Origin of the sequence: Thioalkalivibrio sp. HK1 (genome assembly GCA_000583135.1) — a bacterium.
Taxonomy (GTDB): Bacteria; Pseudomonadota; Gammaproteobacteria; order HK1; family HK1; genus HK1.
Map to the genome: position 1 here is coordinate 1 of JFBG01000011.1, position 57,671 is coordinate 57,671.

Annotated in this window: 44 protein-coding genes and 7 tRNA genes; 28 read left to right on the forward strand and 23 right to left on the reverse strand. The window is 56.8% G+C overall.

Features of this window, described 5'->3' with window-relative positions:
- Positions 1-180, reverse strand: a 180-nt coding sequence (locus BF99_RS20130) for a hypothetical protein (protein WP_038097151.1), incomplete at its 3' end; no start/stop codon positions are given.
- On the reverse strand, positions 177-3,482 hold the full coding sequence (locus tag BF99_RS0103485) for a helicase-related protein (protein WP_025769774.1): 3,306 nt from the start codon (positions 3,480-3,482) through the stop codon (positions 177-179). The genes BF99_RS0103485 and BF99_RS20130, both read right to left, overlap by 4 nt.
- Before the next feature lie 245 nt (positions 3,483-3,727).
- On the opposite strand from BF99_RS0103485, the gene BF99_RS23285 reads away from it, so the two are divergent.
- Positions 3,728-4,180, forward strand: a complete 453-nt coding sequence (locus BF99_RS23285) for a helix-turn-helix domain-containing protein (RefSeq protein ID WP_197019026.1) — start codon at positions 3,728-3,730, stop codon at positions 4,178-4,180.
- Entirely contained in the window at positions 4,177-4,794 is a 618-nt protein-coding gene (locus tag BF99_RS23290) for an ImmA/IrrE family metallo-endopeptidase (protein ID WP_197019027.1), read from the forward strand. The genes BF99_RS23285 and BF99_RS23290 overlap by 4 nt, the downstream gene beginning before the upstream one ends.
- Positions 4,795-4,835: 41 nt before the next feature.
- Here the strand turns inward: BF99_RS23290 and BF99_RS0103495 are convergent, their stop codons facing one another.
- Entirely contained in the window at positions 4,836-5,126 is a 291-nt protein-coding gene (locus BF99_RS0103495; protein ID WP_025769775.1) for a hypothetical protein, read from the reverse strand.
- Positions 5,127-5,166: 40 nt separating this feature from the next.
- Positions 5,167-5,580, reverse strand: coding sequence for a hypothetical protein (locus BF99_RS0103500; protein WP_025769776.1), 414 nt, complete (start codon positions 5,578-5,580; stop codon positions 5,167-5,169).
- Between the two features lie 560 nt (positions 5,581-6,140).
- On the opposite strand from BF99_RS0103500, the gene smc reads away from it, so the two are divergent.
- The 4 genes from smc to BF99_RS0103520 all read left to right on the forward strand — a co-directional run bounded on the left by smc (position 6,141) and on the right by BF99_RS0103520 (position 14,467).
- Positions 6,141-9,671: a chromosome segregation protein SMC gene (gene smc / locus BF99_RS0103505; RefSeq protein WP_025769777.1), complete on the forward strand. Its 3,531-nt coding sequence runs from the start codon at positions 6,141-6,143 to the stop codon at positions 9,669-9,671.
- Positions 9,672-9,811: 140 nt separating this feature from the next.
- Positions 9,812-10,510 carry a cell division protein ZipA C-terminal FtsZ-binding domain-containing protein gene (locus BF99_RS0103510; protein ID WP_025769778.1) on the forward strand — a complete coding sequence of 233 codons (699 nt, stop codon included), beginning with the start codon at positions 9,812-9,814 and terminating at the stop codon, positions 10,508-10,510.
- Between the two features lie 210 nt (positions 10,511-10,720).
- On the forward strand, positions 10,721-12,994 hold the full coding sequence (gene ligA, locus BF99_RS23295; protein WP_038097168.1) for an NAD-dependent DNA ligase LigA: 2,274 nt from the start codon (positions 10,721-10,723) through the stop codon (positions 12,992-12,994).
- A 72-nt stretch (positions 12,995-13,066) separates the two neighbouring features.
- Positions 13,067-14,467, forward strand: a complete 1,401-nt coding sequence (locus tag BF99_RS0103520) for an AmpG family muropeptide MFS transporter (RefSeq protein WP_038097171.1) — start codon at positions 13,067-13,069, stop codon at positions 14,465-14,467.
- 7 nt (positions 14,468-14,474) lie between these two features.
- On the opposite strand, the gene BF99_RS21815 is transcribed toward BF99_RS0103520, so the two are convergent.
- From BF99_RS21815 to BF99_RS0103570, 9 genes are all read right to left on the reverse strand, one after another.
- The gene (locus tag BF99_RS21815; protein ID WP_025769781.1) at positions 14,475-15,533 is read right to left on the reverse strand and encodes a GGDEF domain-containing protein; all 1,059 of its coding nucleotides are present in this window, start codon (positions 15,531-15,533) and stop codon (positions 14,475-14,477) included.
- Positions 15,530-16,333 carry an SDR family NAD(P)-dependent oxidoreductase gene (locus BF99_RS0103530; protein WP_197019028.1) on the reverse strand — a complete coding sequence of 268 codons (804 nt, stop codon included), beginning with the start codon at positions 16,331-16,333 and terminating at the stop codon, positions 15,530-15,532. Before BF99_RS0103530 ends, BF99_RS21815 begins: the two co-directional genes overlap by 4 nt.
- Before the next feature lie 174 nt (positions 16,334-16,507).
- Positions 16,508-17,380 (reverse strand): dioxygenase family protein, encoded by an 873-nt coding sequence (locus BF99_RS0103540; protein WP_025769783.1) that lies wholly within the window; start codon positions 17,378-17,380, stop codon positions 16,508-16,510.
- 14 nt (positions 17,381-17,394) lie between these two features.
- Positions 17,395-18,702, reverse strand: coding sequence for a TRAP transporter large permease (locus tag BF99_RS0103545; protein WP_025769784.1), 1,308 nt, complete (start codon positions 18,700-18,702; stop codon positions 17,395-17,397).
- Positions 18,703-18,716: 14 nt separating this feature from the next.
- The gene (locus BF99_RS0103550; RefSeq protein ID WP_025769785.1) at positions 18,717-19,226 is read right to left on the reverse strand and encodes a TRAP transporter small permease subunit; all 510 of its coding nucleotides are present in this window, start codon (positions 19,224-19,226) and stop codon (positions 18,717-18,719) included.
- A 9-nt stretch (positions 19,227-19,235) separates the two neighbouring features.
- Positions 19,236-20,321, reverse strand: coding sequence for a C4-dicarboxylate TRAP transporter substrate-binding protein (locus tag BF99_RS0103555; RefSeq protein WP_156013145.1), 1,086 nt, complete (start codon positions 20,319-20,321; stop codon positions 19,236-19,238).
- A 34-nt stretch (positions 20,322-20,355) separates the two neighbouring features.
- A complete protein-coding gene (locus tag BF99_RS0103560) occupies positions 20,356-20,811 on the reverse strand; it encodes an OsmC family protein (protein WP_025769787.1) in 456 nt (151 codons plus the stop codon).
- 3 nt (positions 20,812-20,814) lie between these two features.
- Complete coding sequence (locus BF99_RS0103565; RefSeq protein ID WP_025769788.1) at positions 20,815-21,477, reverse strand: malonic semialdehyde reductase; 663 nt, start codon at positions 21,475-21,477, stop codon at positions 20,815-20,817.
- Complete coding sequence (locus tag BF99_RS0103570; RefSeq protein WP_025769789.1) at positions 21,474-22,358, reverse strand: fumarylacetoacetate hydrolase family protein; 885 nt, start codon at positions 22,356-22,358, stop codon at positions 21,474-21,476. Before BF99_RS0103570 ends, BF99_RS0103565 begins: the two co-directional genes overlap by 4 nt.
- A gap of 165 nt (positions 22,359-22,523) precedes the next feature.
- Here BF99_RS0103570 and BF99_RS0103575 point away from each other — a divergent pair, with 165 nt between their 5' ends.
- Positions 22,524-22,844 carry a YciI family protein gene (locus BF99_RS0103575; protein ID WP_306699522.1) on the forward strand — a complete coding sequence of 107 codons (321 nt, stop codon included), beginning with the start codon at positions 22,524-22,526 and terminating at the stop codon, positions 22,842-22,844.
- Positions 22,845-23,118: 274 nt separating this feature from the next.
- Here BF99_RS0103575 and BF99_RS0103580 read toward each other — a convergent pair whose 3' ends face one another.
- Positions 23,119-24,300, reverse strand: a complete 1,182-nt coding sequence (locus tag BF99_RS0103580) for an ammonium transporter (RefSeq protein WP_025769791.1) — start codon at positions 24,298-24,300, stop codon at positions 23,119-23,121.
- Positions 24,301-24,416: 116 nt separating this feature from the next.
- Entirely contained in the window at positions 24,417-25,064 is a 648-nt protein-coding gene (locus tag BF99_RS0103585; protein WP_231471297.1) for a queuosine precursor transporter, read from the reverse strand.
- Between the two features lie 84 nt (positions 25,065-25,148).
- Here BF99_RS0103585 and BF99_RS0103590 point away from each other — a divergent pair, with 84 nt between their 5' ends.
- The gene (locus BF99_RS0103590; RefSeq protein ID WP_025769793.1) at positions 25,149-25,868 is read left to right on the forward strand and encodes a HEPN domain-containing protein; all 720 of its coding nucleotides are present in this window, start codon (positions 25,149-25,151) and stop codon (positions 25,866-25,868) included.
- Between the two features lie 72 nt (positions 25,869-25,940).
- Here BF99_RS0103590 and pyk read toward each other — a convergent pair whose 3' ends face one another.
- Positions 25,941-27,374: a pyruvate kinase gene (pyk, locus tag BF99_RS0103595; RefSeq protein WP_025769794.1), complete on the reverse strand. Its 1,434-nt coding sequence runs from the start codon at positions 27,372-27,374 to the stop codon at positions 25,941-25,943.
- A 188-nt stretch (positions 27,375-27,562) separates the two neighbouring features.
- Here pyk and BF99_RS0103605 point away from each other — a divergent pair, with 188 nt between their 5' ends.
- Positions 27,563-28,024, forward strand: a complete 462-nt coding sequence (locus BF99_RS0103605; protein ID WP_025769795.1) for a CoxG family protein — start codon at positions 27,563-27,565, stop codon at positions 28,022-28,024.
- A 78-nt stretch (positions 28,025-28,102) separates the two neighbouring features.
- On the opposite strand, the gene BF99_RS0103610 is transcribed toward BF99_RS0103605, so the two are convergent.
- On the reverse strand, positions 28,103-29,218 hold the full coding sequence (locus tag BF99_RS0103610; protein ID WP_156013146.1) for an alanyl-tRNA editing protein: 1,116 nt from the start codon (positions 29,216-29,218) through the stop codon (positions 28,103-28,105).
- Between BF99_RS0103610 and leuA the strand changes: the two genes are divergently transcribed.
- Together leuA and BF99_RS0103630 are read left to right on the forward strand one after the other, a co-directional pair.
- Entirely contained in the window at positions 29,122-30,798 is a 1,677-nt protein-coding gene (gene leuA, locus BF99_RS0103620; protein ID WP_025769797.1) for a 2-isopropylmalate synthase, read from the forward strand. The genes BF99_RS0103610 and leuA overlap by 97 nt on opposite strands.
- An 81-nt stretch (positions 30,799-30,879) precedes the next feature.
- Positions 30,880-31,377 carry a thioesterase family protein gene (locus BF99_RS0103630; RefSeq protein ID WP_025769798.1) on the forward strand — a complete coding sequence of 166 codons (498 nt, stop codon included), beginning with the start codon at positions 30,880-30,882 and terminating at the stop codon, positions 31,375-31,377.
- Between the two features lie 726 nt (positions 31,378-32,103).
- Here BF99_RS0103630 and BF99_RS0103640 read toward each other — a convergent pair.
- Both BF99_RS0103640 and BF99_RS0103645 read right to left on the reverse strand, forming a co-directional pair.
- On the reverse strand, positions 32,104-33,291 hold the full coding sequence (locus BF99_RS0103640; protein WP_025769800.1) for an aminotransferase class I/II-fold pyridoxal phosphate-dependent enzyme: 1,188 nt from the start codon (positions 33,289-33,291) through the stop codon (positions 32,104-32,106).
- A gap of 33 nt (positions 33,292-33,324) precedes the next feature.
- A complete protein-coding gene (locus tag BF99_RS0103645; RefSeq protein ID WP_025769801.1) occupies positions 33,325-34,734 on the reverse strand; it encodes an aminotransferase in 1,410 nt (469 codons plus the stop codon).
- Between the two features lie 539 nt (positions 34,735-35,273).
- Here BF99_RS0103645 and ald point away from each other — a divergent pair.
- The gene (ald, locus tag BF99_RS0103660) at positions 35,274-36,392 is read left to right on the forward strand and encodes an alanine dehydrogenase (RefSeq protein ID WP_025769804.1); all 1,119 of its coding nucleotides are present in this window, start codon (positions 35,274-35,276) and stop codon (positions 36,390-36,392) included.
- A gap of 161 nt (positions 36,393-36,553) precedes the next feature.
- Here the strand turns inward: ald and ilvE are convergent, their stop codons facing one another.
- A complete protein-coding gene (ilvE, locus tag BF99_RS0103665) occupies positions 36,554-37,552 on the reverse strand; it encodes a branched-chain-amino-acid transaminase (protein ID WP_197019030.1) in 999 nt (332 codons plus the stop codon).
- Positions 37,512-37,844 carry a heat shock protein HspQ gene (hspQ, locus tag BF99_RS0103670; protein WP_025769806.1) on the reverse strand — a complete coding sequence of 111 codons (333 nt, stop codon included), beginning with the start codon at positions 37,842-37,844 and terminating at the stop codon, positions 37,512-37,514. Before hspQ ends, ilvE begins: the two co-directional genes overlap by 41 nt.
- Positions 37,845-38,037: 193 nt before the next feature.
- Here hspQ and phoR point away from each other — a divergent pair, with 193 nt between their 5' ends.
- Positions 38,038-39,432, forward strand: coding sequence for a phosphate regulon sensor histidine kinase PhoR (gene phoR, locus BF99_RS0103680; RefSeq protein ID WP_025769807.1), 1,395 nt, complete (start codon positions 38,038-38,040; stop codon positions 39,430-39,432).
- 46 nt (positions 39,433-39,478) lie between these two features.
- Here the strand turns inward: phoR and ppk1 are convergent, their stop codons facing one another.
- Entirely contained in the window at positions 39,479-41,572 is a 2,094-nt protein-coding gene (gene ppk1, locus BF99_RS0103685) for a polyphosphate kinase 1 (protein ID WP_025769808.1), read from the reverse strand.
- A gap of 200 nt (positions 41,573-41,772) precedes the next feature.
- Between ppk1 and yghX the strand changes: the two genes are divergently transcribed.
- Positions 41,773-42,678: a YghX family hydrolase gene (yghX, locus tag BF99_RS0103690; protein ID WP_025769809.1), complete on the forward strand. Its 906-nt coding sequence runs from the start codon at positions 41,773-41,775 to the stop codon at positions 42,676-42,678.
- A 90-nt stretch (positions 42,679-42,768) separates the two neighbouring features.
- Entirely contained in the window at positions 42,769-44,469 is a 1,701-nt protein-coding gene (locus tag BF99_RS0103695; protein WP_231471298.1) for an AMP-binding protein, read from the forward strand.
- 166 nt (positions 44,470-44,635) lie between these two features.
- Here the strand turns inward: BF99_RS0103695 and BF99_RS0103705 are convergent, their stop codons facing one another.
- Complete coding sequence (locus BF99_RS0103705) at positions 44,636-45,364, reverse strand: UDP-2,3-diacylglucosamine diphosphatase (RefSeq protein ID WP_025769811.1); 729 nt, start codon at positions 45,362-45,364, stop codon at positions 44,636-44,638.
- A gap of 236 nt (positions 45,365-45,600) precedes the next feature.
- Between BF99_RS0103705 and cysS the strand changes: the two genes are divergently transcribed.
- The 13 genes from cysS to BF99_RS20145 all read left to right on the forward strand — a co-directional run bounded on the left by cysS (position 45,601) and on the right by BF99_RS20145 (position 57,371).
- Positions 45,601-47,058, forward strand: a complete 1,458-nt coding sequence (gene cysS, locus BF99_RS0103715; protein WP_025769812.1) for a cysteine--tRNA ligase — start codon at positions 45,601-45,603, stop codon at positions 47,056-47,058.
- Positions 47,059-47,289: 231 nt separating this feature from the next.
- Positions 47,290-47,366 (forward strand) — tRNA-Pro (locus tag BF99_RS0103725).
- A gap of 172 nt (positions 47,367-47,538) precedes the next feature.
- Positions 47,539-47,615, forward strand: a tRNA-Arg gene (locus tag BF99_RS0103730).
- 242 nt (positions 47,616-47,857) lie between these two features.
- A tRNA-His gene (locus tag BF99_RS0103740) sits at positions 47,858-47,933 on the forward strand.
- 76 nt (positions 47,934-48,009) lie between these two features.
- Positions 48,010-48,085: transfer RNA gene (locus tag BF99_RS0103745), tRNA-Lys, on the forward strand.
- Between the two features lie 132 nt (positions 48,086-48,217).
- Positions 48,218-48,304: transfer RNA gene (locus BF99_RS0103750), tRNA-Leu, on the forward strand.
- Positions 48,305-48,400: 96 nt separating this feature from the next.
- A complete protein-coding gene (gene tig / locus BF99_RS0103755) occupies positions 48,401-49,798 on the forward strand; it encodes a trigger factor (protein WP_156013148.1) in 1,398 nt (465 codons plus the stop codon).
- The gene (clpP, locus tag BF99_RS0103760; RefSeq protein WP_025769814.1) at positions 49,795-50,445 is read left to right on the forward strand and encodes an ATP-dependent Clp endopeptidase proteolytic subunit ClpP; all 651 of its coding nucleotides are present in this window, start codon (positions 49,795-49,797) and stop codon (positions 50,443-50,445) included. The genes tig and clpP overlap by 4 nt, the downstream gene beginning before the upstream one ends.
- A gap of 60 nt (positions 50,446-50,505) precedes the next feature.
- Positions 50,506-51,831 carry an ATP-dependent Clp protease ATP-binding subunit ClpX gene (gene clpX / locus BF99_RS0103765; RefSeq protein ID WP_025769815.1) on the forward strand — a complete coding sequence of 442 codons (1,326 nt, stop codon included), beginning with the start codon at positions 50,506-50,508 and terminating at the stop codon, positions 51,829-51,831.
- 497 nt (positions 51,832-52,328) lie between these two features.
- A complete protein-coding gene (gene lon, locus BF99_RS0103780) occupies positions 52,329-54,719 on the forward strand; it encodes an endopeptidase La (protein ID WP_025769817.1) in 2,391 nt (796 codons plus the stop codon).
- Between the two features lie 300 nt (positions 54,720-55,019).
- Positions 55,020-55,095 (forward strand) — tRNA-Val (locus BF99_RS0103795).
- A 16-nt stretch (positions 55,096-55,111) separates the two neighbouring features.
- Positions 55,112-55,188: transfer RNA gene (locus BF99_RS0103800), tRNA-Asp, on the forward strand.
- Between the two features lie 197 nt (positions 55,189-55,385).
- Positions 55,386-57,371, forward strand: coding sequence for a SurA N-terminal domain-containing protein (locus tag BF99_RS20145; protein ID WP_051482765.1), 1,986 nt, complete (start codon positions 55,386-55,388; stop codon positions 57,369-57,371).
- Positions 57,372-57,671: the final 300 nt, after the last annotated feature.

The following is a 57,671-nucleotide window of genomic DNA, read 5'->3' on the forward strand; positions in this document are numbered from 1 at the left end:
TATATCAATGCTGGGGCTGAATTTATCCCCCCCCCCCCCCCCTTTATGCAAGGGATCGGAGGTCTCCAAAGAGACAGGAGCGATGGGAGAGACGGGAATATCGTTATCCCATCCCAGTTCATTGAATAGCCGTTTGAAATTCCGGCGACGAAGAAGACCGGTCAGTTCGTTTTTGTTCATGGAAGAAGTCCTATCGAGCAGATGATATGGGGGCGTGTCGGCCCATCACCCTCAGGGATTGCAAGGAGACGGCCTTTTTTCCACATCCCCACTACCGAATCGATGAGCTCCGTATCGGAAGCACCTTGCCGGTTGAGGCGAACCAGCTTGTCTCGGGCAGCCTCCTTGAAAGGATATCGATATACACCCTCGATGACATCGCGCAAGTCGATATCGGAGTGTTCTCCTTTGAAAAGGCCGCTTTGCCATCGGTCTCTATGGATGTTCAGTTTGTTGTAGATTTTATTGCGAATGTTGTTGCTTCCGCCTAGATTTCCGCTCAAATCCATTTGCGCTTGCTGCACATGTTTTACCGCCGTCGCCACCGATTCATGATGATTGGTAGCAGGGGGCAGCCTTCGTTCGCTAGGAAGGCACTGAAGTAAATCCAACACCTTGGATTGAGACTGGGAGATGATATTGCCATCGGCGTCCACTTGGACCAAAAAATGGTGATTGTTATCGGTTCTGATATAGGCCAGAGTGCTCGCTTGCTCCTTTGTTCGCTTGGCGGAATAAGCCACATCGGGCAGCGATTTGATTTGGTTTTCCAAGTCGGGATTGTCTTTGATGGCCTGCTGCCAAATATCATACGCCCTGGTGATGAGGTCGACATCATCGTCGGTCTCTTCTAAAACCGCTTGGTCATTGTAGATTCTTTCCAAATTGATCTCTTTGTCATCGAAGAATTTCTCATCGGAACCCAAAATCTGCGCGCTTTGATTCAAGCGATTATCCAGTCGGGCGCGTAGACCGATCACTTTTTCTACCCCGTCTTCCGGCAAGAAACTGTAGCAGAGGATCTCCGTGGCTTTTTGACCGATTCGATCCACCCTACCTGCTCGTTGAATCAATCGAATCGTCGCCCAAGGGAGATCGAAATTGACGATGATTCGGCAATCTTGAAGATTTTGCCCCTCGCTGAGAGAGTCGGTGGTAATGAGAATACGGATAGGATTGTCAGCCTTTTCCAATCCATTGGAGTCGGGGCTGAAATTTTTCACGATGTCGGAGATATGATCGGTCTTGCCGCTGACCATCTTGATTCGATTCGGCTCGTCACCGAGAAGCTCTCGATGGAGATACTCCGCCGTATCTTTGTATTGAGTGAAGACAAGCAATTTTTCGTTTCGATGTTTGTTCATACAGAGGTTTCGAAGTTCGATCAATTTCCGATCGTTTCTTGCATTCCATAGACCGATATCGGATATGATCTCTATTAAATTCTTGCAATCTTTTTCCAAGTCATCGGCGATGGATTTATTGAAATATTCGACATTTATCCATTGAATTTTTTTATCCGCTTTTTTCAGCATTTCTTCGTAATGGATGGATCCTTTTTTCAGAAAATACTCCAGATCGAAGAAATTTCCGATATCATCGTCATTCTTTTCAAGGTCATCGTTTTCTTCGTTTTCGTAGAGGGTGAAAAGATTCCCAATGGGAAGTCGCTGACCTTTCCTCCATGCTGCAAGATAGATCGCATTGCGTAGGATATGTCTTTGTATCGAGAGAACGAAGGAGGGTCCGCAGCTCTCCAATCGTTTGAATAGCTGTGACTTGGTGAAACCGATCAAATGTCTTCCGGCACGGTTAAAATTCTTCGCGATCCTTTTTTCTTGTGCCGTTGCTCTATCCGGAAGCCCCTTTTGGGTAAGATATTCACCGAGACCGTATCGAGGTAGTTTGAGATTCGCTATGGTATCGACTGTTTTTTCCGAATACAAAGTCGAATACTGATCCTCTTTGTCATTGTCGATAGAAAAATGAAGGCATTGAGAGATTCTTTTGGGAAAATAGTGTCGTTGTCCGTTTTTGAAGGTAAGATAATGCAAGTTATTTGCAGGATCTTTCTGGGCATAATTCTGCTTGATGTGATTTCGGGTGCGTCGGATCATGAATACCCGCATCAATTCTCTCCAATCGTCTACGCAATCGCTATGCTCGAATGCGGCCAGAGAGGATACGAGAGTGTTGGTATGTTTGACTTTGAAATCCGAGCCGGATTTTTTCAATTCTTGAATATACATACTCGGCTGTATTCCCAAATCCATATCGGAGTTCAAGAACAATCTCAATTGACTGCTCATATCCGTGAATTGTTTATTATATGGAGTTGCCGTTATGAGAATGACTCGGCATTCGTTCTGTTCGATATATCTTTTGACCTGTGCATGTCGATGAGATTCTCGATTTCTAAGATTATGACTTTCATCGATGATGAGGGTGGGGAATCGCTTCATCTTATCCAGATTTTTCGTTTTTCCCAAAGAAAGCGCTTTTCCCGAGATTTCGTATTTTTCCAAGTAATCATGCTCCCACATCCCCTTCAAATTCGGGGGGCAAATCACCAGGATATTCCCGCCGTAGTCTTCTTGAAATGTTTTGGCGACGGCACTGGCGACAATCGTTTTTCCCAATCCGACGACGTCGCTGATGATGACTCCTCTGCGAGAATACAATTTCTGGACTGCGAGGGTGACAGCCTGTATTTGAAATTCGAGCATCTTATTTTGAAATATTTGAGGAATTTTGAAATTTTGCGCCCCATCGATGGCATCTTTCGAGAGCTCGTACGCCGTTTTAATGTAGATCTCATAAGGATGAATTTTGTTGCCGGCCCAGCTTTTTTCGATGATTTCAGCTAACTGGTCACTGATATCCAAACACCAACGATGGGTCCATTTGCCTTCAAACCAGTCGGCCAATTTTTTCGTGGCATCGATATCCAATACATCGATATTGAGTTCTCCTTGGTTCACCAATCCGGCCATTGTCAGATTACTGCTACCGACATAGCCGACAATCGGGGACATTCGATTGTCGGTATGAGCCAGATAGAGCTTGGCATGCAAGGGATAGGCTCCGAAGAATTTTACCTGCAACACCCCCTCACGGAGTTGCATGGCCAGTTTTTTCAACCCCCTCTCATCTCGATCCGTGGGAATACCATAAGTCAATTGTTTGGCGAGATCTCGGGCGAATTTCTCTTTGTGTTTGGAGGCGATTTTTTGAGTGATTTCTTGGGTGTCGTCGGCGTAATGGCAATGCACGGTGATATCGTCATTCCCCGGCATTCCGACGATTAAACGGCATGCCGGCTTGCCGGACTCCCGGGAGATGGACGAGATCGTTCGGGAAATTTTTACCCAGCCGCGCAAGTTGAAGTAGCCGACGCAGAAATCACCGCGCTTGGCCGTTTGCAGCGTTTCTTTCAGGCTATCGAGCAGTATTTCGCTTTCGTTGTCGTAGATTGTCGGCACGGTACATGTTCTCGAAGGAAGATGGTATCGGCGGTGTCAATTGCTTGCCGGTCCTTCCATTATCCCTCGTTTGGTGGTAAGTGGTAGCCCTCGTCGGGGGGTCGGATAGCGAAGGTCTCTCTCCTCGAAGGTAGAGCGATGGGGGCTTCTCAATCCGTTTTCATCCGATTTCTCTTCTTCCTTCGTAGGCCATATCCCGTTAGGCTATGTGGCATATCCATCCGTTTTCGGCAAGGGAAAAGACCATGTTCGCAGACCGACTGAAACTCGCTCGAAAGCGAGCCGGGCTTTCGGTGTCGGCTTTGGCCGGAGGCATCGGGGTCGGGAGCACTTCGAAGATCATCGAGGATTACGAGCGCGGGCGAGGGCTGCCCTCCACCTCGGTTTTATCGAGGCTTTGCGATGCACTGGATGTATCGATGGGATTTTTGCTGGGTCGAAGGGTTCTCGCAGTCAGGGATATCAAGTGGCGCCAAGAATCCGGCGTATCGGTCAAGGAGCGTGCTCGCGCCGAGGTGCTGGTTATCGAGCGGGTGGAAAAGTACTCGGAGATCGAGAGCATTCTCGATCTTCGGCCGATTAGGTGTCCCTTTGTCGGATTGCGCGTGAATATGCCGGTCGATGAGCGAGAGATCGAAAGGGTTGCCTCGAGACTACCGATCAATGGGGGTTGGGAATCGATCCGATTCTCAGCATGACTGCATTATTGGAAGAAAGGGGTTTGGTGGTCATTCAAGGCGATCTGCCCAAGCCTGTCGAGTGCCTGACCTGTCGGGTCGAGTGCGAAGGGCGAGAGCCGGTCGAGGTCATCGTGGTGTCTCGAAGTGGGGATATCGAGCGGCGGCGTTTTGGTTTGGCGCACGAGATCGCGCATCGAGTGCTTGTCGATACCGCTATTGCAGGTCGGCAGCACGAGTCTTCGATGAACCGCTTTGCCGGTGCTTTTTTGATTCAGCCGGAGCACCTGATGGGAAGTGTCGGCAAAGGTCGAAGCGCGATGACATCGAGCGAGATATTCCGCCTGAAAAAAGGCTACGGGGTACCGGCAGCGGCCATGTTGATGCGATTGGGGCAGGTCGGTATCTTGCCGCAGGGGGTTGTGGCCAAGGCTTTCAAGACCTTTGCCCGCAGCTGGATGAAGGAAGAGCCCGAGCCGATGGAGCACTTGGAGGGTTTTGCGGCTTTCGAGCAACCTCGGTGTTTTGAGAGATTGGTTTGGCAGGCGCTGGGAGAGCGCCTGATCATTCCGCTGCGGGCGGCACGGCTGCTGGGCATCCCCTTGAAGGAGGTCGAGACCATGCTCGAAGGGTGATCGACTCGTCGATGAGCCTTAGCTATTCGAAGGGTTCTCGATCATGGTGGAAGAGACCCGACCCCGATCGCGCTTTTAGAGCTTATGATAGGGTTTGGTATCGTGATGGTTCCCTTGAGTGAATCGGGGTCGCTCTCGCTGATGGCGATTCGCATATCGATGCGGAGCTGATCCATCTTGAGGTTCAGTTCATCCATCCTAAGGATCAACTCGTCGAATCTGGGATTGACGAGTTGCTCGAAGGCTTTGGTGACGGCCTGTTCGACGATGTCCACGATGAATTGACGAGCCTGCTCCGTCTCCATGTTCATCGTATTCTTTTTATCGCTCATCGCTGACTCTCCCCGGTCGTTCCTCTCATGGAAGGATCGGTTATTTGAGGATCGAGACGATGATGGCGGAGACTCCGATTGCGATCGCGCTTCCAAAGCCGGTGATAAGGCCGGATATGGCGATGGTTCCTTTCAGTCGAGCGGTGTTGCTCTCGCTGATGGCGATTCGCATATCGGTGCGGAGCTCCTCCATCTTACTGTTCTGCTCCTCCAGCCGAGTGCCTTGCTCCTCCATCCTACGGCTTTGCTCCTTCATGCTGATACCCTGTTCCTCCAATCTGATGCCTTGCTCCTCCATCTTACGGTCTTGCTCCTGCATCTTAAGATTCTGCTCGTCGAACTTGGGAATGACGACCTGTTCCAAAGCCTTGGTAACGGCCTGCTCGACGGCGACCGTGAAGAATTGGCGGGCTTGATCGGTATCCATGTTCACTCCGTTTTTCTCGTTGTCCATCGCTGACTCTCCTTGTGAATCTCGCCGGCGGTTATCGAAATCAAGCGCACCCTCTTCGGTAAGAGGGGCGCACTTGGAGAATACTACTATTTCTTGGACTTCGCCTATCCCGTTTAGTTCTCGTCAAGGCGAAGTTTTTTCTCTTTTTTCGGATATTCGGTGACTTGAAAAAGCAAAGGGCACGGCCCCGAAGCCGACGAAGACAGGCGAAGACAATGAGCGGCGAGCGATTGTCATCCTCTTCGGGCACTTGAATAGCTGCGGCGAGATAGCGAGATCCGGGGCCGGAGTCGGATTTCGGGTGGATGAGGCGAGTCATTGCGAGGGAAAAGTCGATGCCTTGATGTACCATTGTCGGTTTGATCCGACGGTCGATGGTGTGGTGATCACGGTCGCGAGTCGAATAGCTGTTGTAACGAGATGACAATTCAGATGGCAATTCGAGCGACAGACCGAATATCGTCGCTCATCCGTCGTCACTCATCGTTCCTTTGTCGTGTCGAACCCTCCCATCGGTGCCTTGAACGGGCGTCTTTTTTACAAGGTTTTCGGATATCGCTATGCGGCTGCGTAAGATTCGGCTTGCGGGATTCAAATCCTTCGTGGATCCCACGACCATCGAGTTTCCCGGTGCCGTTGCCGGGGTTGTCGGCCCCAACGGGGGAGGCAAATCCAATATCATCGATGCGGTGCGTTGGGTGATGGGCGAGATCTCCGCTCGTCACCTTCGTGGCGCCACCATGTCCGATGTCGTTTTCAACGGCTCCAATACCCGAAAGCCGGTCAGCGCCGCCAGTGTCGAGCTCGTTTTCGATAACAGCGAGGGTCGCGCCGGTAGCCGTTTCGCCGACTACAACGAGATCGCGGTGCGCCGTCAGGTCAGCCGCGACGGCCAGTCCACTTATTGGCTCAACGGTACCCGTTGCCGCCGACGGGATGTGATGGATATCTTCCATGGCACCGGCTTGGGGCCGCGCAGCTACGCGATCATCGAGCAAGGGATGATCTCGCGGTTGATCGAGGCCAAGCCGGACGAGATGCGCGATTTTCTCGAGGATGCGGCCGGGATATCGAAGTACAAAGAGCGGCGGCGCGAGACGGAAAATCGAATGCAGCATACCGTCGAGAATCTCGAGCGTCTCAACGATTTGCGCGAGGAGATCGATCGGCAGCTGGCCCATCTAGCGCGGCAAGCGACGCAAGCGGCGAAGTTCCGCGAGTTGAAAGCCGAGCAGCGCAGGCTCGAAAGCGAACACTTGGCTTTGCAATGGCAGGGATTGGATCGAGAGGCCGCTCTCCAATCCCGGCGCGTCGAGCAGCAGCAATCCCGCGTGGATGCGTCGCTCGCCGAGCAGCGCAAGTCGGAGAGCGAACTGGAACGCTCGCGCGCCGCCGGCGAGGAGGCGACGGAAGCGGGCAATCGTTGCTATCGCGAACTGATCGACGCCCAGGGGAGCGTGGCCCGCAGCGAGGAGTCCATCGCCTCCATGCGCCGCCGCAAGGAGGATTTGACCGAGACCTTGGCCCAAGAGGATGAGCGTTATCGAGCGATCACGGAGCGTATCGGGAACGAGCGGGCCGAGCGCGAGTCCTTGATTGCCCAGCTTGCTGTCGATGAACCCGCGCTCGAGGAGTTGCATGCCTTGGCGGCGGCGGAGCGCACGAAGTTGGAGGCGCTCGAACAGGAAGCCCAATCCTTGCAATCGGAGCTCGATCGTCTCACCGAGCGCGAGCGCGAGCCCGCTCGCAGTGCGCATGCGGAGCAGGCGGGGATCGCTCATCTCGAATCGGGGATCGAGGAGATGCGCTCGCGGCAAGGGACGCTGGAAGCCGAGCGCGAGGGAATCGATGTCGACACCCCGGCGCGGGAAGTGGAACCACTGCGCGAACGGATCGGCGAGATGGAGCGGGCGCTGGCCGAAGGAGAGGAGCATCAATCGGCGCTCGGAAAGAAGGTGCGTCGTTTGCGCGAGGATGCCGAATCGCTCGCCAAGGCGTTGCACGATACTCGGGCGACCCTCGCAGCGCTTAGGGCGCGTGCCGCCTCCCTCGCTGCCTTGCAGCAGCAAGCGCTCGGGATCGGAACGGGGGCGGCCACCGGCTGGCTCGAGGATGCGGGCTTTGCCCAAGCGGCGCGTTTGGCGCAGGCGATCAAAGTGGATGCGGGCTGGGAGCATGCGGTGGAAACGGTGCTCGGCGCTCGCCTGCAAGCGGTATTGACGCAAGGGGTGGAGGACTTGGCGGCCCAAGTCTCGAAGTTGGAGCAAGGCACCTTTACCGCGATCGACGCTGCGCGCAAGGACGATCCGCAGGATTCGAAAAATCCGCAGCCTTTGGATCGACCGGAGCTGAGATCGAAGGTCGATAGCGATTGGCCGATCTCCGATCTCTTTTTCGGGGTCCACTGCGTCGACGGGATCGACGAGGCGATCAAGGCGAGACCGCATCTGGGTTCGGGTCAGAGCGTCATCACCCCCGAGGGAACGTGGATCGGCCCGGCGTGGTTGCATGTGAGTCGGGGCGGGGAGGTCGAGGGCTACGGGGTTTTGGAGCGGGAGAAGGCGCTGCTCGCTTTGGAAGAGGAGATCGCGCAAGCCGAGGCGGGCGAGAGCGATTCGAAGCGGCGGGCTCGCGATAACGAAGAGGAATTGCGGGCCGCCGAGGAGGAGTACTCTACCGGCCAGCGGGCGCTCAACGAAGAGCATCGTCGTTATGCCGCTTTGCGCTCGGATCTCGCCACGCGCATCGCCGAGGCCGAACAGGCCAAGGCGCATCGTCTGCGTCTCGATGGCGAGATCGACAATCTCGCCGCGCGCATCGATCTCTCGCACGAGCGTCTTTCGAAATCCCGCGAGCAGTACGAACATTCGGCAAAGGAGCAGTCGCGGCTCTTGGCCGAGCGCTTGCAGTGCGAGGAGCGATGGCGGGTGCGCAGCGCCGATCTCGAGGCCCTGCGTGAACGTTGGCAGGGCCTGCGCGACGAGGCCTATACCTTGGGGCTACGGATCGAGGGGATGCGCTCGCGCCAGGTCGCGGCGCAAGATGCCCAAGTCCGCGATATTTCGCAGTTGGACGAGATCGAGGAGCGCCGGCGTTCGATCGGGGTATCCATCGAGGCTCTCGGCCCTCCGCTCGACGAGGCCTTGCAAAATCTCGAGCGAGAGCTCGCTCGGCGCAGCGAGTTGGAAGCGTCGATGCGTAATAAGCGCAGCGAAGTGGAAAGGCTCGAAGAAGCGGTGCGTCGGGCGGACGAGGAGCGGCAGCGAAAGATCGCGCAGGTCGAGAACGAGCGGCAGGTCTTGGAGCGTTTTCGAATCGAGAGCCAGGAATCCTTGGTGTTGCGGGCATCGATCGAAAAACGTCTGGCGGATGCCGACGAAGCGATCGAGACGCTGTTGGAGCGGATGGGGTCGGAGGCGACGGCGGATGCTTGGGCGGAAAAAATCAAGTCGGTGGAAAGGCGTATCCAGCGCTTGGGGGCGATCAATCTGGCGGCGATCGAAGAGCGCGAACGGCATGCCGAACGAAAACGCTACTTGGATGCCCAGCACGGCGATCTCGAATCGGCCCTCAAGACCCTGGAGTCGGCCATTCGAAAGATGGATGCCGAGACCCGCACCCGATTCCGCGATACCTTCGAGCGGGTCGACAAGGGGATTGCGGCGATGTTCCCGCGCCTTTTCGGCGGCGGCAGCGCCGGGTTGCGGCTGACGAGCGAGAATCTTCTCGAGGCCGGGGTGACGGTGATGGCTCATCCGCCGGGCAAGCGCAATACATCCATTCAGCTCCTTTCCGGCGGGGAAAAGGCGCTGACTGCGATCGCCCTCGTATTCTCGATCTTCGAGCTCAACCCGGCACCTTTTTGCATGCTCGACGAGGTCGATGCCCCGCTTGACGATCCCAATGTCGGGCGTTTTTGCGAGATGGTGCGGGAGATGTCGGCGCGGGTGCAGCTGATCATCATCACCCACAACAAGATCACGATGGAGACCGCCGAGCAGTTGGTCGGAGTGACCATGCACGAGCCCGGAGTGTCGCGCCCGGTCGCGGTGGATATCGACGCTGCGGTCGAGATGGCGGGAGCGGCATGAGCGGGCAGGCAATCTCTTCCTTACTCGGTAGAATAGGGCAGACTAACCGGGTGCACCCATCGACTTTCGGTCCGAGAGCGATGAACCTTGCACCGCTTGCATCCCGATCCGGGAATTGAACCTTTACCAGGAAGCGAGGATTGGACAGCCTGCGTCTCATCCTGTTGATCGCCGGGGTCATTTTGGTCATCGGTATCTACGTGTCCGGTCATCTTGCGCATCGCCGCAAGGCGGCGCGTTCGGGTAGGCGTGGTCGCCTATCCAAGGGCGCCGTCGATGTCAGTGCGCTGGCGGGGCTGCGGGCCGTGGACGAGAGTGAGGGTGGGGGCGACGAGATCGATGAATCTTCCGCCCTCGAGCAAACCGACCCGCTCCTGCCCGATCCATCCTTGCCGATCATCGCCTTGACCTTGATCGCCCGCCGCGAATCGATGAGCGGCTCGGCGATCATCGACGCTTTGGAGGCCGAAGGGCTGAAAGCGGGGCCGATGCGCATCTATCACTACCGATTTTTTCCGGATGCATCGGAGGAACCGTCTTCCCCCAAATCCACCTCGCGCTTGCCGCCGATCGTGTTTTCCATCGCCAATGCCACCGAACCCGGCGTCTTGGATCCGAAAACCCTGCACGAGGAGCGGATCCCGGGATTGGTCATCTTCATGAATGCCTCGGATCCGGCGCATACGATGCGGACGTTGGATGCGATGCTCGGTGTGGGCGTGCGCCTCGCTCGTAGGCTGGATGCGATTTTGGGTGATGCCCAACGCAACTACCTGACCCCTCGGGCGCGAGAGGCGTTGCGCGAACACGCCTTGAATCTCGCCCGGAATCGAGGTTGAAAAAGGCCGGCGCCGGCAATGGGTTTGTCGACACTCCCGCATTCGACGGATCCGATGCTCGTTCGTTTTTCGCTCCTTTTCGCTCGCTGATCGCAAGAGAATTCCAAGGTGGTCGATTCCCCGGAGGATCGAGTCGATTCGAAGGCCGAGAACTCGGCGGATCCCGCCAAGGATTCATCGTTGGATCCCTCGCCCTTGCCGCCGCCGGACTTGCCGCCCGATTCATCGCAAGCAAAAGAGCGGATCGCCTGGCTTCGAAAGACGATCGCCCATCACGATCACCGCTATTTCGTGCTCGACGATCCCGAGATATCGGATAGCGAATACGACGCCTTGATGCGCGAGCTCGAAGGGATCGAGGCTTTCTATCCCGTCCTCGTTATCCCCGAATCCCCGACGCAGCGGGTGGGGGCCGCCCCGCAAAAACGCTTCGCCGAGGCCGTGCATTTGCAGCCGATGCTATCGCTGGGAAATGCCTTCGACGAGTCCGATATCCGGGCATTCGACCGGCGTTTGCGGGAACGATTGGGGTTGTCGGGCGATGCTTCGAAAGACGATTCGAAAGACGACTCGAAAAGCGAGATCGAGGGTGCCACCCTCGATCTCTTCGCGGTCGAGGCGAATCTTGCTACCGATCAATCCTCTCCCGCCGATCCCGCGTCCGATCCCCTTGCCGATCCTTCGGCAATCTTGCAGATGGTCTATACCGGCGAGGTCAAGATAGACGGCCTTGCCGTCAACCTGCTCTACGAGCGAGGAAGGCTCGTGCGCGCCGCCACTCGGGGCGATGGGCAGCGCGGGGAGGATGTCACCTTGAATGTGCGTACCATCCGCAGCCTTCCCTTGATGCTCCGGGGCGAGGGTTGGCCCGAGACCTTCGAAGTGCGCGGCGAGATATTCATGGATCGAGCCGGATTCGAAAGGATGAATGCGCAGCTGCACGATCGAGGCGAACGCACCTTCGCCAATCCCCGCAATGCCGCTGCCGGCTCGCTGCGACAACTCGATCCCGCGATCACCGCCACCCGTCCTTTGCATATCCATTGCTACGGGATCGGCGCGGCGAGCCCGGATGCAGATCTGCCCTTGCGCCATCGCGAGTTGCTCGATCGTCTCGCCGATTGGGGGCTTCCGATCGACAGCCATATCCAAACCCTTTCGACCATCGAGGATTGCATCGCCTACCACGCGGATATCGCGGCCAAAAGAGATGCGATCGGCTACGACATCGACGGGGTGGTGCTCAAACTCGACTCCTTGCCCGCACGCGAGATCGTTGGGCAAGTGGCGAGAGCCCCGAGATGGGCGATCGCCTGGAAGTTTCCGGCCCAAGAAGCCTTGACCGAGGTCGTCGGCATCGAGGTGCAAGTCGGTCGTACCGGCGCGTTGACCCCCGTGGCCCGCCTCGATCCGGTCCACGTCGGCGGGGTCAAGGTCACCAACGCCACCTTGCACAATCAAGACGAGATCGATCGCAAGGATATTCGCATCGGGGATACGGTTTGGGTGCGCCGGGCCGGGGATGTCATCCCCGAGGTGATTCGTATCGTGCCCGAACGTCGCCCCGAAGGGACGCTTCCTTTCGCCTTGCCGCAGCGCTGCCCGGTTTGCGATTCACCGGCGAAGCGCGCCGAAGGGGAGGCGGTGCTGCGGTGTACCGGGGCATTGATTTGTCCCGCCCAGCGCAAACAGGCGATCCGCCATTTTGCGAGCCGGGGGGCGCTCGATATCGAGGGGATGGGGGGAAGGCTCGTCGACTATCTGGTCGAGAACGAGATCGTGAACGATTTCACGGATATATTCCGTCTCGAAGCCAAGACTTTGGAGGGCTTCTATCTGAAATCCCCCGAGGATCGGAAAAAAGCCAGATCCCAAGAGGGTTCGAAGGCTGCGAGCAATTTGATCGAGGCCATCGAGCGCGCCCGCAATACCACCTTGGAGCGGTTGCTGATCGCCTTGGGGATCCCGCATGTCGGCGAAGCCACCGCCATGGCCCTCGTGACCCACTTCGGTACCCTCGCCGCCTTGCGCTCCGCCGATGAGGATGCCTTGCTCGAGGTGCCGGATGTCGGTTCGATCGTCGCTGCGAGCATTCGCACCTTCTTCGCCGATGAGAACACTATCAAGATCATCGACGATCTCGAGCGTTATCTGACTTGGCCGGAAATCTTGCCCCGCCCCGCCGAGTCATCCAATGCCCGACCCGGCGAAGAGGACTCCCCCGATAAAACCCCGTCGGCGCCTTTGGTCGGTAAGATCTACGTGCTCACCGGCTCTTTGGAGACATTGACGAGGGCCGATGCCAAACGCCGGTTGCAGGGGTTGGGAGCCAAAGTCACCGGCAGCGTTTCTTCGAGCACCGATGCTTTGTTCGCAGGCCGCAATCCGGGATCGAAACTCGCCAAGGCCGGGAACTTGGGCGTTCCGGTTCTTGACGAAGCGGCTCTGCTGAAAATCATCGAGGAAGAATCCGTCGCTTCATAGATCGCCTTGCCGGCAGGAGAGACCGGCCTCGATATCGTCGAGATTTTCCTATCACAAGAGGCTGGTGTGCACTTGAACCGATCGTTTTCACTCTATTTGCAAGCGCGGATGGCTCGCATTTTCCTGCTCGGGATCATCAGCGGCTTTCCGTGGGTATTGATCGGCAGTTCGCTGACCCTGTGGTTGCAAGAAGAGGGTTTGAGTCGTACCACCATCGGTTGGTCCGGTCTTATTTTCACCGTTTATGCCGTCAATTTTTGCTGGGCGCCGCTGATCGATCGCATCCGGATCCCGATGTTGGCGAGGATCCTAGGGCACCGTCGCGCTTGGATCATCCCGCTGCAGATGATCATTTTGTTGGCGCTCTTGACTTGGAGCGGGATGAATCCGGCAGACAATTTGACGGTGGTGATCGCGATCGGATTGCTCATCGCCACCGCTTCTGCAACGATGGATATCGTGATCGATGCGCTGCGTATCGAGCAATTCGACCGCAACGAGAGCGAAGCGATGACGGCCGGGGCGGCGATGGCCACTCTCGGCTGGTGGACGGGATACCAACTCGGAGGGGCGGTGGCGCTCAAAGCCGCCGATATTCTTCAAGGGTTGGGGGTCGAGGAATATTGGCCGATGACCTTCATCCTTCTTGCAGCGGTGATCGTCCTTTGCAATATCGGATTGCTTTTCGTGCACGAATCGCAGCGTGAGCCTGCAGATCATGACGAGGGTTCATCGATCGAAAAAGCATCCGCCGATCGATCGGGCCTCGGTGCCTTCGCTCACCGGGTCCTTTCGTGGTTGACGAGTACCTTTGCTTCTCCGATGGTCGACTTTTTTCGGCGCAACGGTTTCACCATCGCTCTATCGTTGCTGGGGTTCATTTTTCTTTTCAAAATCGGCGAGGCTTTTTTGGGGCGCATGTCGCTGGTTTTCTACTCGGAAATCGGGTTCACAAAAAGCGAGATCGCTTTTTATTCCAAAACGATCGGCTGGGTGATCACGGTATTGGGCACATTGATCGGCAGTCTTTTGGCCATTCGCATCGGATTGGTGCGGGCCATGTTCTTGGCCGGCATTTTGATGGCCCTGACCAATCTGCTATTTGCCCAGATGGCTTGGGTCGGAAAATCGGAATCGCTTTTGGCCTTTGCGGTCGTCGCCGATGGCTTGACTGCGGCGTTTGCGACCGTCACTTTCGTCGCCTTCATATCGATGTTGGTGGATCGAAACTACACCGCCACCCAATATGCTTTGCTGGCATCGATCGGCAACGCCGGACGGACCACCTTCGCCGGCGCTTCCGGGGCCTTTGTCGATTGGTTGAACGGGGATTGGGGGATCTTCTTCATGATCACTACGTTGATGGTGATCCCTTCCCTGATCTGCCTATGGATCATTCGCCACCGCTTGGCGGAGATTCTCTCCGGAGCCAAGGTGCGGCTATTTTCCAAGAAAGTTCAGATTCGTAAATAGCAAGGGTTTAAAAGCGGGAGTTTTTTACCTTTCGTTTTTCCCGGTAGAGGTCTTTGTCGGCGCGGGCAATCAAGTCGAGGGGACCATCGCCCGATCGGTATTTTGCGACTCCGAAGCAGGCTCGGATCGATATCGTATTTCTAAAGCCATCGAAAGCGGCGATATCGAAAGGGGGAGCGTCGATGACCCCGCGCAGGCGCTTTTCGATCCGACGAATGCCTTGGTCGTCGGTATGGCTTGCCAAGAGCGCGAATTCATCCCCGCCATAGCGAAAGAGACGATCTTTTTTTCGGATAGCCCCTCGTATCCGATGTGCGAAGTCGATGAGAATTCCATCCCCCGCAAGGTGGCCGAAGCGATCGTTGATGCGCTTGAAATGATCGATATCGATCATCATCAGCGAAAGCGGTGTTTGATGCCTGGCGGCATTTTCAACCTCATGTTTCAAGATATCGTCCATCATCGCTCGGTTATAGGATCCGGTCAGTGGATCTTCCAACATCCCTCGAATCGCCTCTTTGTGGATCAGCGCATTGCGAAGAGGGAATTCGAGCAGCGGCAGGGCGCTTGCGATCTCTTTTTTTTCGAAGGCCAAGAAGGGGGTATCGCGAAAAAAAAGGATATCGCCTAGATCTTTTCTCTCATTCTCTATATATACGACCGAGTCCTTTGCCGTATCGGACGGATGTTCAGATAGATGCTTGGATGAATGCGCAGATGGATATAAACGAAGGCGAAAGCGGCATGAATACGCCCCCGAGCGACCGATAGCATGATCATCGATTCGATTTGCCGACTGAAGTCCCCGAAAGCGCAGGCCGAGGTGGGGCGCTCGTTCGTTCAATAGATTCGAGAACGCTTCGAGAATATCCTCGACATCCAGGCTTCTTTGCAAGGCGAGCGCGATTTTCAGTCGCCACTTCTCATCGGCGCTCTCCTCGGCGGCCCTCTCATCTGCGGGGCATTCAAGGTAGGCGGGAGCGCTGCGAGAAAGGTGGTGCCCTTCGCTCATCGGCAAGGGCCGAATCGAAGGGGGGCGTACCGCCTGAGTGTCGTCCTCGATCATTCGACGATTCCGATCTGGCCGTTTGCCAAGGGACATCCGGGGCCGAGCGCGAACACCACTCGATCGGCGGCCTCTTCGGGCATCGGGATCTCGGCGGGGTTCTCCGCAGGAAAAGCCCTTCTTCGCAGCGAGGTGCGCATCGAGCCCGGATAGATGCGAAAAATCTTCGGATTCCCGATCGCATCCATCTCATCGGCGAGGACTCTTGCCAGTCCTTCGAGCCCGGCTTTGGAAGCGGCGTAGGCTCCCCAATAAGCGCACTTGTCGCCGGTGTTTTTATCTTCCGCCGGGGGATCGCCATCCGAGGGATCGTCGAATCGATCGCTGATGAAAATCACTCTCGCATCCGGGTGACGTCTTAGCAAAGGCAGGCAAGCGGTGGTCAGGAAAAAAGGCGCATTGAGATTGATCTGCAGCGTGTGCAGCCAATGCAAGGGCTCTACATGATCGATCGGAGCCAAGCCGAAAAACGCCGCGGCCCCGTGCACGATCCCGTGAAGCGCACCGTATTCCTCATCGATCCGATCGACCAAGCCTGAATAATCCCCGGGGGTGGCACCGGCCAGATCCATCGGATAGATCGCCGGGGGCGGCGATCCCTCATCGACGATCCGATCGTGCAGTTCTTCCAAAGGGCGCACCGAACGACCAAGCAGCACCGTTCGAGCACCGGCTTTCGCCGCCGAGCGCGCCACCGCTCCTCCGAGCCCCCCACCGGCGCCGGTGATGAGCACCACCCGACCCTCGAGGCTGCCCGACAAAGCCGCTCGGTCGATTGCAAGAGGGATTTCCTTGTTCATCGGCATGGCTCGAAAGATTCTCGTTTTCGGACGCAGCAAGCGTACTTGGATTCATCGGGCTCTCGTGCGCTCGATGGCCCAATTCATCGACCCCCACACGATCGTTGCGGATGGGGAGGGAGCGATATATCGTTTTCGAGGGTCCTTTTCGAAAAAAAGCCCATCGCTGTCAAATCAATCGATCGGGACCAAGGTCAGATCGAATACGACCTTCCAATATGGCTCGTCGACCTTGCCGGATAGATCGTAGCCCTCATCGGGAAAGCTGCTTGCCTGCATCTTTTGATATCGCATGATAAGGTCTTCGCGGACGCCGAAGACCGTATCCTGATCGAGATAGGGATCGTCGGCCGAGAATATCTCCGTCACCAGCGTTTTATAGCCATCGGCCTTGACGATGAAGTGCAAATGCGCCGGTCTCCATGGATGGCGCCCGCAGGCGCGCAGGATATCGCCGACCGGCCCATCGGTAGGCACCGTATATTCGACCGGGCGCAAGGTGGTGAAGGCATAGCGACCATCGTCGCCGACGCTTTGGATCCCGTGGAAGGAATAGGTTTCCTGATCCGGATCTTGGCTGGAATAAAGTCCGTTGGGTGCGGTTTGCCAAATATCCAAAGTGGCATCGGGGATCGGGTTGCCTTGCGGGTCTTTGATCGTCCCCTTGACCAGCAAGATCGGATCCGGAAAATCTTTGCGCAGATCGCCGCCTAGGGGTAGCGGCGGCGAATCGGGGATATGGAAGGGGCCGAGCACCGATGAAGACGTGCCTTGCGGGCTTGAATGCAGCATATCGACCAAAGACGACAGACCCAGAACATCGGATAAAAGTACGAATTCATGCCGCTGCGCATTCGAAATCCGGCCCGCTTTTTCCAAAAACTCGATGCCCTTATTCCACTCTTCATGAGTCAAGTTCACTTCCGTCGCAAAGCGATGTAAGTGCTTGACCAAGCACCCCAAGACTACCCTTAGACGGGGATCCATATCGGATCCCATGTAGCCCATGAAAGTATCGGTGATATTGTCTTCGTCGATATTGCGCATGATGAACCCTTCCCTCAATTCAAAATGGCCAGACTGAGTGATGGAAAGCGAATCAGGAGAATCAGAACGAGGAGCATCACGAAAGCGAAGGGCAATGCACCCAAGAATACATCTTTGAGTTTGATCCGATCGTCATCGAGGGTCGCCTTGATGACGAAGCAACTAAGACCCAAAGGTGGTGTAAGCAGCCCGATTTCCGCCGCGACAACGGCTACGATGCCGAACCACACAAGACTCAAACCCATGCTATCGATCAAGGGCAGGAATAGCGGCACGACGATCAGAATAATCGAGGCCGTATCGAGGATTGTTCCAAGGAACAGCATCAAGACGACGAAGATGAGCATGATCCGGAAGAAGTCGAATTGATATGAGACGAGAATATTTTGCAACTCGTTCGGAAGTCCGGCGATACCCAACATGCGCGCATACATCGAGGCGGCGGTGATCAGAAATAGGATTGCGGCCGTGATATGACCGGTCTCGATGACGATCTCCCACAGGCTTCGCAAATTGATACGACCGCGCAGTGCCGCGATGACGATACCTAGAAGAGATCCGGCAGCGCCGGCTTCGACCGGGGTGGTCCACCCGGTGTAGATACAGCCGAGCACAACGAGGATCAGAGCGACGATGGGGAGTGTTTTCTTTGCGATTTCGGACCAAGACATCAAATCACGGCTTTCGATATTCGTTCCGCCGATGAATCCCGGTGTGAAACGCCCCATCAACCAAATGGCGACGATATAAGCGAGTGCCAGCAATAATCCCGGTACGATCCCGGCGAGGAACATCTCTCCTACCGATTGTTCAGCGACGAACGAGTAGATGATCAGCATCGCCGAAGGCGGGATGATCATGCCGAGCACGGAGGATCCGGCTACGACCCCGACGGCAAAGCGCGGGTTGTAATCGTGGCGCAGCATCTCGGGCACCGACATCTTCGAGAAAACCGAAGCCGAAGCGATCGATGATCCGGTCACGGCGGAAAAAACGGCGTTCGCCCCCACGGTGGCCATACCGATTCCACCGGAAACACGCCGGTAGCATTGATTCATCACTGCATAGATATCAGCGCCTAGCCCGGCTTTCGAGACGATAAGCCCCATGAGTGTGAAGAGTGGAATGGTGGCGAAGGTGTATTCCATCGCGCTGTCACCGATGGCTATTTTGAGAAGGGCAAACGATAGATCCGCGCTGTCGCGCATAATCCAGATGGCAACGAAGCTGATCAGCCCAAGAGCGATAGGGATATGAACGCCTAGATAGATCAAAAAGATGATCGCAATGATCGAGGATATGCCGATTTCAACGGGGGTCATGAGCTATCTTATGGTTACGAGGCGGCATTTTGACCTCGGGGTTTGAAGATATGCAGGGCGAAGAGCGTGGCACAAAGGCCGGTGCTTAGAAAAATCACCAATTTGACGGGCCACCAAGGTGCGGTGAAGACCCCGGGTACGCCGAAGAAATCTTGGCTTTCCCACATATCCAAGAACTCCGGCCAAATAGCGATGGCCACCAGCACCATAAAAAGTCCGCCGACAAGATCGATGCATCGGCTCAAATTCCTACCCCATTGGGGTTTGTTTCGATGAATCAGCCCCAAAAATCCCTCGGATCGAGTCAGTCGACCTACTCGGATTACATCTGGTAGTTGCAAAAATACGATCAGAACCATGGCGAACTGTACAACCTCCACCGCCCCGAGAAATGGCTTGTTGAAAAACCCTCGCGCGATGATGTCGTAACCGACGATCGCGATTAGTATGATCACGACAAAAGTACCGGCGGCATTGGCCGCTTGGGCAATGCCGCCGATGCCTTTTATGAATTTGTCGATCATGGGAAGGGTTCAATTCGCCGCATTCTCAGCTGCCCAGTCCCTAACGGGCTCGAAACCCGCATTGCGTAGCTTCGCCATATAGGCATTAAGCATCGGGGTCCCCGGCTGACCGGCATCGTCAAGTTTTTTGGCCCATTCGGCGGCGATATTCGGCATGGCGTTGGCCCAAGCCGTGCGCTCCGCAGGGTCCATGTCAACGATGGTGCCGCCGGCGGCGATGTAGGCATCACGGCTGGCTTTCGCACGATCCATGGCGATGCCCGCGACGTGATCTCGATAGGCCAAGGCAACTTCTTGCAGCGCCTTTTTCACCTCGTCGGGTAGCCTCTCCCAATACCCTTTGTTCACGGTGATTGTCTTGGAGTTCACCGCTCCTATATTGGCGCGCAGCATATAGGGCGCCACTTCGGCGATCTTGAAAGTTTTGGCGGCTTCGGGCCAAAGCATCGCATGATCCACAAGACCGGTTTGCACCATATTATAAAAATCGGTCAGACCGCCACGGACACCGGCAGCACCTTTGATTCCCTCGAGATAGCGCAGATTCATGCCCGCCCCCGCCACCTTGCTTCCCTCGATATCCACAAGCGCATTCACCGGGTTACGCGAAAACAATTGATAAGTATCCAGAACAACGCCCGTTGCGAGATAGACCTGATTCTGTTTTTCGAATTCGGCCTGCATGGTCGGGAATTCCTTTGCGATCTCGTCAACGGCTTTCGCGACGGCACGCGCATCGTCGGCGACGAAAGGAGTCGCCGCCGCGATCGCTTGGCTGGGCAGTTTGGAACTATGGAAAATCGTGGTCACGATCCCGATATCTCCAAGGCCTAATTTGATGCCTTCGAGCACTCCTTTGGGCTTTACGATCGTCCCTCCATAGCTTTCTTGCCAGTCCATTTTATAGTTACCGGACATCGCCAGTCGTTTATCGATCTCAGGGATGAAGAAATTCGTGAATTCCTTTACCCACAGAGCTCGCGCGGGATAGCCGTCGATCACCACGGCCTTGATGGTTTCCGTAGCGAAACTCGATGCGCTCGTCATGGCGACCAAAATCGCTCCAAGCAGCATTCGGATTGCGTGGTTTTTCATGGTCATCTCCTCGGGTTGATTGTATCGAAGTCGCTTAGGTTTTTCGCCATTGCACATCGAGATTCGTTCCTGCTGCTTCGAATAGTTTGGCGATCGCGCAATATTTGGCGGTTTCTTCCCCGACCTTTTTCAACTCCGCCTCCGATGCTGAGCCGGTGCAATTCACCGTCAGTGTGATTTCAGGAAAGGGAAGATCGATTTCTTCTTCCATCAACACCCCCCGACGGTCGAATTCGCAACTCGCATCGATGGTGATATCGCCCAAGTCGACTCCGAGACGTCGAGCGTTTTTGTGGCCGATGACATTCGTGCAGGCAATCAGTGCCGCCAACACGGTTTCTGTAGGGGTGATGCCTTCGTTGGTGCCTCCGCGCTCCTTCGGCTCGTCGATCACTGTGATCAAGTCCCGGATCGGGATCTCGGTACGGGAGTGGCTAGTGGCCTTCGCCGTGGTGCGGTAGGTCACGACCTTCTTCATTTTGATCGCCATGGTTCAGATCACCTCGCATGCGTCGTTGAATTCAAAACGTGGCAGTTTTTGGAATAGCGCTTTTTCATCTGCGTATCCCAAATTGCAAAGGAAATTCGATTTCCACCCGGATTCAAAAAAGAATTCATCGTCGACGACCGCGTTGGAAAAGCCTGACATGGCGCCGACATCGAGCCCCATTGCCCGGGCCGCAATCATCAAATAAGCCCCTTGCAGGGTCGAATTCCTAAAGGCGGTATCATGGGCGTAATCCTCCTTGCCATCGAAAAGCGCTTTTCTATCCTCGTGGGGAAATAAAAAATCGAGACGCTGCCAATATAGCGGATCCCAAGCGACGATCGCGGTTACCGGCGCAGAGCGCATCTTGTCGATATTCGTCGCTTTCAAAGACTTGGCCAGACGATTCTTGCCCTCCTCGCTTTTGACGAAGACGAATCGCGCCGGGCAGGTGTTCATGCTGGTCGGCCCTTGAATCGCGATGCCGTAGATCGTTCGCAGCATTTCGTCGCTGACCGGACGGTCCGTCCAAGCGTAATGCGATCGCGCATTGCGGAGGATCAGATCGATCGAGATATCGTCCAGTCGACTTTTACGAGCCCGAAGCGCCTGTATCGATTTTTGTGCCCGGAGCCTTGAATCCTCCGATGGCTTTCCGTTGTCGATCATCGTTCGTTCGCGACCTTGGATGCGATCGAGGATTCGCTGACGATCGGGCTGGAACAGATACCGATCGATTCGATCTCGATATCTACGGTTTCACCCGGGCGCAACCAACGTGGCTCGGGCTTCTTGGCATGCCCGACCCCCGGAGGGGTGCCCATGGCGATATGATCGCCTGGTTCGAGGGTGGAGTATTCCGAGATGATCGCAATCGTTCGGGCAACGTCCCAGATCATATTGGAAGTATTTGATGATTGCAGAATTTCATCGCCGACCCGACTTTCGATATTCAGATCCTTGGCACCTTCGGGCAATTCGTCGGGGGTGACGACGAAAGGACCGATTGCGCCGGTGCTGTCGAAATTCTTTCCCGGCGTCCATTGATGGGTTTTGCGCTGATAGTCGCGCACCGAACCATCATTGAAGACCGTATAGCCGAAGACATGATTCAACGCATCGGCCTTCGGGATATGACGCCCCCTTTTGCCGATGATCAGCAGCAGCTCGGCTTCGTAGTCGAGCATATTCGAGCAAGAAGGACGCACCATCGGGGCTCCGGCGGCCATCAGCGAATTGTTTCCTCGCATGAAGAGCGCCGGGTAGTCCGGGATATCGTAACCACCCTCTTTGATATGCTCGACATAGTTAAGGCCAAGACAGATAAATTTTCCAGGAGTCCCGATAGGCAGCGCAGGTACGATATCGCCGAGGGTGTGGATATCCTTGCTATGTATCTCCGCCGCTTTTTTCCGCAGCTCATCGGATGCGGCCAGAGCGGAAAGATCTTGCCCGATCTCCGGAAGAGCCGAGGTGAGGTTGGTTGCCGTATCATCGTATACGGCAAAGACGCTTTGTATCTTGCCGATAGTCCCGACGAGAAAACGCATTCGAATCTCCTGGTCGACCGAGTCGAATCTTTGACGGTAGATAAAGAATCGATTCAAGTAAAATGGTGATTTTCGATTTCTTGAATTGGAGAACGGACTATGCCCGCTTGGGAAGAGTATAAAGCAAAGGCCAAATCGCGAGGTGCGCTCGCCCATGAGTTCTACATGGTTTTTTCGACGCCTATGGGCGATGAGGCCAAGGTGCAAGAGATGTTACCCGAGCATCTTGCTTATCAAGCCGAGCAGGAGTCATTGGGGACGCTTTTTCTCGCCGGCCCGATATCGGATATATCGGGGGAGTGGATGCAAGGGATCGGCCTGATTATCTATCGCGCCGCCTCGTTCGAGGAAGCCAAGATCATCGCCGATGCGGATCCGATGCATCGAAGTGGTGCGCGCAGTTATGTGATGCGCCGCTGGCTTATCAACGAAGGTTCGATGACGCTTTGCGTCGGTCTATCGGCGCAGTCCGTGGACTTTGCATAATTCCCTCGGGTCTTGATGCGATGTCGGGACATGATCTTTTTTTTGAGCGGAGTATGCCATGATTCCATGATTGATCGCTTGTTATCCGAAAGACCATGCTCTTTGCGAATAGGAAAAACTCGAAGGCCCTCGCTCGGTATCTTCACGATGGCAATTCCCGACGAGAGTTTGGTTTTCGGTTGCAATCCCTCGAAAGTTGGCCTTGGATTTTTTCTCGGGGGTCTTCGTTCGAGACCCCCCTTTTCCTTGACGGATCGGGTCGATACCCGCTCTCTTACGAGTTCATGTCGTAGGCGCGTTCGCCGTGGATGGAGAGATCGAGCCCTCCGGCTTCGATCTCCTGACTGACTCGCAAGGGGGTGATCGCCTTGCAGATCACGACCAGAATCGAAGTGACTGCAACGGTGAACACCCCCACGATCAACAACGAGCCCGTCTGGGCGATCCAGCCGGCGCCTCCGAAGATCGCGACCATGAGGGTCCCGAATATTCCGCCCAAGCCATGCACCGCAAAGACATCCAGGGTATCGTCGATCCCCGCTCGATATCGAACCAAGGTGACGGCTTCTTGGCAGATGATTCCGGCGATCCCGCCGATCAACAAGGCCTCCAAGGGTCCGACGAAGCCCGAGGCCGGGGTGATCGAAGCGAGCCCGGCAATCGTACCGGTGACGATACCGACCAAGGAGGCGCGACCGAAGCGGATCTGCTCCCAAAGGGCCCAGGTCAGCGAACCGGCGGCGGCGGAGATATGAGTCACGGTGATGGCCATGGCCGCGGTTCCGTCCGCAGCGAGCGCCGAGCCCCCGTTGAAACCGAACCACCCGACCCAGAGCATCGATGCCCCCATCATGACGTAGCCCGGACTATGGGGCGGAATGCCTTGCTGCTGGCGCGGCCCGAGAAAGGCCGCGATCACCAAGGCGGCCAAGCCTGCGGTTTGGTGCACCACGATGCCGCCCGCAAAATCTCTGGCTCCCGTCGCGCCGAAGATCCCTCCGTCGGATAAAAAGCCCCCGCCCCAGATCCAGTGCACCACCGGGGCGTAGACCAGCAGCATCCAAAGACCGGAAAAAAGAATCGCGAAACCGAAGCCGATGCGCTCGACATAGGAGCCGACGATCAAAACCGGAGTGATGATCGCGAAGGTCATCTGGAAGGCGAAGAAAAGAATTTCGGGCAAGGTGCCGATCAGGTTCTCCGGGGTCAGATGAAGAAGCAGGGCCTTGTTCAGCCCCCCCCAAAAACCCCCGCTCGCATCACCGAAGGCGATGGAATAGCCGATAATGAGCCAGAGAATTCCCATCAGGCAGGCAATGGTATAGCACTGCATGAAGACGCTCAGTACATTGCGGGCGCGCACCAATCCACCGTAGAAGAGCGCAAGTCCCGGTAAGGTCATGAAGAGCACGAGGGCGGTTGCCGCGATGATCCATGCGGTATCTGCTCCGTTCATTGATTGGATTCTCCGGTTAAAGGAACATAATCATCGCCGGATCCGGGACCGAACCGCCGAAAATGCCGACGGATAAAGAGCATGATGGATGCCACCCGGTCGTGTCGAGGGCGATTTCAAATTGTCTTGGGTAGTAGGGAGCGTATGGCGAAGCGAAAAGGGGCCAAGGCGATCAGAGCCAGTGTGATTTTGACGAACCAGTCGGCCAACGCCAGCGAGACCCATAGGGGGGCCATCGGACCTAAGCCGAGAAGCGGCAAAATCTCGTTTGCCCAAGCAACATCGCCCGATGGATCCAGCGCTTGCAAGGATTGAGAGAAGGCGATGCTGAAAAAGAGCGCGGTATCGATGCTCGATCCTACCAAAGATGATATCAAAGGGGCTTGCCACCATGTCCCGGTGCGCAGGCGATCGAAGATATTGATATCGATGAGATGGGCCACCAAGAAGGCCGTGCCCGATCCGAGGGCGATGCGAAAGGTTACCAATGGGCCGAAATCGCCGATAATCTGCGTGCCGATGAACGAGCAGACGATGCCCGTGGCAAAACCTGCGAAAACGACGCGGCGAGCCTGCTCGGTCCCGTGAAATCGGTTGACCAAATCGGTGATGAGAAAGGCGATGGGGTAGGTGAAAGCACCCCATGTCAGCCATTGACCGTAAAGGAATTGTACCAAAATATTCGAAGCGACGACCACGGCGGCCATCGCCGCTATCGCGACGATCATCGATGGAGGCATGCGTTTTTTTTGCAACACGATCATCGGCTTGGAGTCGAAAAGGGTGGGGTGGGGCTATTGCGGCCGAGGCCGGATAGTTGAGATCATGACAAGGAGAGCAAAGCGCCAATGATAACCGAAGAGACCGAGACAGCCGATGAATCCAAGGCTCTGAGATCCAAGTTCCAGGAGATCGAAAGCGATATTCCGCACCGCATCGCCCTTCGCCTCCATCGATCGCTTAGATGGTTGGGGCGCTCCGAGGCGGAGCCGAAAGACGGGCCGAACGACAAGGATCTGCGCTTCGGGGACGGTTTGGATGCCCGCTTCGTTTTTCTTTGGATCGCCTTCAATGCGGTCTATGCCGATGTGGAATACGTCGATAACGATACGCCCGAAAAAAAGGTGCAGGAAAAATATTTCAACGAGCTGATCAGGCACGATAAAGGGCGGCGAATCTACGATGCGATCTGGAGCAAATTTTCCGAATCGATTCGGCGATTGATGAATAATCGCTATGTTTTCGCCCGTTATTGGCATTACAAGCACGGGAGCGAAAACTGCAGCGATTGGGAAGAGAAAATGGATAAGGAACGCAAGATATTCCATCGCGCGATCGGCAATATTGACACCTCCACTGTCCTGCAAATGATATTTCGTCGCCTTTATGTCTTGCGCAATCAGTTGATTCACGGCGGGGCGACTTGGAACAGCAGCAAAAATCGCGAGCAGGTGCATGATGGCGTGGCGATCTTGGGGTTTTTGGTGCCGATCTTCATCGATATCATGATCGACAACCCCGAGGGCGAGTGGGGGGATCGTCCGCATTATCCCCCGATCGAGGAATGACATCTTGCCGCTCGTTTTTGTCGGGGGAAGCCATCGAGCGAGATCTCTCCTTGCCTGCTTTTCTTTCGGGCATCATGCGGGGTTGTCGGGGGCCTTGACACGGGCGATGCGCATGAGATTGGTGGTTCCCGAGATCCCGAAGGGCATCCCGGCCATGATGACGATCCGATCGCCGATCTTTGCGAAGCCGTCCGAAAGCGCCATGTCGCAGGCTTGGCTGACCATCTCCTCGACGCTTTCGACCTCCTTGCTAAGGACTGAATGGGTGCCCCAAGCCAGCGTCAGACGGCGGGCCGTTCTTCGGTGGGGGGTGAGGCTCAAAATGGGAGCGGCGGGTCGCTCGCGCGCCGCGCGCAGACTGCTAGAGCCCGATTTCGTATAGGTGACGGCAACGCTCACCTTCAAGGTATCGACGATGCGCCGCATCGCATCGGAAATGGCATCCGCGGTGGTGGACTCCGGGGTCGCCGGGGAGATATCGATCATCTTCCGATAATAGGGATCTCGCTCGACTCGGGAGATGATGCGATGCATCATGGTCGCAGCTTCGATCGGATAGTCCCCGGTTGCGGTTTCGCCCGAGAGCATCACCGCGTCGGCGCCGTCGTAGATCGCCCCGGCGACATCGGAAGCCTCCGCGCGCGTCGGGATCGGGGCTGCGATCATCGATTCCAGCATTTGGGTGGCCACGATCACCGGTTTGCCCGCATCGCGACTCGCCCGTACGATTCGGCGCGAGATGCTCGGCACATCCTCGGGCGGCAGTTCCACTCCCAGATCCCCGCGGGCGACCATGATCGCATCCGAGAGATCGATGATTTCTTCCAGCCGGTCCACCGCGGTCGGTTTTTCGAATTTGGTGATGAGCCCCGCACGATCGCCGATCGCTTCGCGCAACACGAGCAGATCTTGCGGGTGTTGGATAAACGAGGCGCCGATCCAATCCGCCCCGAGATCGAGCCCCAGATCGAGATCATCGCGATCCTTGTCGGTCAAAGGGGAGAGGGGGAGAAATGCCCCGGGGAGATTGACTCCCTTATGATCCGAGATTTCGCCCTTGGTCAGCACCCGCGTTTCGGCGAAGTCGCTCCCGGATCGTTCGACCTCCAGTCGGATCCGGCCATCGTTGATCAGCAAATGGGCCTTGGGAGCCAAGGCGGCGAAGACTTGTGGATGCGGCAAGCATACCCGTCGTCGGTCGCCGGGTGAAGGATCGAGATCGAGTCTGAAGGGATCGCCCTCCTCGAGCAGGGCGTGGCCTTGCGAGAACTTCCCGATCCTAAGTTTCGGTCCTTGGAGGTCGACCAAAATCCCGATCGGTCGCCCGAGTTCGGCCTCCATGGTGCGGATCGTTTCGAAGGATTTGCGATGGTCGTCATGGCTGCCGTGACTGAAATTGAGCCGAAATACATCGACTCCGGCCATGAACAAGGCCCGGATCATCTTCGCATCGGCGGTGGCCGGACCCAAGGTGGCGATGATTTTGGCAAAGCGTTGTCTTCGCATCGTTAGTCTCCGATCGTCGTTTGCGGCATGCGCCGCCGGACGCTTGTTCGATTCATGCCCGCCGATCGGCGAGAAAAGGGCGTTTCGAAGGATGCACCTTCGAGCCGCACCGCCGCCGATTGAAAGGCAGGGGCGAAAAGCAGGGCTCGCATCGGGTCGAGTGGTCTTTTGAAAAGGAGAATCTTCGCATGGACATTTCGGGCGAATTCAAGATACCCGCATCGAGGCCGAGCGTTTGGGAGGCCCTCAACGATCCGGATCGGCTCGCTCGGAGCATTCCGGGTTGCGAGTCCATCGAGCGTGAATCATCGGATCGATTCACGGCGGTGGTCGAGGCCAAGATCGGCCCGGTGCGCTCGAAGTTCTCCTGCGAACTCGATCTATCCGATCTCGATCCGCCTTCGAAGTACACGATATCGGGTCGAGGCAAAGGCGGTCCGGCCGGTTTCGGCAAGGGGCAGGCGGTGGTAAGGCTCGAGGAGGACGGCGAAGGAACGCTGTTGAAATACAGTGCCGAGCTGCAGGTCGGGGGCAAGCTCGCGCAAATCGGCTCTCGCTTGGTCGCCGGGGCTGCGCGCAAGATCGCCGATGATTTCTTCTCCCGTTTCGCCGCTCTTTTCGAGGAGGATGAGTCGCCCGGTCAAGGGTAATCGCCATCGTCGCGCGAAAAAGCGAAAGCCTTGGGTTCGGGGCCAAGTCCCGGGGCTCGAGCCCCGAAGCCACCCCCATCAAGGCTCGAAAACCACATTGACTCGCCGATTCTGCCGCCCTTTCTTTTCTATTTTCGATATCCGGACCTTGCCGATTTCGGCGGTGGAAGCCACGTGGGTCCCGCCGCAGGGCTGGAGATCCACCCCTTCGATCTCCAAAAGGCGCACCTGCCCTTGTCCCTTGGGAGGCGCCACGGACATCGTGCGCACCAGCGAGGGATTCGAATCGAGTTCCTCTTCGCTGATCCAGCGCGGGGCAACGCGATGTCCTTCGGTGACGAGCCGGTTCAACGCATCGCTCAGCGCTTGTTTGTCGAGGGTGCTCTCGGGGAGGTCGAAGTCGAGGCGACCGCTACCGTCTCTGATCGAGCCCCCGGTGACCGGAGCTGGGATCAGCGAGCAAAGAAGATGCATGCAAGTATGCATGCGCATCAGACGATGCCTTCGCTCCCAGTCGATGCACGCACTGACCTTGCTACCGACAAGGCTCGGATCCACCGGCTCTTGCGCCAAGTGGACGATTCCTCGGGCGCTTTCGCTCTTGCGGGTATCGACGATGGAGATGGGCGATCGGCTTTCCAGGATCAATTCGCCGATGTCGCCGGGTTGTCCGCCGCCGGTGGGGTAAAAGACGGTGCGATCGAGATAGATTCCGGCGCCATCCACCTCGACGATACGGGCATCGCAGGATTTGGCGTAAGCGTCCTGACGAAAGACTTCTTCGGTGGCCGATACTTGGTTCATGAAGGAATCCTCACGGTGAAGGGCTCGTTGCTCGGTATTCGCGCTCGAATTACTCGTTCTGTCGGGTTGCCCTGCCGGGCATCGACTTCGAATGACTGCAAGGAAAATCGGTCCGATCGAACTTGCTATCCGCTTCGGGGCATCGATCGCCCGGATCCGTAGACCTTGCCGAATCTTGGGATATCGTACACTTCGAAAAAGAATCCGTTTCGATGAAGATATCCGTCTTTCTTCGATAATCGTTTTTCGCTTCCTAATCACTCCCCCTATCACCGCTCGATGCGTGATCCACCATGAACCCGATGCCTTTCGAGAAATACCGAGCCTTCGCCCCCGTCGATCTGCCGGATCGACAATGGCCCACCCGCCGGATCGACCGCGCTCCCTCATGGTGCAGCGTGGACTTGCGCGATGGAAACCAAGCGTTGATCGATCCGATGGACGGTCGACGCAAGATGCACATGTTCCAAGCGCTGGTCGATATGGGTTTCAAGGAGATCGAGGTGGGCTTTCCTTCGGCCTCGAAAACCGATTTCGATTTCGTGCGCTTGCTGATCGAAGAGGATCGTATTCCGCCTGACGTTACCATCCAAGTGCTGACCCAAGCCCGGGACGAGTTGATCCGACGTACCTACGAAAGCCTCGCCGGTTGTCGGCGGGCGATCGTGCATCTTTATAACTCCACCTCGACCTTGCAGCGGCGGGTGGTTTTCGAAACGGATCGAGCCGGTATCGTCGAGATCGCCGTCAACGGGGCGCGCCTCGTTCGGGAATTGGCGCAAAGCGCGCAAGAATCGGAGATCGTCTATCAATATTCGCCGGAGAGTTTTACCGGCACCGAGCTCGATTTCGCGGTCGAGATCTGCGAGGCGGTCTGCGATGTATGGGAGCCGACCCTTGACCGAAAGGCGATCATCAACCTCCCGGCTACGGTCGAGATGGCGACGCCCAATATCTATGCGGATCAGATCGAATGGTTCATTCGCCACTTTCGTTATCGGGATCGGTGCATCATCAGCCTTCATCCGCATAACGATCGCGGCACCGGAGTGGCCGCGGCCGAACTCGGGGTCATGGCGGGCGCGGATCGGGTGGAAGGAACCCTCTTCGGCAACGGTGAGCGTACCGGCAATGTCGATGTCGTCAACCTCGCCATGAACCTTTTTACCCAGGGCATCGATCCCGAACTCGATCTCTCCGATATCGATCGCCTCAAGGGAGTTGCGGAATTCTGCAATCAGCTACCGATTCACCCTCGCCACCCTTATGCGGGGGAGCTGGTCTATACCGCTTTTTCCGGCTCCCACCAAGATGCGATCAAGAAGGGCATGCAGGCTCTCGAGCGCAGCAATTCCCGTCAGTGGGAGGTGCCCTACCTGCCCTTGGATCCCAAGGATGTGGGGCGCGACTACGAGGCGATCATCCGCGTCAACAGTCAGTCGGGGAAAGGGGGCGTGGCCTATCTGATGAAGGCGGATCACGGCCTCGATCTCCCCCGCGGTCTGCAGATCGAGTTCAGCCGCACGGTGCAGCAAGCGACCGAGCGAAGCGGACGCGAGATCGACTCCGAGGAGATCCGAAGACTGTTCGAAAAGGAATATCTGCTCGGCGAAGGCACCTTTTCCTTGGTCGAGCACTGGTCCTTGCCCGATCCGGATGCCCCGGGCCAGCGTCGCCTCGATGCCGTCATCCGTCGCAACGGCGAAGATATCACGATCAAAGGGCGGGGCAATGGCCCCATCGCCGCTTTCGTGGATGCCTTGGAATCCGGCTGCGGAATCAAGATATCGGTGCGAGACTATAACGAGCATGCCTTGGGCAGAGGAGCGGACGCCACCGCCGTCGCTTATGTCGAGGTTGCCGACGAAGCGGGGAAGACCCTGTTCGGGGTCGGCAGAGATCCGAATATCACCATCGCCTCCTTGATGGCCATCTTGGGTGCGGTCAATCGCCATCTCGCCCGACGCTGAACGAATCGATGGCTTTTTCGGTATCCGGCGCGCCGGATTCGATGAACAACGCACTGCCATCAAAATGACGAACATATCGAAATGACAAAGAAAGCGCAATCGCACGATGCACCCTTGCGCCTTTGGGAGGGCGAGGTGCTGCCTGCTTGGATCGATGCCAATGGCCATCTGAACGACGGTTATTATGCGGTGGCCTTTAGCGATGCGACTTGGCGGGTGCAGGATTATTTGGGGATGGATGCGCATTACCGCGCCAAGACCGGCGGCACACTCTATTCCGTCGAGGCCCATTTTACGTGGGAGAGAGAACTGCTCTTGGGGCAGCGCATCCATACCGAGAGCCTGATCTTGGGAGCGGATGAAAAGCGCTTGCGCCTTTTTCAATTCCTTTTGGCGAGCGATGAGAACATGGTCGCTGCGACCATGGATCTGATGTTGCTGCATGTCATACAACACGAGGGTTCGGTGCGGGTGAGCCCTTTTCCGCCCGAGATATCGGCAAGAGTGCAAGAGGTCGCCGCCGCCCATATAAATCTCGATCGACCGGTACAGGCGGGTCGCAAGATCCGGGATCTATGATGGCGAAAAGGCGAGCGATGCCGGCTATGGGATAATCGAAAAAAAGCTGCGATATGATGCCTCTATTTTGGAATGGGTACTTCCCCGTATAAATCCCGTCGAATAGGGTATATTCCTATGCCGATCATGATGTTATTGATTGAATAGGGTTCTGATTTTTTTTATTTTATCAATCGAGATGCTCTTATTGTAATCTGACCCTTTCTTGCCATTTCGATTATGTTTGAATGATAGAAACGTACAAAGAGAAAAAGATGGAGTAATAACTAAAAAATCAATTGGAAAGTTAACTAAAAATCATCCGCCATGCGAGATAGATGCCTCGATGGGTTGCAGCCGATCCGTCAAGTGATATCGATACCCCCCTCTCTTTATCTTGACTTCCAGCCCTTGCGATTTTCATTCGATCAATTAGGTGGAGCCTTTGGTTTGTCGACGCTACACAGGGGGTGGCTTGCGCTGGAAATTTCATGCCGACAACTCGATGATCGATCGAATATCGACGTTGTACCGCCCGAAGTCGTCGATCGAGACTTTGAGTCAAGCGCTCTCGATCGGCGTCGATACCGGGCGCCATTGCTTTGTCCGCTCCATCGCTGACATCTCATCTCGATATCCCCATTTTCCCCCATGGCGTTTTCCCGGTCATGATAGAGGGTCGGGCGATGGAGGGCTTCGAGATATTCGGAAAACGCAAGTCCTTGGTACCGTTCCACACTTGGATCGTTAGATCGATCCGCCGGTCAGCGAATCCGCGTGGCGCTCGATATAGCGCACCACGCGTTCCAGTCCGTTGCGCAGGCGGTCGTGGCTCATCGCAAAGCAGATCCGGAAGCATTCTTCGTTGCCCGGGCCGAAGGTATATCCGGGGGCGATACCGACATCCTCCTCGTCCAAAATCCCCTCGGCCAAGGCGAAACTCGATCGCAATCCGGGAAGGCGAGGGAAGGCGTAGAACGCACCTTGCGGGGGCGTGAATTCCAGCCGCCGACAGGATCCCAAAACCTCCTCGGTGATCTCGCGTCCGCGAGTGTATTGCGCCCGTAGCCGCGCGACAACGTCCTGCTCTTCGAGGGCGCTGATAGCCGCCTGCTGCACGAAGACCGTGGCCCCGGTGTTATAGCACTCGCACAGAACCGCCCATGCCTTGGCGAAATGGGCCGGACCCACCGCCCAGCCGATCCTCCAACCGGTCATTGCCCAAGCCTTGGAAAAGCCGCTGACCACCACCACCGGATCATCGGCGCGGGTCAAGCGCAGGAAAGACGGAGCGGCATCGCTATCGTCGAAAATATTGCGGTGGTAGACCTCGTCGGCGATCAGCAGGATATTGCGCTCGCGGCAGATTTCGAGCAACTCCGCCTGCTGCTCGGCGGGCATGACCCATCCGGTCGGATTGCAGGGGGTGTTGACGAAGATCGAGCGGGTGTTCGGGCGCAATGCCGCGCGTAGATCGTTCATCGAAAGGAACCAGCCATCGCGGCCGTGACGTTGACGCACGAAGTCGATGGCGGCCCCGGTTGCCCGGTAGCTGTTCTCGATATTGGGCCAGTTGGGGCTGACGATCAGCGCATGATCGCCATGACCTGCACCCATCCGGGCGGCGATGGTGATTCCGAGCATCGTGGAGCCGGGCACGACGATCCGCACCGGATCGATGTCGATCCCGTAAAGCCGATCGAGGTACCCCTTGATGGCGAGGCATAGATCCCGCCGGCCTTGGGGGTAGTCGTAGAAGGTATCGCCATCGTCGAGGGCGCGCTTGGCGGCATTGCGGATCCTCTCGTCGGTGGCGATATCACCCTCGCCGAACCAAAGCGGAATCACCTTCGGATCATCCATCCGTTTGGCGGCGATGCGGGTGATGCCATTTTGTTGCAAGGAGGCGATATCGGCATGCAAAGGCGAGTTCATGGTGAGTGATTTCGCTCCGTGGATGGGGGTTCGTCAGGCTCGAAGATCGTGGCCCGTCATCTGCGAGAGATCCGAGACGGTGGCTTCGATCGACTCGCGCAAGATGGAGACGATTCGATCGATATCCTTCATATCGAGGATCAAGGCCGGTGAAAGGACGCATAGATTGCGAATCGGACGTACGATCAACCCCCGCTCTTGGGCGTGCAGATCCACCATCTTGCCCACGTCGATTTCATCGGGGAAGAGTTTTTTCGTCGATCGATCTTCCACCAGTTCGACGCAGAGCATGAAATGACTGCCTCGCACGTCGCCGACGATCGGCAAATCGCTCAGGGTTTTCAGGCGCTCCAAAAAGTAGTCGCCGGTCTGTTGTACCTTGGCGCAAAGATCCTCGCGTTCCATCACCTCGATATTGGCCAAGGCGACGGCGCACGCCACCGCATGCCCGGAATAGGTGAATCCGTGCGAGAAAATACCGCCATCGGCCCTTGGCCTTGAGATTCCCTCGTAGATACGATCCGAGACCAGCGTGACCCCCAGCGGGATATAGCCCGATGTGATCCCCTTGGCGGCGACGATCATATCCGGCTGTACGTCGAACAAGTCTCGGCTGGCGAAGAAGCGACCCAAGCGGGCGAAGGCGGTGACCACCTCGTCGGAGACATAGAGGATGCCATGCCTTTCGCAGATCCCCTTCATGCGTCGGTGATAGCCCGTCGGTGCCATCAGGACTCCGCCGGCCCCCATGATCGGCTCGGCGAAGAAGCAAGCGATATTCTCCTCGCCGAGCTCGGTGATCTTCTCTTCGAACTCCTGCGCCAAAAAGTCGCAATATTCGGATTCGCTTCGGATCCCTTCGGGCATCCGATAGCAGTTCGCCTCCGAGATGTGGTGGACCAATCCCTTCGGGAAATGAAATCCCGCCTTTTCGTCCATCTTCCCCGAAAGGGCGGCGGTCAAGAATGTGCTGCCATGATAGGCGTTGCGCCTCGAGATCAACAAACGTCTCGATGATTGACCGATGGTGTCGAAATAATAATGGGCGATACGAACCGCGCTTTCGTTGGCCGCCGAGCCGCCGGTGCTGTAAAAAACATGATTGAGATCGCCCGGAGCGAGAGCGGCCAAACGGGCGGCGAGTTCGGTTGCCGGGGGGTTGCCGATATTGGTGAAATAGGAGTATTGGGGCAAGGCGGTCAACTGGGCCGCGGCGGCGTCGATCAGCTCCTTTCGTCCATAACCGAGATTTGCGAACCATAATCCGCCCATGCCGTCGATATAGCGATTGCCTTGGGCATCCTCGACGAAGGCTCCTTCGCCCCGGACCATGATCGTCGAGCCGTTTTCTTTCCAGTCGGCAAAATCCGTCCAAGGATGGATGCAGTGATCGAGATCGGCTCGGTGCAATCCATCGGGGTCGTGGTTTCTCAGAACTTTCATTTTCTTCGGTTCTCGGTTGGTTTCGATGACGAGGTTTTTGTCGGTCGGGGCGGCGATGCCGTCGAGGGCGAGCGAAGGTACGATCTCTCGATCATCCCCGGTTGCATTGTAGTCAATGCCAAGGGATCATTTTGCGAATCACTCCATCGGTTATCTCGATCGCCGATCTCGATCGCCCAAGGAGTCATCGAGAGTATTTTCTCGATCGAACCCGAGCCTTGCGCCCGATAATACGCTGATCCGAGGATCGGATTCGAAGGCCCTTTTCAAGGGGCGTTGGATGCAAGGGATTCGAGGGAAGAACGGTGCGGATCGGATGGTTTCGATTCCAAAGCGATTCGGATCGAAAAAAATGTGCACGGCATAGGCGATTCGGTGTCCAATTCATGCAAGAATCTCGTGTTTTTTTCGAAGACGGGGGATCGACCGAGAGTCCGACATGATTCGAGGTCAAGTGTTTTTTAAGATTCGATCGAAGGGATCGATGCTTCTTGTTGATTTGTCTGTTCGATCATTCTCCTAAAAAGGGGGTCGTTGCGATGCTTATCGGGGTGCCGAAGGAAATCAAGAATCACGAATATCGTGTGGGTCTGACTCCTCAAAGCGTGCAGGAGCTGACGGTGCACGGCCACCGGGTGCTGGTGGAGACCGGTGCCGGTAGCGGAATCGGATCTGCGGATGAGGAGTACGAGGCCGCAGGGGCCCAAATAGCCCTCGATGCGAGCGAAGTCTTTTCCCAAGCGGAAATGATCGTCAAGGTCAAGGAGCCGCAGGCGGGCGAAAGGGCGATGCTGCGCGAGGAGCAGATCCTCTTCACCTATTTGCATCTCGCTCCCGACCGCCCTCAAACCGATGACCTCATGCGTAGCAAGGCGGTTTGCATCGCTTACGAGACGGTCACATCGCCTGCCGGTGGGTTGCCTTTGCTGGCTCCGATGTCGGAGGTCGCCGGTCGGCTTTCGATTCAGGCGGCGGCTCATTGTCTGGAGAGGGTGCACGGCGGCAAGGGCGTGTTGATGGGCGGGGTGCCCGGGGTGTCGCCGGCGAAGGTCGTGGTGATCGGCGGGGGGATGGTCGGGACCCATGCGGCGGATGTCGCGGTGGGGATGGGGGCCGATACCACCGTGATCGATCGTTCGCCGGATGCGCTCAGATCCCTTTGGCGGCAATTCGGCCATTCTCTGCTCACCGCCTACTCCACGCGCAGTTCGATCGAGCGTTCGGTGCTCGAGGCGGATGTGGTGATCGGCGGGGTCTTGGTTCCGGGGGCGGCGGCACCGAAGCTGGTCAGCGCGCAGATGATTCGCGAGATGAAGCCGGGATCGGTGGTGGTGGATGTCGCTATCGATCAGGGGGGATGCTTCGAGACCTCCCGTCCGACCACCCACAGCGATCCCACCTACATCGTCGACGATGTGGTGCATTATTGCGTTGCGAATATGCCCGGAGCGGTACCGCGTACATCCACCTTCGCCCTCAACAATGTCACCTTGCCGCATGTGCTGACCCTTGCCGACAAGGGCTATCGCAAGGCCCTGCAAGAAGATCCCCATTTGCGCGAGGGGCTCAATGTCCACGCCGGGGAGATCACATGCCTTGAGGTGGCCAAGGCCTTCGACTATCCCTTCAAACCCGCACTCGAGGCCCTTGCGGCCTGATCGCTTCGGCGATCATCCATAGCCGTCGATCGCGGTTGCGGATGGATATTGGCCCTTGGATTCCCTTGCGGTCCGATCTCGGATCGCAAGGGAGTCGGGGGAAGGAATTCGAGCGGACGGGTCGATTCGGTACGAATCCGATGCGATCCGAACGATATGACCTACACGCCGGTCAACCACTCCATGGCATCTTCGCTGCGGGCGCCGGTGATCGAGAAGAATCGCTCTTGTAATCGACGCACAACGGGCCCGACCTCTCCGCTCCCGATCGCTAGCCGATCCACGCTGATGAGCGGGGTGATTTCCCATGCCGTGCCGCAAAAAAAGGCCTCGTCGGCGGCGACGAGTTCGCTGCGATCGATCTCCCGCTCCACCACTTCGATCCCCAACCCCTCGCATAGCCGGATCACCGTGCTTCGGGTAATGCTTTCGAGGATATCGCTGGTGATCGGCGGCGTGATCGCCTTGCCGTTTCGCACCATGAACATGCACATCCCCGGCCCTTCGGCGACCTTGCCGCGAGCGTTGAGCAAAATGGCGGTATCGTAGCCATCGGCCTGCGCTTGCATCGTTGCCAAGCGTCCGTTTTGGTAGTTGGCATTGCACTTCACCCGCATCGGCATCGCGCTGTCGGGGACTCTTTGCCAAGAGCTGATATGCGCGGTGCAGCCGGTTTTCGTCCAGGGAATGTCTTTCCTCGGGGAGGCGACGATCGAAAGACCGATGGGACCGGTGGTGGCCGGAGATCCATAGCCCTTGACGAAGACGGTGATCATGATATGTATGTTCTCTTCGAAGGCGTTCGCCCTTAGCAGTTCAAGGACTTTTTCCGCAACGAAGGGGGCGGGCAGAATCTCGTCGAAACGCATGAATCTTTGCGAGAACTCCAGTCTTTCGAGGTGCTCTTCGAGTTGTAGGAGAAACAGCCCTTTTTTGTCCGGATTCCAGTAGCCCCGCACCCCCTCGAAGACACCGGCGCCGAATTTGAAGCCCACGCTCGCCACGTGCACCCGAGCGTCTTCCCATGGAAGAATGCGATCGTCGAGATAGATGAAGCGAGCGGGAGGGGATGAATCCAAAGACGATGATGGTGAAGGCATGGGGTGGAATCCGATTTGCTCAGTGAAGGTGGTGTTGATGAAGGATATAACGCCCGTCATGCGGTTCTTCTTCGAAGAAATGCTGGATATAGGGGTGTCCGACGGGCTCGCCGGAGTTGTCCACCAGTAGATTTTGCTCCGAGACATAGGCCACATAAGTGGTCGTTTCGTTCTCGGCCAGCAGGTGATAGAAAGGCTGATTCTTGTCGGGGCGGATATTTTCCGGGATCGACCGCCACCACTCCTCGGTGTTGTTGAATACGGGGTCGACGTCGAAGATCACCCCTCTAAAGGGATGAACCCGGTGGCGGACGATTTGTCCAACTCGAAATTTCGCGATCTTCTCGGACATGGCCTTGGATGTGGTGGCGAATGGCGGAATTTCAAGAACGCTCGACCGATCGAACGAGCTTCGATGACCGAGATCGATGATGATCACAGCCATTCCCCCATGATAAACGGAATTCCTTTCGATTCGGCATAATCAAAGCACCGGCACGATCCGGCGGATATTCGCTTCGAGGCCCTCGATTCATCATAGACCGATGCTCCCATCCAGACACTCCTTCGAAGAATGGCGTCCCTTGCTGATCGGCGGGCTGTTGCTGCTCGTCCTCGATCTCGTTTTCGGGACCCTGCCGTGGCTGATCTTCTCCGGCACATCGGTCGCTTTTTTAAGACAGATTCTTTATGTCCACCGTTTGGATCGTCTGCTACGCACGCAAGAGGGGAGTTCGATTCGGCGCGATCGTCGGATCTGGGATCGCATCTTCGAACGCTTGGGGCAAGTCCGCCAAGTCAACCGCAAGCGGAAAAAGCGTTTGCGAAAGTTCGTCAGCCGTTTCGAGCAGGCTTCGGAGGTCATGCCCGATGCGGTGGTGATCCTCGATCGAGGGGGCATCATTCACTGGATGAATCAGGCGGCGGATCGCTTGCTCGGCTTGGCCCATCCACGAGATACGGGTCAGCCGATCCTGCATCTGTTGCGCCACCCGAGTCTGACCGATTACCTCGAAGCCCGGGAATTCGACGAGCCTTTGGAGATCGAATCCCCGCTCGACGATGCGCTGCGGCTATCGGTGCGGATCGTCCCTTATGGCCTCGGTCAGCAGTTGATGCTGGTACGCGATATCAGCCATATCCATCGCTTGGAGGCGATACGAAAGGACTTCGTGGCCAATGTCTCGCATGAGCTTCGCAGTCCGCTGACCGTCATTCTCGGCTATTTGGAGGCTTTCGAGGGGGACGAGAATTTACCCCCCGATCTGCAAAAGCCGATGGAGCGAATGCACCTGCAGGCGATACGAATGCGATCGATCGTCGAAGACTTGCTGAGCCTGTCGCGTTTGGAAACGGTTTCCGGCTCGGCGGAATATGACGAGGTCGATGTCGCAGCGACGATCGAGATGGTGGTGCGCGATGTGCGGGCATTGGGCGGCCAGGGGCATACGCTTGAATGCGAGGTGGAGGAGGGTTTGTCGTTGAAAGGAAATCCGGGTGAGATTTACAGTGCGATTTCGAATATCGCATTCAATGCCGTTCGCCATACCCCGGCGTTGGGAACGATTCGCATTTCGTGGAACGCAGATCCCCTCGGGCAGGCCGCTTTGCGCATTTCCGATACCGGAGAGGGAATCGAATCCCATCATCTGGATCGCCTGACCGAGCGCTTCTATCGCATCGACAAGGCGCGTTCTTCGGGCACCGGGGGCACCGGGCTCGGCCTTGCGATCGTCCGCCATGTGTTGACGCGGCATGACGCTCATCTGATCATCGAAAGCGAGCCGGGGGTCGGTAGCCGTTTTTCCTGCGTTTTTCCCAAGACCAGAGTGGTGTCGGGTGATGAGGATTTACCGGGCGATACCCCCTTGTTCGAAGGGAGCGAGGATGAGCTCCCCAAGCCCGATCCGGCTCATCGATGCCCGGGCTCGCCCCTTTGACCCTTCGATGGGAAGACGGGAAGGAGATCGATCCTCGTAGGAGGTCCTAGATACCGAGCCTTTTCAAGATTTCCTGCTGCGCCGAAACGATCGGCTCCCCCGGAGCGGGGGATTGGCGTTTCCAAGAGCCATCCGCTTCGAGGATCCAAGATTGGATATTGTCTTTCAAGTAGATGGCGAGTTCGTCGTCGAAGACTTGGCGGCGCAAGGATTCGTCGAGGATCGGAAAGCAAGTTTCGACCCGTTGGATGAGATTGCGGTTCATCCAGTCCGCGCTGGCGGCGAAAAGTCGGTGATCGCCGTCGTTTTCGAAGAAAAACACTCGACTATGTTCCAAGAATCGGCCGACGACGGAACGCACCTCGATATTGTCGGAGATGCCCGGGATCCCGGGGCGTAATCCGCAGACCCCGCGCACGATCAGAGATATCCTCGCCCCCGCTTGCGAGGCGCGATAAAGGGCGCGGATGATCCTCGGCTCGGTCAGTGCGTTCATCTTGGCGATGATGCGACCGGGCACTCCCGAGCGCGCGATATCGGCCTCGCGCCGGATGAATTCCAGCAATCCATCGTGCAAGGTGAAGGGGGATTGGAGGAGTCTTGTCAGGTGCGAGGCTTGGCCCAATCCGGTCAGCTGCATGAAGATCTCGTGCACATCCTTGCCGATTTCGGGGTCCGCGGTCAAAAGGCCGATATCGGTATAGCTGCGAGCGGTAACCGCGTGGTAGTTGCCGGTGCCGAGATGGACATAGCGCCGCATCCGATCCCCCTCCCGGCGGACGATCAACAGCATCTTGGCGTGGGTTTTATAGCCCACCACCCCGTAGACGACATGCGCTCCGGCCTCTTTGAGCTTCTCGGCGAGGGAGATATTCGCTTCCTCGTCGAAGCGAGCGCGCAGCTCGATGCAGATGGTCACTTCCTTGCCCGCGCGCGCGGCGGCCACGAGGGCATCGACCAGCGCCGATTTCGCGCCGACGCGGTAAAGGGTCTGTTTGATTGCGAGAACGTCGGGGTCGGCGGCGGCTTGCCGGACGAGATCGATCACCGGGGCGAAGGACTGAAAGGGGTGGTGCAGCAGGATATCCCCGGCCGCGATGATATCGAACAGACGGGTGTTTCGGCCTTGGCCGATGCGCGCCGGGAGCCCGGGGGTGAAGGGCGGGTATTTTAAATCCCTCCTTTCCACCAGATTGGGCAGCGCGCGCAGCCGATGCAGATTGACCGGGCCGTTGACGCGGAACACCATCTCCTTCGCCAAGCCGAATTGGCGCATCAGAAACTCGACGAGATCGTCGGGGCAGTTATCGGCCACTTCCAGCCGAACCTCCTCGCCGTAGCGTCTCGAAGGGAGTTCGCCGACCAGTGCCCGCATCAGATCGTCCACCTCTTCGGTATCCACGAAAAGATCGCTGTTGCGGGTCACTCGAAATTGATAGCAGCCGATGATCTCCATGCCGGGGAAGAGATCCGAAACATGGGCATGGATGACGGAGGACAGGAAGGCGAAATCGTGGCGCTTCGATCCCTCTTCGCCATGATGTGTGGCGTCGCTGAGTTTGATCAGCCTCGGCAGCAGGCGCGGGGCCTGCACCACGGCCATTTCCCCGGCTTGGCCGAAGGCATCCTCCCCTTTGAGGGAGACGATGAAATTGAGGCTTTTATTGAGGATCGAGGGGAAGGGGTGAGCGGGATCGAGTCGGATCGGGCTGACGATGGGCAGGATCCGATCGTCGAAATACTTCTTGATCCAAGCGGTTTGCGCTTCGCTCCACTCCATGCGTCGCACGAAGCGGATTCCCTCTCGCTCCAAAGCCGGAAGGATGTCTTCGTTCAAAAGCCGGTATTGATCGGCGACCAGAGCGTGGGCCTCGACGCCGATTCGAGCGAGGGTCTCGGTCGGGGACAATCCGTCCGGGGTGTTGCGGGCGGCGCCGTAGCGGATTTGATGGATCAATCCTGCGACCCGAACTTCGAAGAATTCATCGAGGTTGGAACAGGAAATGCACAGGAATTCCAGCCGTTCCAACAAGGGGGTGTTCAAATCGCAGGCTTGCTCGAAGACCCGGCGATCGAAGGCCAGTTTTCCGAGCTCGCGGTTGATATAGAAATCCGGATTGTCGAGCGAAGGCGGTTCCATGAAAGCCATCCTTGGGCATCGATGATGCAAAGCCTTGACCATCGAGTGAAAAGAATAGACCGATCGATGCCTTGCGTGCATTTCGAAGGACTTCGGGATCGGCTTTTATTCGGCCTTTATACTGCCCTTATAGTTCAATCCCGTCAAAGGGGATTTTTTGCTCCGAGATATCGAGGATGAACCGAACAAGGAGGTTAGAGATGAAAAACCCTGCAGCCGAGCGCCGGATGACCGCGGCGGATTTCGATCAGGAGTTGCTGGATCTCTATGATTTTTACGCCCACGGCAAGATCACCAAGCGCGAGTTCCTCGATCGAGCGGGCAAATTCGCCTTGGGCGGGGTGAGCGCGGTGACGCTTTTGAGCATGCTCTCTCCGGATTATGCCTTGGCCGAGCAGGTCGGCTTCAACGATCCCGACATCACCGCCCGGTACATTACCTATCCCTCCCCCGCAGGTCACGGTGAGGTGCGCGGCTATCGGGTGGCGCCGGCGAATGTCACCGATCCCCGGCCTGCAGTGGTGGTGGTGCATGAGAATCGCGGCCTGAATCCCTATATCGAGGATGTGGCGCGCCGAGTCGCCAAAGCCGGATTCATCGCTCTCGCTCCGGATGGGCTGACCAGCGTGGGAGGGTATCCGGGCAATGATGCCGACGGGCGCGAGCTGCAACGCACGGTCGATCGCGAGAAGTTGATGAACGATTTCTTCGCGGCCTATGAATTCCTTGGCAAGCACTCGGATACCACGGGCAAGGTCGGCTGTGTCGGCTTTTGCTATGGCGGCGGGGTCTGCAATGCGATGGCGGTGGCTTATCCCGAACTATCCGCATCGGTGCCTTTTTACGGACGCCAAGCGAGTGCCGAGGATGTCGTGCGCATCCAAGCGCCTTTGCTTTTGCATTATGCGGAACTCGACCAGCGAATCAACCAGGGTTGGCCCGCTTATGAAGCGGCATTGAAAGAGCATGGCAAGGCCTACACCGCGCATATCTACCCCGGTGTGAACCATGGCTTTCATAACGATTCCACACCCCGCTATGACGAGGCCGCAGCGGATCTCGCTTGGGAACGCACCATCGGGTTTTTCAACGAACATCTGATGTAGTGCGCTGGACGATGCGGCAGGTATCGAGATGAGCCGGTTTTGCGGCATCGCCTGTCGGCCATCGCCCCGATGCGCAAGGAGCCCTTTTCCGTGAGCGAAAAAGCCCATACCCAATCTGCGATGGCCGATCGGCCTTGGCATGACGTCTATCCCCCCGGCGTTCCCTTGGATATCGATCCGGATGCTTGGCCTTCTTTGGTTTCGATGATCGAGGATAGTTTTTCGCATTATGCGGATCGTCCGGCGTTCGAGTGCATGGGCCGGCGTATTTCCTTCGCCGAGATCGATCGCCTGTCGATGGACTTTGCTTCCTGGGCGAGCCGGTTGCCCAATATCGAAGCCGGAGATCGTATCGCTTTGATGCTGCCCAATATCCTTCAATACCCGGTGGCTCTTTTCGGCGCTTTGCGCGCCGGACTCGTCGTGGTCAATACCAACCCTCTTTATACCGCGCGCGAATTACGCCATCAACTGATCGACTCCGGGGCGAAGGTGGTGGTGGTGATGGAGAACTTCGCGCATACCGTAGCGGACTGTATCGAGGGTAGTGCGGTCGAGCATGTATTGGTGACGGGGTTCGGGGATATGTTAGGCGCCCCGAAGTCATGGTTCGTCAACCTCGCCTTGCGCCATATCAAGCGATTGGTGCCGCCTTTTTCGATTCCCGGATCGGTGGGTTGGCACCGGGCTCTCGCTGCCGGTCGCCGGGCCGGGGCGTTCACCCCGCCTTCCATCGCAGGCGACGATATCGCCTTCCTTCAGTACACCGGAGGGACCACGGGCGGGGCCAAGGGAGCCATCTTGACCCACCGCAATATGATCGCCAATGTTTCGCAGGTGGAGGTTTATTTCGCCCCCTTCGTGCGCATGGGCGAGGAGGTGATCATCACCGCGCTGCCGCTTTGTCATATCTTCGCCTTGACCGCGAACGGTCTCGCTTTTTTTCGTTTCGGAGCCCTGAATCTGCTGATCCCGAATCCACGCGATCTCGCCGCTTTCGTCAAAACCCTGTCTCGTCGGCGATTCAGCGCGATGACCGGTGTCAACACCCTTTTCAACGGGTTGATGAACACCCCCGGATTTTCCCAGATCGACTTTTCCGACCTGCGTTTGGTGGTCGGCGGCGGCATGGCGGTACAAGAGGGTGTGGCGAGGCGCTGGAAGGAATCGACCGGCGTCGTTCTTCTCGAGGGCTACGGGCTGACGGAGGCCTCCCCGGCGGTATGCATCATGCCTGCCGACAGCGAGGCCTTCACCGGTTCGGCGGGCGTGCCCTTGCCGGGGACCGAGTGCAAGGTGATCGACGATAAGGGCATGGCCCCGGCTTCGGGCGAACCCGGCGAGTTATGCGTGCACGGGCCGCAAGTGATGCAAGGTTATTGGCAACGCCCCGAGGAGAGCGAGCGGGTCATCGACGAATCCGGCTGGTTGCGCACCGGAGATATCGCCACGATCGATGACAAGGGCTTCATCTATATCGTCGATCGCAAGAAAGACATGATCATCGTCTCCGGTTTCAATGTCTATCCGAACGAGGTCGAGGATCTGATCGCAAGCCACCCCGAGGTGCTCGAAGCGGGGGTGATCGGGGTCAAGGACGAGCAGGGCGAGGAGTCGGTGAAAGCGATCGTGGTCAAGCGCTCCCCGGGGCTGACGGAAGAGGCGTTGCGCGCTTATTGCCGAGAGCGCGCCGTCGGCTATAAATGCCCTCGCCATATCGAATTCGTCGATAGTCTGCCCAAGAGCCATGTCGGCAAGATACTGCGGCGGGATTTGCGGCCATCGACCTGAAAGACGGGTCGATCCGAAAAGCGAGCAAGCGGCGAGCGGCAAGGCCGCCGAAGACCCAAGGATTGCCGACCTTCGAACGGTCTTCAATCGATCTTTTTCAGGCTTCCATGACTCGAGTCTTTGCGGATCGAGTCTTTCGGACCGGGAATGCCATGATTATCGAAGATCACCCATCCGATTCGTTCGGGGGCGCAAGGCGGTATCCATCATCGTCTTGAATCAGCACCGTGCCTTGTTCGTACCAATCCCCCAATACGATCCGCTTTGCCGGTCCCGAAGGGGTGTTCAAGTCATGGATCGCCGGACGATGGGTATGACCGTGGATCATCAGCGTCGATTCGTGCTGCGCAAGGGTGCGCACCACCTCTTCGGGGGTGACATCCATGATATCCTCCGGTTTCAGTCGAGAGCGGGATGTCGATGCGCTGCGCAGGCCTTGGGCTTCTCGTATGCGCGTTTCCATCGGTAGCGAGAGGAATCTGCGTTGATTGTCGACATCGCGGGTATAGCGCCGGAAGGCTTGGTATTCGATATCCCGGGTGCATAGCGAATCGCCATGGAGGAGAACCACCGGCTCGGCGGCGATATCGGCGATGAAGGGCTCGGTGAGGAGGCGACAACCGGTGCGCTCGGCGAAATCGGATCCGAGCAGAAAATCGTGATTGCCGTGCATCGCATTGACCCCGATCCCGGCGCGAACGAGCGCGGCCAAGCCCGCCTCGATATCAAGATGGGGCGGCCGATCATCGTCATCGCCGAGCCATTGATCGAAAAGATCGCCCAAAATCCACAAAGACTCCGCTTTTCGTGCCGGTCCTTCCAAGAAGGCGAGAAAGGCGGCGGTCGCTTCCGGCCGCTCGGCGGCGAGGTGGACATCGCTGATAAAAAGATTCATCGTGAAGGAACTCGAAGACTCGACAAGTGAAGGAAAGAGCGGATAACGCCGCCGAGCGTATCGTTAGCGGCTTCGATCGGCATGGAACGATCGCCATCGACACTCGGAAGGTCTCGCCCCGAGTCGATAAGACGAGGAGGATCGAAAGACTTTTTCGTTCCATCTTCGTCTCATTGCGATATCGTATCGAGACCCCTTGATGTTTCCTTTCGAACGACACGGAAAACGAACTCGAGATGCTGCGAATCTACAACACCCTGACCCGAAAGCAAGAAGCGCTGCGCCCCATCGAACCCGGCCATATCCGGATCTACGTCTGCGGCATGACCGTTTACGACTATTGCCACTTGGGTCATGCCCGGGTGCTCGTGGCCTTCGACGTGGTCGTTCGCTATTTGCGAAGTCTGGGCTATCGGGTCACCTATGTGCGCAATATTACGGATATCGATGACAAGATCATCGCTCGCGCCAACGAAAACGGGGAGGATTTTCGGGAGCTGACCCGACGCTTCACCGAATTCATGCACGAGGATTGCCGAGCCTTGGGGACGCTGCCCCCGGATATCGAGCCCAAGGCGACACAGTATATCGATCGGATCATCGAGATGGTCGAGCGGCTCGTCGAGAAGGGGATTGCCTATCAAGGAAGTAACGGGGATGTCTATTACGACGTCAGCGCCTTTCCCGATTACGGCAACCTCTCGCATCGTCGCTTGGAGGATATGCGCAGCGGGGCGCGGGTCGAGGTCGACGAGGCCAAGGACGATCCCCTCGATTTCGTTCTTTGGAAATCGGCCAAGCCCGGGGAGCCGAGCTGGGATTCCCCTTGGGGATCGGGGCGTCCCGGCTGGCATATCGAATGCTCGGCGATGTCCACCGCTTGTTTGGGTGAGCATTTCGATATTCATGGCGGGGGGATGGATTTGCAATTCCCGCACCATGAGAACGAAATCGCCCAAAGCGAAGGGGCGACCGGTTGCAAGTTCGTCAATGTGTGGATGCACAACGGTTTCGTGCGTATCGACGATGAAAAGATGTCGAAATCCTTGGGTAATTTTTTCACCACTCGAAGCGTCTTGGAGCGCTATCCCGCCGAGGCGGTGCGTTGCCTGATGCTCTTGAGCCATTATCGAAGCCCGCTCAACTACTCCACCGAGCAGCTGGATCGGGCGACGGCGGCACTCACCAGGCTCTATACCGCCTTGCGCGGGATCGAGGATCGAGATATCGAAGATCGAGACGTCGAGAATCGAAAAGACATCGATGATGCATCGATGCCCCGAAAGGCCCCGGATGCGGATATCGCATCTTGGAAGGAGCGTTTTCACGAGGCGATGGACGACGATTTCAACACCCCCCAAGCGCTTTCCGTGCTATTCGAACTCGCTCGCGAAATCAATCGACTCAAGGAGGCGCAGCCCTCGGTCGCCCGAGCGTATGGACGCACCCTGCGCGGGCTGGCCGAAACCTTGGGCTTGCTCGGCGCCGACCCCGAATCCTGGTTGCGGGGGGATTGCCCCGATATCGACGAGGCCGAGATCGCGGAGTTGATCGATCAAAGAGCCGCCGCCCGGGCGCGCAAGGATTTCGCCGAGGCGGATCGCTTGCGGGAGCGGATAGAGTCCGCCGGTTTTTCGATCGAGGACGGCGCGCAAAAGACGACATGGCGTCGTGCGCGCCAAGGTGTCGATTGAGGAGATGTCGATTGAGAAGGTCGCTTTTTTGAAATCAGCCTCGACCGGCAATGATGACCGGCAATGATGACCGGCAATGATGAAAGGACAAAAATCCCTTTTTCGAATGCCCTTTCGAACGCTCTTCGGATATCCTTTCGATGCTTCTTCGGTGCTGTTTCGATGCATTGTCCATCGAATCCATTTGACCCATCGATGTCCGGCGAGTACCATTTACAGGGTCTTGAGCGGCGGGGCATGGCGCAGCCTGGTAGCGCACCTGCTTTGGGAGCAGGGGGTCGGGGGTTCGAATCCCTCTGCCCCGACCAATCGCTTTGTCGTTTCGATGAGGTGATGCGGGATCGTCGCTCTCGATCGAGAGATCCGCGCCCTTCGGCTCGATTTCGCTCGAATGCCGGCTGCACTGATCGCAGTCGACATCCGCTCATCGAAAGGCCTTGTCGCCGGACGGCCCAAGGGATGCAATGCAGGAGATATCATGCGCCCGTAGCTCAGATGGATAGAGCAGCGGCCTTCTAAGCCGCGGGTCGCAGGTTCGAATCCTGCCGGGCGTGCCATCGATGGCGCACGATCGTGGGGGCCTTTTGCGATTCGCCCGATCATCGCTTTGCGAAGGCTTTTTTATCGGATAATCCGAGACATGAATGTGCGTGGATGGATGCGGCGCTTGGATGCGAAGATCGTCGGCGAAGGGATGAGTGAAGAGAAGAGTGTTTCCTCGTCGAGCCCGAAATGATCTTGGCAGGTCTTGAGGCTTCGAATCGAGAAGTCGGGCATGGAATTCAAGACGGTTTCAATGGTGGGCGTAGCTCAGCTGGTAGAGCCCTGGATTGTGGCTCCAGTGGTCGAGGGTTCGAATCCCTTCGCTCACCCCATTGCGCGGCTTCGAAAGCCGCTTCGTTCGTTGCTCTCGTTAGGCGGCGCTTGGGTAAAAAACGATTGGCAAAAGAAGGGCCGTTAGCTCAGTTGGCAGAGCAGCTGACTCTTAATCAGCGGGTCCCAGGTTCGAGCCCTGGACGGCCCACCACCGTCATCGATACGACGGATATCGATGATGGCGTGGTGATCGTCCCTCGCAGATTTGCGATCGCCGAAGATCGAGGACGAAGTGCGAATCCCTTGCCTTGCAAATAGATCGATCCTTTATCGATGACACGATGCGAAAGTGGCGAAACTGGTAGACGCGCTGGCTTTAGGTGCCAGTGGGGTTATCCCCTTGAGAGTTCGAGTCTCTCCTTTCGCACCAACATCCTTCTTTAAGATGATCGACATTCCGATCATCTGACTTTCTTCCCCATCGCTTTTCCTTCCAAAGGGATTCGGATTCACCGATAAGCGAACCTTGATAGACGACGAGGCATTGACTCGGATGCAAGTGACAGTGGAAACGACCGAAGGCTTGGGGCGCCGGATGCGGGTGCAGGTTCCCGAGGAGCGTATATCGAGCCAGGTCGCGCAAAGGCTGGGGGAGTTGGCGAAGGAGAAGGTTCGCCTACCCGGTTTTCGACCGGGGAAGGTGCCTGCGAAGGTCATGGCTCGCCATTTCGGGGGCAGGATACGCAACGAGGTGATCGGCGAACTCCTGCAACAGACCTTCATTGCCGCCCTCGAACAAGAGAATTTGCGTCCCGCCGCCGTCCCGCATATCGAGCCCGATGATTCTTCCGCTTCCGGACTCAACTATGTCGCTACCTTCGAGGTTCTGCCCGAGATTCGTTTGGTGCCTTTCGAGGACTTGCGCATCGCCCGTCCGGTGGCATCGGTCGGGGAGGCGGATATCGATCGAGTGGTCGAGGCGATGCAAAAGCAGCGTCGAGTCTGGAAGGAGGTTCAGCGACCGGCGACGATGAGCGATCGAGTGACGGTAAGCAGGCAAATGTTATTCGAAGACGTGGGGAACGATCGGACCGAGGAAACCGAGGACGTGATCGATCTGGACGATGAAGAGACGATCTCCGAATTCAAGGACAATCTGATCGGGGCCGAAGCGGGGGACGAGCGATCCTTCGATATGGTCTATCTTCCCTCCGAACCTCCGCAGTTGACCGGGAAGACGGTGCGAATCGAGTTGAAAGTGCATCGGGTGGAAGAGGGAGAACTCCCCGCCTTGGATGAGCAATTCGCCGAGAGCTTCGGCGTCGCCGAGGGAGGAATGGATACTTTGCGAGCGGATGTGCGCCGAAATATGGAGCACGAGCTGGGAAACCGTATCGCCTCCTTGGTCAAGCGTCGCACCGTGGACGCCCTTTTAAACGCCAACGATATCGAACTTCCGCAGTCGATGGTGCAAGAAAGAGTCGAGGAAGAGATGAAGCACCGTCGCCAGTATTTGGAGCGAGCTGGAATTCCCGCCGATCGTTTGGATACTATCTTGCCCGATTCCGATGAATTGGTCCCCGAGACGGAGCGCCGCATCGCCACCGGATTGATCTTCTCCGAGATCGCTCGCGAAAACAACATCGAGGCGGATGGTTCGAGGGTACGAGATCGGGTGAAGGATATCGCCGCCACCTACCAAGACCCCCAAGCGGTCATCAACCGATACTACGCCGACGACAATCTCCTTGCCGGGGTTGAAAACGAGGTCTTGGAGCGGCAAATTGTCGATTGGATCGTCGAGCGCGCCGAAATCGATACCCAAGAGCTCTCCTTCGATCGGATCATGAAACCCGAGCCGAACTCGCCCGAAGAAGATGACGAGCGGGATTCGAAAGCGACAGGAGATACCCCACCGGCATGAAAACCATGAAAGACGAATCGACGCCGATGCACGCCCTCAATCTGGTGCCCATGGTGATCGAGCATACCGCTCGAGGGGAGAGGGCATTCGATATCTACTCTCGCCTGCTCAAAGAGCGCGTGGTTTTTCTATGCGGCGGAATCGACGATCTCGTTTCGAACGTAATCGTGGCCCAGTTGCTTTTTTTGGAGTCGGAAAACCCCGACAAGGATATCCACCTCTATATCAATTCGCCGGGAGGACATGTCACCGCCGGTCTTGCGATCTACGATACCATGCAATTCATCAAGCCCGCCGTCAGCACCATGTGCATCGGTCAGGCTGCGAGCATGGGTTCGCTGCTGTTGGCCGGGGGTGCACCGGGCAAGCGCTATTGCCTGCCGCATTCATGCATGATGATCCATCAGCCCTTGGGCGGATTCCAAGGTCAGGCATCGGATATCGATATTCATGCGCGCGAGATCTTGCGCACTCGAGAGCGCCTCGACAATATCCTTTCGATCCATACCGGTCAATCGATCGAACGCATTCGAGAGGATACGGATCGGGATCGTTTCATGCACGCGACCGAGGCCAAGGAATACGGGCTGATCGACGAGGTCCTCGAGCGGCGCGAGCTCCCTACGGGCTCGGGGCAAGAGGGCTAAGAGGGCTTTCGGGCGCGACTTCGAGATTTTCGCGAAATCGTCAATGATCGAGGTGATTCGATGGCGAACGAGAAAAAGGGTAGGGGAAGCGGTGAGAGAGTGCTTCGTTGCTCCTTTTGCAACGAGACTCAAGATAAGGTGCGCAAGCTGATCGCCGGCCCTCAAGCGCTGATCTGCGATGTATGCGTCTCTCGCTGCAACGATATCATTTTGGAGGAAGCCAAGAGCTCGCCCGAACAAAAAGAAGTCAAGCCCCCGGTGCCCAAGGAAATCAATCGGATATTGGATGAATATGTCATCGGACAATCGCATGCCAAGAAAGTGCTCTCGGTTGCGGTCTATAACCACTATAAAAGGCTGGCTTTGGAGACAACCGAGGAAAAAAGCGAGGTCGATCTTTCCAAGAGCAATGTATTGCTGATCGGCCCCACCGGTTGCGGCAAGACCCTTTTGGCCGAAACGCTGGCTCGGCTCCTTGACGTTCCGTTCGCCATCGCCGATGCCACGACCCTGACCGAAGCCGGTTATGTGGGCGAGGATGTCGAAAATATCATCCAGAAACTTCTTCAAAAATGCGATCACGATATCAAAAAGGCGCAAACCGGAATCGTCTATATCGACGAAATCGACAAGGTCGCGCGCAAATCGGATAATCCTTCCATCACCCGGGATGTCTCCGGCGAGGGAGTGCAGCAGGCATTGCTCAAGTTGGTCGAGGGTACGGTGGCATCCGTTCCTCCCCAAGGCGGGCGCAAACATCCGCAGCAGGAATGCCTTCAGGTCGATACATCCAATATCCTGTTTATATGCGGCGGGGCTTTCGACGGTCTCGATAAAATCATCGAGCGGCGCACTTCGCAACGAGGCGGGATCGGTTTCGGCGCGGATGTCAAAGGCGAGGGCGACTCGAAGCGGATCAGCGAGATCCTCTCCGAGGTCGAGCCCGATGATTTGGTGCGTTATGGATTGATCCCCGAATTCGTCGGCCGGTTGCCGGTGTTCACCGCGCTCGAAGAACTCGACGAGGAGCAGTTGGTATCGATCCTCACCGAGCCAAAGAATTCTCTGGTCAATCAATATCGAAAAATCTTCCGGATGGAGGGCGTCGATATCGAGTTCCGGGAGGAGGCGTTGCGCGCGATCGCCCGCAAGGCGGTGGATCGCAAGACCGGCGCTCGAGGCCTGCGCTCGATCATGGAGGGTCTTCTCCTCAATACGATGTACGGGTTGCCCTCGATGAGCGAAGTGGCCAAGGTCGTGGTGGAGGAGTCCACGGTCAAGGGAAAATCCGATCCGCTGCTGATCTACGAGGGCAGCTACTCCGCCGGCGCTCGGCTACAAATAACGAACGAATCGCATACTGCGCAACGAGCCGCCTCCGATTGAAAAATCCCTTATCGAATCGATTTCGAATGATCGAGGTCGCAATATCCAAGCCGAGTCCTCGCTTTTTTTGGCTTTTTTCGCATTCGCAAAGGTATCGCCCTCGGATGCAGCGAAGCCTCGATGAAGGGCAAGGGACTTGGGGCCGGTGTCGAGCCGATGTGGGCGAAGTCCGGGCCGAAAATCATCGAGGCGAAGCCCCGGCGGTCCCTCTTCTTATGCAAGGCGGATCGAGTCCCGGGGATAAGGGGTTGAAATGCCCTCGATGCGGCATCATCTGATTTTTTGCAAGAATGTGCATCGATCCGATCCGGCGGGATTTCAAAAGAGGATCAAAGAGCATCGGCGAGATGGTTCGAAGGTAGCGAGTATGATGGCAATCGACGGGCGAAGGTTTTTCGAAACGAACACGCAGGCGATGAACACGTCATGACGCCATCGTTTGAGATGGCGATCTTGAAACACTCTCTTTCGATCAAGACAGCGATGAGGTATCGAATATGATCCCCGTGCTTCCCTTGCGGGATGTCGTCATCTTTCCGAATTCGGTCACTCCTCTTTTCGTCGGGAGGCCGCGTTCCATCAAGGCTCTGAATCGGGTGATGCAGGAGGATTCCCGACAGGTCTTTCTCGTGGCGCAAAAGGACGGGGCCAACGAGGATCCCGATGCCGGGCATGTGCACGATGTCGGCACGGTGGCCACCATTTTGCACATGCTCAAGATGTCCGATAGCACGGTCAAGATCATGGTGCAAGGCCAATACCGGGCCCGGGTCGAGACCTACGACGATAGCGGTGATTTCCTCTCGGCCCAAGTTTCGGCCCTTGAATTGCCGACCGAGGATCCACAGGAGATCGAGGTTCTGGCGCGCTCGTTGTTGACCCACGTCGAGCAATACGCTCAGCTCAATAAAAAAATGCCCTCGGAGATCGTGGCCACCCTGTCGAGTTATGACGATATCGAAAAGCTCATCGACAATACCGCCACCCATATCAATATCCGCACCGAACACAAGCAGGCGGTTCTCGAGATCCCCTCGGCGCATGAAAGGCTCGGTTATCTGATCGCCCGTATCAACGAGGAAATCGAGCTCTTGCAGGTCGAAAAGCGGATTCGCGGGCGCATCAAGCAGCAGATGGAGAAAAGCCAGCGCGAGTATTACCTCAACGAGCAGATGAAGGCGATCCAAAAAGAGCTGGGCGATGAGGAAAGCGTCAACGAGAACGAGGATCTGGCAAAGAAAATCAAATCATCGGGGATGCCGAAAGACGTTCGCGAGAAGGCCAAGGGCGAACTCGACAAGCTCAAGATGATGTCGCCGATGTCCTCCGAGGCCAATGTCGTGCGCAGCTATATCGATTGGTTGATCGGTGTTCCTTGGAAAAAGCGCACCCGCATCGGGCACGATATCAACAAGGCGGAGGATGTCTTGGAGGCGGATCATTACGGGCTCGAGAAGGTCAAGGAGCGTATCTTGGAGTATCTTGCGGTTCAAAGCCGAGTCAAGAAAATCAAGGGTCCGATCTTGTGTCTGGTGGGCCCGCCGGGGGTCGGAAAGACCTCTTTGGGCAAATCGATCGCTCGGGCGACGAGCCGGAAATTCACCCGCATGTCGCTCGGAGGAGTGCGCGACGAGGCCGAGATTCGCGGGCATCGGCGGACCTATGTCGGGGCTCTTCCCGGAAAAATCGTGCAGAACCTCGCCAAGGTCGGGGTGCGCAATCCTCTTTTCCTTCTGGACGAGGTGGATAAGATCTCGATGGATTTTCGAGGCGATCCATCGTCGGCGCTGCTCGAAGTGCTCGATCCCGAGCAGAATCATGCCTTCAACGACCATTATCTGGACGTCGATTACGATCTCTCCGAAGTGATGTTCGTGGCGACGGCCAATACCTTGGATATCGCCCCGCCGCTATTGGATCGCATGGAGGTGATCCGTCTTTCGGGCTATACCGAGGACGAGAAACTCAACATCGCCGAGCGCTATCTTCTGCCGAGGCAGAAAGAGGATGCGGGACTCGAAGACAACGAGCTCGATCTCACCTCCGATGCGATTCGCGATATCGTGCGCCACTATACCCGCGAGGCCGGGGTGCGGGGCATCGACCGTGAAATCGCCCGTATCTGCCGCAAGGTGGTCAGAAAGAAGGTTTCGGGGGAGGAAAAGAAAGGGAAAATCCTCGTCGAGCCTTCGAATCTCGAGGAATATCTCGGGGTGCGCAAATATCGCTTCGGGCACAAGGAAGAGGAGAATCGAGTCGGTCAGGTGACCGGTCTTGCTTGGACCGAGGTCGGGGGTGATTTGTTGACCATCGAAGCGGCGGTGATCCGCGGTCGGGGGCAGGCGCTTTATACCGGTCAGCTCGGCGAGGTGATGCAAGAATCCATCCAAGCGGCGATGACCGTCGTTCGCTCCCGTGCGAATGTTCTTGGCATTGCCCCGAAATTCTATCAGCGCCAAGATGTGCATATCCACGTGCCCGAAGGGGCGACTCCGAAGGATGGCCCGAGTGCGGGCATCGGCATGTGCACCGCGTTGGTTTCCGCGCTCACCGGAATCGCCGTGCGATCCGATGTGGCGATGACCGGAGAGATCACCTTGCGCGGGGAAGTGCTGCCCATCGGTGGTTTGAAAGAAAAACTGCTCGCCGCCTTGCGGGGCGGGATCAAGATGGTGTTGATCCCCGAGGAGAATGTGCGCGAACTGCCGGAAATCCCCGACAATATCAAGGATCACCTCGATATTCGTCCGGTGAAGTGGATCGATCAGGTTCTCGAACTCGCATTGGTCAGCCAACCGTCGGCCGATGCCGATATCATCGCCGGTCCCGTTCCGGATTCCACCGAAGGAAAAGAGGCGGGTATCGAGCGAGGCTTGACCGCCCATTAGAAAAAGCGAAAAAAATTCATCGATCCCCTTGCGCAACCGGCCCGAGATCGTCTAATATTAAGCCTTGGATGGGATTGACGATTCGAAAACGGTATCTTTCGCAGCGAATCCGAAGGGCCGGATTTCGAGAACAAGGATGGCTTCGGTTTTCGTCGATGCACATGAGCTTCGGGATTCGAAAGGGAAATCTCGAAAGGGAAATCTCGAAAGGGAAATCTCGAAAGGGAAATCCTAAAAGAGATCTCACCGAAGACCCATGGTAAAAAAGCGGACGGTAAAAAACGGATGCCGAGATAACAAGGGTGCTTAGCTCAGATGGAAGAGCGTCGCCCTTACAAGGCGAAAGTCGGGGGTTCAAATCCCTCAGCACCCACCAGATTTTTCGTTTTATCGGAGTGGTAGTTCAGTTGGTTAGAATACCGGCCTGTCACGCCGGGGGTCGCGGGTTCGAGTCCCGTCCACTCCGCCAATCTTCCCCCTTCTAGATAAGGATATTGGAAGAGGGTCGCCTGAGATGGTTCGTCGATCTCAGGCGAAGGGGCTTGATTGCGGTGTCGAAAAAAACCTTTATCGAGGCATCGGGATTCGATCGATCAAGATTCGCCAAGCGATCGCTCTCGTTCTTGTTACTATCCTTGCCATCCCACTTGCATCGGAAAATCTCTCATGCTTCAGTTCATTCGTGACAAGGCGACGGGCTGGGTTGCCTGGGCGATCGTCATCATGCTGACCATCCCTTTCGCTCTTTGGGGGGTCCATCAATATTATGTACCCCCGGAAGGGGGGTATCAGCCGGTCGCCATCGTCAATGGCGATGAAATCTCCTATTACACGCTTCGGGGTCTTTATGACAATCGCCGACAGCAGATGCGTCGATCCGATCCGAACGCCTACCTCACCGAGGAAGAGCAAGCGGCCGAACGCCGGGATATTCTGGATGAGCTGATCGATTATCAGGTGATCATCGATACCGGGTCCGGTGCCGGCATGCGGGTCAGCGATGTTCGCTTGAGCGAGAGCATCAGGGAGGGGAGCGGTTTTCGATCCGGCGGAGAGTTTTCCCGCGAGGTCTACGAGAACGTCATACGCAACCAAGGGATTTCCGTCGGACAATACGAGGAAGATCTGCGAGAGAGCTTCTTGCAATGGCAGGTCGTATCCGGAATCGTGGGCGCCGGTTTTATTTCATCCACCGAGCTGAACGATTATCTGCGTATCGAGGGGCAAAAAAGAGATTTCTCCCTTTTGACCTTGCCCGTCATCGAGCCCGATGACGGCGAACGGACCGACGAAGAATCCCTCGATGAAGCCGCGATACAGGCTCATTTCGAGGACAACGGCGATACCTATATCGTTCCGGAGCGAGTGCGGCTTCGCTATGTCGAAATATCCAGAGACGAGATTGCCGCCGCCATCGATACCGATGACGAGGAGCTGCGCGCCCATTACGAAACGAGGAAGAGGGAATTCGTGACCGAGGAGACCCGTAATGTCTCCCATATCCTGATATCGCTCCCTTCCGATGCCGATGACGAGGCGGAAGAGAAAGCGAAGGAGGATCTGGTTGCCATTCGGGATCGAATCGTCGCCGGTGAATCGTTCGAGGATTTGGCGACAGAACTCTCGCAGGATCCCGGATCCGCCCAATCCGGCGGCGATCTCGGAGTGGTGGAGCGCGGGGTGATGGATGCCTCTTTCGAGGCCGCGGCATTCGCGTTGGATGCCGATGCCCTCAGCGATCCGGTTCGTTCGCTGTTCGGTTGGCATCTGATCAAGGTCACCGCGATCAACGAAAAGCAGGTCACCCCTTTCGAGGAAGTCCGAGAACAGCTCCTCGAAGAGTATCGACAACGCGAGGCGGAGGATCTTTATGCCGAGAATGTGGATACCTTGGCGAACCTAAGCTATGAAAATCCGGAATCGTTGGAAGTGGCGGCGGATGAGCTTGGCCTCGAGATCAAGGAAAGTGATTACATCGGCCGCAGCGGACCGATCAGTGATCCCGAGGATAACGATAGTTCCGCCATTTCCCACCCCCGGATATTGGAAGCCGCCTTCTCGGAGGATGTTCTCGAAGGAGGCAATAACAGCGACATGATCGAATACGAACCGGGGAAGGTCGTGGTTCTGCGTACTTTCGATCGCCAAGCCGAGCGCAGGCAATCGCTGGACGAGGTACGGCAAGAGGTCATCGATTCCCTCGAAGCCGAGCGTGCGAAGGACCGAATCGTCATGCAAGGGCGTCGAATCCTTGCGGATCTGCGAGGAGGGAAGGATCCCAAAGAAGTGGCCGAAGAGGTGGAGTTGGAGTGGAGTGTCCATGAGGGTGTGGAGCGCTCGAGCTTCGAACTCTCGGAGATGCTGATCGAAGCCGCTTTTCGCATCCCCAGACCAGAAGCGGAAGACGCCCCGCAATTCGACGGTATCTATGATCCCGATACCGGGGAGTATCTCCTGATCTCTCTTTCTGCGGTCATCGATGGGGATTCGGATGCGATGGAAGAAGCGCAAAGGGATACGACAAAAGAGCGATTGGAAGGCGAGATCGGGCAGGGGATGTATGATGCCTTTTTGAGCAGTCGGCGCAAGGTGGCCCATATCGAGATATTCGAGGAAAATATCGACGGCGATCTCGCATCGCCGAGTTTCTAAGCGGGTATCCTTCGGCGCCAAAAAAAGCGGTGCCAATCTAGGTGTTGGCCGGGCCAAGGCTTGGATACCGGTTCATTGACAGGCCTTTTTTCGAAGGGCTTGTCGATACTCGATCGATATCGAGACCATCGGACACCTTGCATCATCGAGATTTGTCGAAGATGATGGGAAGAAGACGGCTTTTATCCAAGCCGAGTCGGCCGAAGGTGGAGGAAGAGCCAAGGCGAAAAGAGCCGAGGCGGTCAATATAGAAGATAGAAAAATAGAAGAGGGATTATCTATCCTTGGCGATTGAAAATC

What these genes read in the sequence shown, in the direction of transcription:
- BF99_RS23285 (WP_197019026.1), top strand. Translation starts at nt 3,728, where the DNA reads ATGTTCGCAGACCGACTGAAACTCGCTCGAAAGCGAGCCGGGCTTTCG.
- BF99_RS23290 (WP_197019027.1), top strand. Translation starts at nt 4,177, where the DNA reads ATGACTGCATTATTGGAAGAAAGGGGTTTGGTGGTCATTCAAGGCGAT.
- BF99_RS0103495 (WP_025769775.1), bottom strand. Translation starts at nt 5,126, where the DNA reads ATGAGCGATAAAAAGAATACGATGAACATGGAGACGGAGCAGGCTCGT.
- BF99_RS0103500 (WP_025769776.1), bottom strand. Translation starts at nt 5,580, where the DNA reads ATGGACAACGAGAAAAACGGAGTGAACATGGATACCGATCAAGCCCGC.
- smc (WP_025769777.1), top strand. Translation starts at nt 6,141, where the DNA reads ATGCGGCTGCGTAAGATTCGGCTTGCGGGATTCAAATCCTTCGTGGAT.
- BF99_RS21815 (WP_025769781.1), bottom strand. Translation starts at nt 15,533, where the DNA reads ATGATCGAGGACGACACTCAGGCGGTACGCCCCCCTTCGATTCGGCCC.
- BF99_RS0103530 (WP_197019028.1), bottom strand. Translation starts at nt 16,333, where the DNA reads ATGAACAAGGAAATCCCTCTTGCAATCGACCGAGCGGCTTTGTCGGGC.
- BF99_RS0103540 (WP_025769783.1), bottom strand. Translation starts at nt 17,380, where the DNA reads ATGCGCAATATCGACGAAGACAATATCACCGATACTTTCATGGGCTAC.
- BF99_RS0103545 (WP_025769784.1), bottom strand. Translation starts at nt 18,702, where the DNA reads ATGACCCCCGTTGAAATCGGCATATCCTCGATCATTGCGATCATCTTT.
- BF99_RS0103550 (WP_025769785.1), bottom strand. Translation starts at nt 19,226, where the DNA reads ATGATCGACAAATTCATAAAAGGCATCGGCGGCATTGCCCAAGCGGCC.
- BF99_RS0103555 (WP_156013145.1), bottom strand. Translation starts at nt 20,321, where the DNA reads ATGAAAAACCACGCAATCCGAATGCTGCTTGGAGCGATTTTGGTCGCC.
- BF99_RS0103560 (WP_025769787.1), bottom strand. Translation starts at nt 20,811, where the DNA reads ATGGCGATCAAAATGAAGAAGGTCGTGACCTACCGCACCACGGCGAAG.
- BF99_RS0103565 (WP_025769788.1), bottom strand. Translation starts at nt 21,477, where the DNA reads ATGATCGACAACGGAAAGCCATCGGAGGATTCAAGGCTCCGGGCACAA.
- BF99_RS0103570 (WP_025769789.1), bottom strand. Translation starts at nt 22,358, where the DNA reads ATGCGTTTTCTCGTCGGGACTATCGGCAAGATACAAAGCGTCTTTGCC.
- BF99_RS0103575 (WP_306699522.1), top strand. Translation starts at nt 22,524, where the DNA reads ATGGTTTTTTCGACGCCTATGGGCGATGAGGCCAAGGTGCAAGAGATG.
- BF99_RS0103580 (WP_025769791.1), bottom strand. Translation starts at nt 24,300, where the DNA reads ATGAACGGAGCAGATACCGCATGGATCATCGCGGCAACCGCCCTCGTG.
- BF99_RS0103585 (WP_231471297.1), bottom strand. Translation starts at nt 25,064, where the DNA reads ATGATCGTGTTGCAAAAAAAACGCATGCCTCCATCGATGATCGTCGCG.
- BF99_RS0103590 (WP_025769793.1), top strand. Translation starts at nt 25,149, where the DNA reads ATGATAACCGAAGAGACCGAGACAGCCGATGAATCCAAGGCTCTGAGA.
- pyk (WP_025769794.1), bottom strand. Translation starts at nt 27,374, where the DNA reads ATGCGAAGACAACGCTTTGCCAAAATCATCGCCACCTTGGGTCCGGCC.
- BF99_RS0103605 (WP_025769795.1), top strand. Translation starts at nt 27,563, where the DNA reads ATGGACATTTCGGGCGAATTCAAGATACCCGCATCGAGGCCGAGCGTT.
- leuA (WP_025769797.1), top strand. Translation starts at nt 29,122, where the DNA reads ATGAACCCGATGCCTTTCGAGAAATACCGAGCCTTCGCCCCCGTCGAT.
- BF99_RS0103610 (WP_156013146.1), bottom strand. Translation starts at nt 29,218, where the DNA reads ATGAGGGAGCGCGGTCGATCCGGCGGGTGGGCCATTGTCGATCCGGCA.
- BF99_RS0103630 (WP_025769798.1), top strand. Translation starts at nt 30,880, where the DNA reads ATGACAAAGAAAGCGCAATCGCACGATGCACCCTTGCGCCTTTGGGAG.
- BF99_RS0103640 (WP_025769800.1), bottom strand. Translation starts at nt 33,291, where the DNA reads ATGAACTCGCCTTTGCATGCCGATATCGCCTCCTTGCAACAAAATGGC.
- BF99_RS0103645 (WP_025769801.1), bottom strand. Translation starts at nt 34,734, where the DNA reads ATGAAAGTTCTGAGAAACCACGACCCCGATGGATTGCACCGAGCCGAT.
- ald (WP_025769804.1), top strand. Translation starts at nt 35,274, where the DNA reads ATGCTTATCGGGGTGCCGAAGGAAATCAAGAATCACGAATATCGTGTG.
- ilvE (WP_197019030.1), bottom strand. Translation starts at nt 37,552, where the DNA reads ATGACGGGCGTTATATCCTTCATCAACACCACCTTCACTGAGCAAATC.
- hspQ (WP_025769806.1), bottom strand. Translation starts at nt 37,844, where the DNA reads ATGTCCGAGAAGATCGCGAAATTTCGAGTTGGACAAATCGTCCGCCAC.
- phoR (WP_025769807.1), top strand. Translation starts at nt 38,038, where the DNA reads ATGCTCCCATCCAGACACTCCTTCGAAGAATGGCGTCCCTTGCTGATC.
- ppk1 (WP_025769808.1), bottom strand. Translation starts at nt 41,572, where the DNA reads ATGGAACCGCCTTCGCTCGACAATCCGGATTTCTATATCAACCGCGAG.
- yghX (WP_025769809.1), top strand. Translation starts at nt 41,773, where the DNA reads ATGAAAAACCCTGCAGCCGAGCGCCGGATGACCGCGGCGGATTTCGAT.
- BF99_RS0103705 (WP_025769811.1), bottom strand. Translation starts at nt 45,364, where the DNA reads ATGAATCTTTTTATCAGCGATGTCCACCTCGCCGCCGAGCGGCCGGAA.
- cysS (WP_025769812.1), top strand. Translation starts at nt 45,601, where the DNA reads ATGCTGCGAATCTACAACACCCTGACCCGAAAGCAAGAAGCGCTGCGC.
- clpP (WP_025769814.1), top strand. Translation starts at nt 49,795, where the DNA reads ATGAAAACCATGAAAGACGAATCGACGCCGATGCACGCCCTCAATCTG.
- clpX (WP_025769815.1), top strand. Translation starts at nt 50,506, where the DNA reads ATGGCGAACGAGAAAAAGGGTAGGGGAAGCGGTGAGAGAGTGCTTCGT.
- lon (WP_025769817.1), top strand. Translation starts at nt 52,329, where the DNA reads ATGATCCCCGTGCTTCCCTTGCGGGATGTCGTCATCTTTCCGAATTCG.
- BF99_RS20145 (WP_051482765.1), top strand. Translation starts at nt 55,386, where the DNA reads ATGCTTCAGTTCATTCGTGACAAGGCGACGGGCTGGGTTGCCTGGGCG.